The following is a 57,671-nucleotide window of genomic DNA, read 5'->3' on the forward strand; positions in this document are numbered from 1 at the left end:
GACATAAATGAGCTGGTCGGCAAAGGCCTGGCCAGAGTTGAGGAATAAACGCGATGCGCTGATCGGCTTTGTCGGTTGGCGCTCACGCCTGATTTAAGCGGATAAGATAAAATGGATATCGTTGGCGGACAAAACTTACGTCAGATGTGGGACGACCTGGCCGAGGTGTACGGAGATAAAACGGCGCTTATTTTCGAATCCTGTGAAGGAAACGTTCGACAGTTTAGCTATGCCTCACTTAATGAAGAGATTAATCGCACGGCAAATCTTTTTCATTCATTGGGCATACGCAAAGGCGATAAGGTTGCATTGCATCTGGATAACTGCCCGGAATTCATTTTTTGCTGGTTTGGGCTGGCAAAAATTGGCGCCGTGATGGTACCGATTAACGCCCGCTTGCTGGGGGAAGAAAGCGCCTGGATCCTGCAAAACAGTCAGGTCAGCTTGTTGGTCACCAGCGCCCAGTTTTATCCTATGTACCGCCAGATAAAACAGGAAAATACCACACCGCTTAATCACATCTGTCTGATTGGCGAGCAGCTTCCAACTGAAGACGGCGTAAGCCACTTTACCCAACTGCAAGCGCGCCAGTCGGCCACGCAATGCTATACGCCAGCGTTATCCACTGACGACACGGCGGAAATTCTGTTTACCTCAGGCACCACCTCGCGTCCTAAAGGGGTGGTGATTACCCACTATAACCTGCGTTTTGCCGGCTACTACTCCTCCTGGCAAATCGCCCTGCGCGATGACGACGTATACCTGACGGTAATGCCCGCCTTCCACATTGACTGCCAGTGTACGGCAGCCATGGCAGCTTTTTCCGCAGGCAGTACCTTTGTGCTGATAGAAAAGTACAGCGCCCGGGCCTTCTGGGATCAGGTACGCAAATATCAGGCGACGGTGACCGAATGCATTCCGATGATGATCCGCACGCTAATGGTGCAGCCCGCAAGCCCGACGGACAAACAGCACAATCTGCGCGAAGTGATGTTCTATCTCAATTTGTCGGTGCAGGAAAAAGACGATTTTATCGCACGTTTTGGCGTCAGGCTTTTGACCTCCTACGGCATGACGGAAACCATTGTCGGTATTATTGGCGACCGCCCAGGTGACAAGCGTCGTTGGCCATCCATTGGCCGCGTGGGCTTTAGTTATGAAGCCGAAATCCGTGACGATCATAATCAGGCGTTACCTGCCGGAGAGCTTGGCGAAATCTGCATTAAGGGCATACCGGGTAAAACGATATTTAAAGAGTACTACGCACAGCCGCAGGCCACAGCCAGAGCGCTGGAGTCAGACGGCTGGCTGCATACCGGTGATTCCGGTTACCAGGACGAAGAAGGCTTTTTCTATTTCGTCGACCGCCGCTGCAACATGATTAAACGCGGTGGGGAAAATGTTTCCTGCGTCGAACTGGAAAATATTATCTCTGCTCACCCTAAAATTCAGGACATTGTCATTGTCGGTATTAAAGACGCTATCCGCGATGAAGCGATTAAAGCATTCATCGTCCTGAATGAAGGTGAAACATTAAGCGAAACGGAGTTTTTCAGTTTCTGCGAATGCAATATGGCGAAATTTAAGGTTCCCTCTTTTATGGAGATAAGAGCCGACCTGCCGCGTAATTGTTCAGGAAAAATAATCAAAAAAAATCTGAAATAAACCCACTTGCAGGAATTTCTCCTGCCGGTAAACCTATTTTTTGGAGATGAACTATGAGTGAATCATTACATCTGACCCGCAACGGCCCGATTCTGGAAATTACATTAGATCGCCCAAAAGCGAATGCCATTGACGCCAAAACCAGTTTTGCCATGGGCGAGGCTTTTCTTAATTTCCGTGACGATCCGGAATTGCGCGTAGCGATCATCACCGGCGGCGGTGAGAAATTCTTTTCCGCAGGCTGGGACTTAAAAGCGGCGGCTGAAGGTGAAGCGCCAGATGCTGACTTTGGTCCAGGCGGTTTTGCCGGTTTAACGGAAATCTTCGACCTGGACAAACCAGTCATTGCAGCGGTAAACGGATATGCTTTCGGCGGAGGATTCGAGCTGGCGCTCGCGGCAGACTTTATCGTCTGCGCGGAAAACGCCAGCTTTGCGTTACCGGAAGCGAAACTCGGTATCGTGCCAGACAGCGGCGGTGTACTGCGCCTGCCCAAGCTGTTGCCGCCTGCTATCGTCAACGAAATGGTGATGACCGGCAGACGGATGAGCGCCGAAGAAGCACTGCGCTGGGGGATTGTGAACCGCGTCGTCAGCCAGTCTGAACTGATGGACAGCGCTCGCGAACTGGCGCAGCAGTTGGTGAATAGCGCCCCGCTGGCTATCGCTGCGCTGAAAGAGATTTACCGTGCAACCAGCGAAATGCCGGTAGAAGAAGGTTACCGTTTCATCCGTAGCGGTGCGCTGAAACATTACCCGGCAGTGCTGCACTCGGAAGATGCGCTTGAAGGACCGCAGGCGTTTGCCGAAAAACGCGATCCGGTGTGGAAAGGACGCTGATATCTCATGAGCTATTACGCCTTTGAAGGCCTGATTCCGGTAGTGCATCCAGAGGCGTATGTCCATCCCAGCGCCGTGTTGATCGGCGATGTGATCGTGGGGGCTGGCGTCTACGTCGGCCCACTCGCCTCACTGCGCGGCGACTATGGTCGCCTGATCCTTGAAGCTGGCTCAAACCTTCAGGATGGCTGCATCATGCATGGTTACTGCGACACCGATACCATCGTGCATGAAAATGGGCACATTGGACACGGCGCGATCCTGCACGGTTGCGTGGTTGGCAGGGATGCGCTGGTCGGCATGAACAGCGTCATTATGGACGGCGCGTTCATTGGCGAAGAGAGCATTGTCGCCGCCATGAGCTTTGTTAAAGCCGGGTTTACCGGTGAGGCAAGGCAACTTCTGGTCGGTTCACCTGCTCGCGTACTACGCGAAGTCACAGACCAGGAGCTGCACTGGAAGCGGTTGAATACCAAAGAGTATCAGGATCTTGCGGTCCGCTGTCGGGCAGGGTTACGCGAAACGCAGCCATTAACACAGGTTGATGAAAACCGCCCGCGCCTGAAAGGCACGACAGAGGTAAAACCGAAGTCAGCATCGTAAATTCATGCCGGATGGCGCTTACCCACTCTACAAAGTGTCTTGTTGTAGCCTGGAGCCATCCGACAAATCAGGCACTATCGACGCATACTTTTTGACAGCATCATCTGCCATTTCTGCTCACGGTTAAGCTCTGTTGGGGGAACAGCTGACAGACGTGGCGTTTTCGCCACACTCAATTTTTTTTCCTGCATACCGTGGTTCAATCGGCGATAAAGCTGAGGATCAATACTCACAACTTTCACCAGACGCTGGCACTGACATCCGCGACCCGCAAGTTGATTGGGGATCATCTTAACTTCACAAACTATTTCGCTCACTTCCGAAAGAATATAAGAGAGCGTATTGATCGCTTTGCAATGTTCAATATCGAACTGACGGGAAATCTCTTTTGCCGTCACCCAACGATCTTCTGCCATGATCCAATCAGAAATTAACAAATAAAGCGGTCTTTCAACATATTCTTCACACATAAGCACACCATTTCACAAATTAAAAATCTGGCTACGGCTTGTCAGGAATTAATAAAAACAAAGCCATATTAAAATTGTGTATATAGGGGATAGTATGCGACTTAAATATTGATTAGTGTGAGCAATATCGCGCTTATTACATTGAAAATGTGTTTATAGAACCCTATTTCCACCAAGAATGACCTGATTGAATAAAAAAACGGTTTCTTTACAGAAACCGTTTCGAATTATATTGAAAGTCCGGTTAACGCAAGAATTACCGGACCTTCTGTTTATTACTTTTTGATCTGCGCGTGCATTTCCTGTACGGAGATCACTTTCTCAGTGGCATCCGCATTCAGCGCCATCGCCGTGGCGAAACCGCCGTTCAGCGTGGTGTCGTAATGCACTTTATACTGCAGCGCACTGCGGCGAATCAGCTTGGAGTCTTCAATCGCCTGACGACCTTCGGTGGTGTTGATGATGTAGGTATACTCGCCATTCTTGATACGGTCCTGAATGTGCGGACGACCTTCATGCACTTTGTTCACCAGACGTGGGTTGATGCCCGCTTCGCCCAGCACAATCGCCGTACCGTGCGTCGCATCCAGCTCGAAACCAAACTTCAGCAATTTCGCCGCCAGGTCAACCACGCGCTCTTTATCGCCTTCACGAACGGAGAGCAGCGCGCGGCCCTGTTTCTTCATGGTAGAGCTGCTACCCAATTGCGCCTTAGCGAACGCTTCCGCGAAGGTGCGACCCACGCCCATTACTTCCCCGGTAGAGCGCATTTCTGGCCCTAACAGCGGGTCAACGCCCGGGAATTTGTTGAACGGTAGCACCACTTCTTTGACCGAGTAGTACGGCGGGATAACCTCTTTAGTCACGCCCTGCTGTGTCAGCGTTTGTCCTGCCATCACGCGCGCCGCCACTTTTGCCAGCGGTACACCGGTGGCTTTAGAAACGAACGGTACGGTACGAGCCGCACGTGGGTTGACTTCAATCAGGTAAACTTCGTTGTTCTTCACCGCAAACTGCACGTTCATCAGACCGCGCACCTGCAGTTCGAAGGCCAGTTTCTGCACCTGCTGGCGCATCACATCCTGAATTTCCTGGCTCAGCGTGTAGGCTGGCAGGGAACATGCTGAGTCACCGGAGTGCACGCCAGCTTGTTCGATGTGCTCCATGATGCCGCCAATCAGCACCATTTCGCCGTCGCAGATAGCATCAACGTCGACTTCAATCGCGTCGTCTAAGAAGCGGTCCAACAACACGGGGGCGTCGTTAGAGACGCTGACCGCAGTCTGGAAGTAGCGACGCAGGTCGGCTTCGTCGTAGACGATTTCCATCGCGCGGCCACCGAGAACGTAAGACGGTCGCACCACCAGCGGGTAGCCAATCTCTTTTGCCTTCTCAACAGCCATTTCAATGGCGGTGACAGTGGCGTTAGCCGGTTGTTTCAGCTTCAGACGATCAACCGCCTGCTGGAAACGTTCGCGGTCTTCGGCGCGGTCAATCGCGTCCGGGCTGGTGCCGATAACCGGTACACCAGCGGCTTCCAGCGCACGCGCCAGCTTCAGCGGGGTCTGCCCGCCGTACTGGACGATAACGCCTTTCGGCTTCTCGATGCGCACGATTTCCAGCACATCTTCGAACGTTACCGGTTCGAAGTACAGACGGTCTGAGGTGTCGTAGTCGGTAGAAACCGTTTCCGGGTTACAGTTGACCATGATGGTCTCGTAACCGTCTTCACGCAGTGCCAGAGAAGCGTGTACGCAGCAGTAGTCAAACTCGATGCCCTGACCGATACGGTTCGGACCACCGCCCAGCACCATAATTTTGTCACGATCCTGCGTCGGGTTCGCTTCACACTCTTCTTCATACGTGGAGTACATGTAGGCGGTGTCGGTGGAGAATTCCGCGGCGCAGGTATCCACACGCTTGTAAACCGGGTGCAGCTTATACTGTTCGCGCAGTTTACGGATTTCCGCTTCACGCACGCCCGCCAGCTTCGCCAGACGCGCATCGGCAAAGCCTTTACGCTTAAGCAGGCGCAGGAAGTCAGCGTCGAGTCCGGTAATACCGACTTCGGTCACTTTCTCTTCCAGGCGCACCAGCTCTTCTATCTGCACCAGGAACCAGCGGTCGATATTGGTCAGGTTGAACACGCCGTCAACAGACAGACCGGCGCGGAAAGCATCGGCGATGTACCAGATACGCTCGGCGCCCGCATCCTTCAGCTCACGGCGAATTTTGGTCAGTGCTTCCGGGTCATCAAGGCTCACTTTCGGGTCAAAACCGGTCGCGCCCACTTCCAGACCGCGCAGCGCTTTCTGCAGGGATTCCTGCTGCGTGCGGCCAATCGCCATTACTTCGCCGACCGATTTCATCTGCGTGGTCAGACGGTCGTTAGCACCGGCAAATTTTTCGAAGTTAAAGCGAGGGATTTTGGTCACAACGTAGTCGATAGACGGTTCGAACGATGCCGGGGTGCGTCCACCGGTGATGTCGTTCATCAGCTCATCGAGGGTGTAACCGACCGCCAGTTTCGCCGCCACTTTGGCAATCGGGAAACCGGTCGCTTTCGAGGCCAACGCTGAAGAGCGGGACACGCGCGGGTTCATCTCGATAACAATCAGACGACCGTTTTTCGGGTTCACCGCAAACTGCACGTTAGAACCGCCAGTCTCTACGCCGATTTCACGCAGTACCGCCATCGAGGCGTTACGCATGATTTGATATTCTTTGTCAGTCAGCGTCTGGGCTGGTGCCACGGTGATGGAGTCACCGGTATGAATGCCCATGGCGTCAAAGTTTTCGATCGAGCAGACGATGATGCAGTTGTCGTTTTTATCACGCACCACTTCCATCTCGTACTCTTTCCAGCCAATCAGCGACTCATCAATCAACAGCTCTTTGGTTGGGGAAAGATCCAGACCGCGTTCGCAAATTTCTTCGAACTCTTCACGGTTATAAGCGATCCCACCGCCAGTGCCGCCCATGGTGAAGCTAGGTCGGATGATGCACGGGAAACCCACGTCAGCGGCAACTGCCAGCGCTTCTTCCATGGTATGGGCGATGCCAGATCGCGCGGTGTCGAGGCCAATTTTCTTCATCGCGATATCAAAGCGACGACGGTCTTCTGCTTTATCAATCGCATCAGCCGTGGCACCAATCATGGTCACGCCGAACTCGGCCAGTACGCCCTGACGCTCCAGTTCCAGCGCGCAGTTCAACGCAGTCTGGCCCCCCATGGTCGGCAGTACCGCATCCGGACGCTCTTTCTCAATGATTTTGCGTACCACTTCCCAGTGAATCGGCTCGATGTAGGTGGCATCGGCCATTTCAGGGTCGGTCATGATGGTCGCCGGGTTGGAGTTGACCAGAATAACGCGGTAACCCTCTTCACGCAGGGCTTTACATGCCTGTGCGCCGGAATAGTCAAACTCACACGCCTGGCCGATAACAATCGGACCCGCGCCCAGAATCAGGATACTTTTTATGTCTGTACGTTTTGGCATGGCTCTTTTAACTCCTGATTATTTCGCGGACTGACGGTATTGCTCAATAAGCTCGATAAAGTGGTCGAACAGCGGCGCTGCATCGTGCGGACCCGGACTCGCTTCAGGGTGGCCCTGGAAGCTGAACGCCGGTTTATCGGTACGATGAATCCCTTGCAGGGTGCCGTCGAACAGTGACTTGTGGGTCACGCGCAGGTTGGCAGGCATGGAGGCTTCATCGACCGCAAAACCATGGTTCTGCGCGGTGATCATCACTGTGTTGTTATCAATATCTTTTACCGGATGGTTACCGCCGTGGTGGCCGAACTTCATCTTGATGGTCTTCGCACCGCTCGCCAGCGCCAGTAGCTGATGGCCGAGGCAGATACCAAATACCGGGATATCGGTTTCGAGGAATTTTTGAATCGCGGCAATCGCATAATCACACGGTGCCGGGTCGCCTGGACCGTTGGACAGGAAGATCCCGTCCGGATTCAGCTTCAGCACGTCTTCTGCGGAGGTCTTCGCAGGCACAACCGTCAGGCGGCAGCCGCGATCCACCAGCATACGCAGAATGTTGCGTTTCGCACCAAAATCGTAGGCCACGACGTGGAACGACAGCTCTTCTTCGGACTTCGCTTCCGGCAGTTCCCCTGCCAGCGTCCAGCTCCCCTGCGTCCAGTTATACGGTTCTGTCGTGGTAACTTCTTTTGCCAGATCCATGCCGTTCAGGCCCGGGAAGGCTTTCGCTTTTTCCAGCGCCAGCGCCGCATCCAGGCTATCGCCTGCGACGATGCAGCCGTTTTGAGCGCCCTTCTCACGCAGCAGACGGGTCAGCTTACGGGTATCAATATCGGCAATCGCCACAATGTTATGGCGCTTCAGGTAAGCAGAGAGGTCTTCGGTATTGCGGTAGTTGCTGGCAATCAGTGGCAGGTCACGGATGACCAAGCCTTGCGCATGTACCTGGGAGGATTCTGCATCGGCTTCATTGGTGCCGACATTGCCGATATGAGGATAAGTAAGAGTGACGATTTGGCGGGAATAGGAAGGATCAGTGAGGATTTCTTGATAACCGGTCATTGAAGTATTGAAAACGACTTCCCCAACCGCCGAACCTGTTGCCCCAATGGCCCGACCGTGAAACTGGGTTCCGTCTTCCAGAACCAATAGCGCTGACTTAATCAAAACACCCTCCAGAGAATATTCACTCACTTTATTTGCATATTAATTCATTAACACGTCATGAATCAATGCAAATTTGCTTACCTATGGATTTCTGGCAAACGGCGGCATTCTAGAGACAGCCCGGATAAAAGTCTACCCAAAAGGGCAATTTTTATTATTATTTTACGCCACTGAGGTTAATCATGCGATTTAACAGGCAAAAAGATCAGCTAAGTAAAGGTAGAAAACGCTTGCGGAACGCAAACAGTGTTAAAAAGAGAACGACCCTGAGAAAAAGTGGACCATTTGGTCAAAATTCACATTAAAGCAACAAAAAACACCAACAAAACATTGTAAAACATGAAACTAAGTAGAAAATAACATCTGAACAATAAAAATAAAAGGGCAATAAAATATTGCCCCATGTAATCAACTAATTACGATTACCATAACCACATCACGAAGGGTAATTAAATCTTATAAATTGCGTAAATCAAGCACATCACGCATATCAAAAAGACCATTTGATTTAGATTTTAACCAAAGAGCCGATCTCACCGCACCGTTAGCAAACGTCATACGGCTGGAGGCTTTGTGCGTAATCTCAATACGTTCGCCAATATCAGCGAACATCGCGGTATGTTCCCCGACGATGTCACCTGCTCGCACCGTGGCAAAGCCGATCGTGCCAGGTACGCGCTCACCGGTATAGCCCTCACGTGAGTAGACGGCACAGTCCTTCAAATCTTTATCCAGTGCCCCGGCAATCGCCTCCCCCATCGCTAACGCGGTGCCTGACGGCGCATCCACTTTATGACGGTGATGGGCTTCGATAATTTCGATATCGGTATAATCCCCCATCACTTTCGCCGCTTTTTCCAGTAGTTTCAGCATGACGTTAACACCCACGCTAAAGTTAGCGGCGAAAACGATGCCAATCTCCTGCGCGGCATCGCGAATAGCCTGTTTGCCCGCCTCATCAAAACCTGTAGTGCCAATGACCATCCCTTTGCCATGCTGACGGCAAAACGCAAGATGTGTCAGCGTGCCTTCCGGACGGGTAAAATCGATGAAAATATCAAAATCATCTTTAATCGCCTCAAGGCTGCTTTGCACGGTAACGCCCGTCTTCCCGGCTCCCGCTAACTCCCCCGCATCGCTGCCCAGCAGCGAAGACCCTTCGCGCTCCAGCGCTGCACCGAGCTGTACGCCATCCATGCCGAGGGTGGCCTGAATCAACTGACGCCCCATGCGTCCTCCGGCTCCCGCGATGGCAACGCGGATTTGTGCATATTGCATAGCTATTCTCTTTTGTTAATTTTACGTAAATCGTTTTCAGAGTAACCAGCGTATCGCTGCGCCGCCAGCCGAAAACGTCGATAATTAGAATTTAATGATAAACAGGGAGAGATATCAGTAAAAGACATGACACTACGGAATAAGCAGCATCATATCGTTATATCGTGCAGACATCAGGGTGCCAGCGACATCACGTGAGCAACCCACTGTTGAAAACCTTCTACATTCAGCCCCAGCGCCACCTGTGCATTTGCCGGTTGACCAAGTCGACCTTCAATATCCACCACCGTCGTACCCGACGTATATTCCCCCTGCGTTTCTACTGCCACAAAGCACGGCTTCATTGTGAACAGATCCGGGCGGACCAACCAGGCAATGGCGCAGAGATCGTGCATGCGCAATCCCGTATTCATACTACCGCTACGATAATGGCTAAACAGCGCGTGCAGCATTTTTCCCGTCTGATTAAGTTGTGACAATGTCGCCAGATACTCCGGCGCGAGCATCGCCTGGTTAGTGACATCCAGGCCACACATCACAATCTCCAGCCCGCTCTGGAAGACTTTCGCAGCAGCCTCAGGGTCGATTGCAATGTTAAATTCCGCGTTTGGCGTAAAGTTACCACGCCCGGCAGAGCCACCCATCATCACCAGGCGGCGAATATTGAATACGCATTCAGGATAATGGATCAGCAGCAACGCAATATTCGTCAAGGGGCCAATCGCCACCAGCGTAACAGGCTGCGGGGCGTGCATCAGCACGTCGCGAATAGCCTGGAAGGCGGGTTTTGCCATCGGTTGGCGATCGTGTTCGACAAAATCATATCCTGCCATGCCGGACTCACCGTGCACAGAAGCCGCATCGCGCAGCGGTCGCACCAGCGGCATGGATGCCCCCTGCGCCAGCGGAATATCCGCATTCCAGAAATGCAGCAACTGCAACGCATTGCGGGTGGTTTTTTCCACCGAAACATTGCCCGCTACTGTGGTCATCAGTTGCAGATCCAGCTCAGGGGCAAACAGCGCAGCGGCAATGGCGGCGGCATCATCAATGCCAGGATCGGTATCAAGAATGATCGGTAAGCGCATGGTTTCTCCAAAAAAAATGCCAGACGTTAGGTCTGGCATCTTCTCATAATAGGTAAGTGAAAGTTTTACTCTACTTCACGAACATCCACACGCAGCTCTTTAGGCACTTCGAAAACAATGTTCTCTTCGCGTCCTTCCAGTGGAACAGGTTCTCCACCACCAAACTCCTGCAGACGAGTAATCACGTTCTGCACCAGAATATCCGGAGCAGAAGCGCCAGCGGTCACGCCGACACATGCCGCGTCTTTCACCCACAACTCCTGGATATCAGTGGCATCGTCGATCAGGTATGCTGCCTTGCCCATACGCTGAGCCAGCTCGGCCAGACGGTTGGAGTTAGAGGAGTTTTTCGAACCGACCACCAGAACCACATCAGCTTGTTCCGCCAGCGCACGGACAGCTTCCTGACGGTTAGTGGTGGCATAGCAGATATCGTCTTTGCGTGGCCCGACAATTTTCGGGAAACGGTTACGCAGTGCGTCAATTACGTCAGAGGTGTCGTCCACGGAGAGCGTGGTCTGCGTCATAAACGACAGCTTCGCTTCGTTTTTAACGTCCAGCGTCCGCACATCATCCGGTGATTCAACCAGGTACATGCCCCCTTGCGGGTTGCTGTACTGGCCCATCGTGCCTTCAACTTCCGGGTGTCCGGCGTGACCAATCAGAATCGACTCTTCTCCACGACGGCTGGCGCGGGCGACTTCCATATGTACTTTGGTCACCAGCGGGCAGGTTGCATCAAAGACCGTGAGATCTCGGCCTTTGGCTTCGTTACGCACAGCCTGAGACACACCGTGGGCAGAGAAGATCAGGATCGCACCGTCCGGCACTTCACTGATTTGCTCGATAAAAATCGCCCCGCGCTCGCGCAGGCTATCCACCACATAGCGGTTATGCACCACCTCATGGCGGACATAAATCGGCGCGCCGTAAATAGCCAGCGCGTTTTCCACAATGCTGATAGCGCGGTCTACGCCGGCGCAAAAACCGCGCGGGTTGGCCAACAGGATCTGCATTTTACGCCTCCAGTGCCGGTTCGACTTCCAGCACTTCAATATCAAAATGAACGGTATGCCCGGCCAGCGGATGGTTGAAGTCAACCGTGATCGAGTCACCGTTGATTTCGCGGATCACGCCTGGCATCTCACTGCCGTCCATTGCGGTAAAGAGCATGATTGCGCCAATTTCTGGCTCACCCGCGTCCATAAACTCCCGACGCGAGAAATACTGAATGAGATCCGGGCTTGATACGCCAAAAGCAGCGTCCGGCTCCAGAGCAAAAGTGGTTTTATCGCCCTCCTTTAACCCCAGCAAATGTTGCTCCAGTCCTTCAGACAGAGAACCGTCGCCCAGGCGAAACAGCGCAGGCTTGCCGTTATTGCGGGTTGACTCTGCGGTGGAGCCATCGTCGAGCTTTAAAGTGAAGTGCACCAGCACCGCACTGTTACTCTGTACTGATTTAGACATGCAGATTGCTCACATAGTGTGCCCGAAGGCGAAAAGGTCGATAAAACTGTAGGCCGGATAAGGTGTAAACACCCCATCCGGCATTTTTTATGCGGCTTTTTGCTCTTTCGACGGTAAGAAGCCTTCCAGCACGATCAACGCCGCACCGATACAGATCGCCGTATCGGCCAGGTTGAATGTCGCGAAATGCCAGTCACCGACGTAAAAGTCAATCATATCAACCACGAAGCCGTGCCACAGGCGGTCAAACAGGTTGCCCAATGCTCCGCCAATGATTAACGCATACGCGATGTTATTCAGCTTCTGCGTCGCCTTCGAGCGATACATCATCACCGCCAGAATGACGCAGATACCAATCGCGATACCAGCAAAGAACCATCGTTGCCAGCCACCGCTGTCAGCTAAGAAGCTAAACGCCGCGCCATAGTTACGCGCATAGTGCAGATTTAGCGACGGGAACAGCGACACCGTATCCCCCAGAGCAAAATTCTGGAGGATCAGGTACTTGCTGCCCAAATCGATAATCAGCACGACTACCACCAGCCACAGCCAGCGTAGTCCTGTTGAACAAAGAGGCTTACTCATCAGGCAAACTTACGTTGTTCGCCATCACCGGCGATGTTGCTGACACAGCGTCCACAGATTTCTGCGTGTTCCGCCACCTGGCCGACGTCGGTCGTGTAATGCCAGCAACGCGGGCATTTCTCGCCTTCGGCTTTGCTCAGGACGATTTTCAGCCCTTTGAGCAGTTCACTTTGCTGAGCATCAGCCGGTGCCGCGGCATAATCCGCAACCACTGCGCCAGAGGTCAGCAGGACAAAGCGCAATTCTTCGCCCAGTGCGGTCAGTTTGGCAGCCAGTTCAGGTTCAGCGTACAGGGTCACTGCCGCTTCCAGAGAACCGCCCACTTTCTTATCCGCACGCGCCTGCTCGATGACTTTGTTCACTTCGCCACGCACTTTCAGCAGCTCGTCCCAGAAGGCATCGTTCATCGCTTCGGTATCGGCCAGACCAAACAGACCCTGGTACCACTCACCGGTGAAGACATACTTCTCGCGATCGCCCGGCAGGTAACCCCAGATTTCATCTGCGGTGAAGGACATGATCGGCGCCATCCAACGCACCAGCGCTTCGGCGATATGGAACAGCGCAGTCTGGCAGCTACGACGCGCTACGCTATCCGCTTTCGCGGTGTACTGACGGTCTTTGATGATATCGAGGTAGAACGAACCCATTTCGACGGAGCAGAAGCGCATCAGGCGCTGTACGACTTCGTGGAAGTCATAGGCTTCGTATGCTTTGAGGATCTCTTCCTGCGCCGCTTGTGCACAGCCAACGGCCCAGCGATCCAAAACCACCATCTCTTCCGGTTTCACCATGTCTTTTACCGGATCAAACCCATTCAGGTTTGCCAGCAGGAAGCGCGCGGTGTTACGGATACGACGATAGCTGTCAGCAGCGCGTTTCAGGATTTCGTCAGAAACTGCCATTTCACCGGTGTAATCGGTAGAAGCGACCCACAGACGCAGAATATCCGCGCCCAGTTTGTTCATCACATCCTGTGGGCTAACGGTGTTACCGATGGACTTGGACATCTTGCGACCCTGACCATCGACGGTGAAGCCGTGGGTCAGTACCTGACGGTATGGCGCTTTGCCCTTCATCGCGGTGGAGATCATCAGAGATGACATGAACCAGCCACGGTGTTGGTCAGAACCTTCCAGATACATATCTGCGGCATGGCCCGAAAACTCAGGACGCACGTCGACGACGGATGAGTGGGTTGAACCGGAGTCGAACCACACGTCCAGCGTATCCGGTACTTTGACGTACTGGTCGGCTTCGTCGCCAAGGATATCTTTTGGATCGAGATCCCACCATGCCTGGATACCGTCAACTTCAACACGTTTAGCCACTTCTTCCATCAGTTCGATAGCGCGTGGATGTAGCTCTTCAGTGTCTTTGTGGACAAACAGAGACATCGGCACGCCCCACGTACGCTGACGGGAGATACACCAGTCAGGACGGTTGGCAACCATGGATTCAATACGCGCCTGACCCCAGTCCGGGATCCACTGCACGCCTTTGATCTCTTTCAGCGACTGCGCACGCAGGCCTTTCTGATCCATGCTGACAAACCACTGCGGGGTCGCACGGAAGATAATCGGCGACTTGTGACGCCAGCAGCACGGATAGCTGTGCTGCATCTTCTCAACGTGAAGCAGCGCACCTTTTTCGGTTAGCAACGCCACAACTACATCGTTAGCTTTGAAGACGTTAACGCCATCCAGCGTCGGATAAGTGCCCGGCAGATATGCACCGTCCGGCCCAACGGGGTTAGCGACTTCCAGACCGTATTTCTGACCAATCACATAGTCATCCGGACCATGGCCTGGCGCAGTATGTACCGCACCAGTACCCGCATCCAGCGTCACGTGATCGCCAAGGATCGCCGGAACATCGAAGCCCATAAACGGATGGGTAAAGCGCAGCAGCTCCAGCTCCGCACCTTTTACCGTGCCGAGGATGGTGTACTCCGCCGCACCAATACGCTGCATCACGCTTTCAACCAGATCTTTCGCCAGAATCAACGCCTGACCGTCAATCTGTACCAGCGCATAATCAAAATCAGGTGCCAGAGAGATAGCGCGGTTCGCCGGTAACGTCCACGGGGTGGTGGTCCAGATAACCAGAGAGATCGGGCCATTAACGTCAGAAACGCCAAATTTCGCTTTCACCGCATCCTGATCGGCGGCGTGGAACGCAACGTCGATGGACGGGGAGGTTTTGTCGTAATACTCAACTTCCGCTTCCGCCAGCGCGGAACGGCAGTCTACGCACCAGTGCACCGGCTTCGCGCCTTTATGCAGGTGGCCGTTGCCGATGATTTTACCCAGCGCACGGATGATGTTGGCTTCCGTTTTGAAGTCCATGGTCAGGTACGGCTTCTGCCAGTCACCCAGTACACCCAGACGGATAAAATCTTTACGCTGGCCGTCAACCTGCGTTGCGGCGTATTCACGGCACTTAGCGCGGAACTCAGCGGCGGTGAACTTCTCGCCCGGCTTACCGAACTCCTGCTCTACTTTCAATTCGATAGGCAGACCGTGGCAGTCCCAGCCCGGAACGTAAGGCGAGTCATAACCCGTGAGCCCTTTGGACTTCACGATAATATCTTTCAGAATCTTGTTAACTGAGTGACCAATATGAATGCTGCCATTCGCATAAGGAGGGCCATCATGCAGAATAAAGGTTTTTTTGCCTTTTTTAGCCGCACGAATGATGCCGTACAGGTCATCATCGGTCCAACGCGCCAGCATTCCCGGTTCACGCTTGGCGAGATCGCCGCGCATCGGGAACCCTGTTTCCGGCAAATTCAGGGTTGATTTATAGTCACTCATCAGATTCTCGGTTCCGTATTTAAAACTCGTATAGGCGTTAAGCCGGTTTTGATAGCCCAAAAAATTCGCGGGCAGTTAACTCATCACGCGCAATCTGCGCTTTTAGTTCATCCAGCGAGGCAAATCGCTGTTCGTTGCGTATTTTTTTACGCAGCACTACATCTATATGGCGACCGTAGAGGTCCATTACAACATCCAGGAGATGCACTTCTAACTGCTGGCGTACGCCTGCCACCGTTGGGCGGGTACCGATATTCGCGACCCCGGGTAAAGGGGTTTCGCCCAATCCCATCACCTCAACCGCGTACACCCCTTTGACCGGAGAAACCTGGCGACGAAGGGGGACATTTGCCGTCGGGAAACCGATGGTACGCCCTAGCTCGTCGCCGTGTACCACCCGTCCTGAAATGGTAAACGGATGTCCCAGTAAGCTTTCGGCCAGCAGCAGATTATCTTCGGCCAACGCCTGGCGCACGGCGGTACTGCTAATGCGCACACCACCTTCACAGAAGGTTTGAGTGCTGGTTATATCAAAGCCATACTCAGCGCCCGCTTCCTGTAATAACAAGAAATCGCCCGCGCGGCTAGCACCAAAGCGGAAATCATCACCCACGGCGAGAAATTGTACACCGAGGCGCTTCACCAGCAGGTCGCTGATAAAATTCTGTGCCGTTAATGCGGCAAAACGTCGATCAAAACGCACGCACAGTACGTAATCAACGCCGCACTCCGCCAGATAACGCAGCTTTTCCCGCAAGCGAGTCAGTCGCGCAGGAGACTTTTCAGTCGCAAACAGTTCCAGCGGCTGCGGCTCGAAAATCATCACCACTACCGGTAAATTTCGTTTGCGCCCTTCTTCCTGTAAGCCCTGCAGCAACGCACGATGACCACGATGTACGCCATCGAAATTACCAATAGTCAGCACACACCCATGCGGGGCCTGACTGAGATTATGTATGCCTCGTATCAGCTTCATGTCTGGCTCAAAACAGTGAAAATCGTGAAAGTATACCCTGTACCGCGGTCAAGGTTAACCGGCGATTGGTCCTGCGAAACAGAAAGAAGATTGTTTTCATTGTTATGAAACCAATTGATGCCCTTCACTGACCAGCCAATTCAACTTTTCTCGTGGAAAAGCTGTATTCACAACACGCAAGCTGGTAGAATCCTGCGCCATCACTACGCAACGAGTGCTGCAATTTAAACGGCGCTTATTTGCACAAATCCATTGACAAAAGAAGGCTAAAAGGGCATATTCCTCGGCCTTTGAATTGTCCATATAGAACACATTTGGGAGTTGGACCTTGGCTAATATCAAATCAGCTAAGAAGCGTGCCGTTCAGTCTGAAAAGGCCCGCAAGCACAACGCTAGCCGTCGCTCTATGATGCGTACTTTCATCAAGAAAGTATACGCAGCTATTGAAGCTGGCGACAAAGCTACTGCACTGAAAGCATTTAATGAAATGCAACCAATCGTGGATCGTCAGGCTGCTAAAGGTCTGATCCACAAAAACAAAGCTGCACGTCATAAAGCAAACCTGACTGCACAGATCAACAAACTGGCTTAATCGCCTGCTTGTTGTCGCTTTGTGAAAAAACCCGCGCAAGCGGGTTTTTTTATGTCTGCTTACTTATTCAACGGCGCAAACAATGCCGAGTAGTTAGCATTGCAAATACGCTGCACCGCCGGATGCTGAATCATCCTCTCTGCAAAAATGGCATGATACTCCTCCATCACATTCTCCACGCGTCCAATCTCAATGATTGAGTCATCAGCATAGAAATTGTTCGAATAGAGCGTAGGGGCAACGAAAATAGCATTGTGCGTGGCGCCGAAGGCTTTCATCAATGCGGCATCGTCAAACTCCCCGAGGATCTCAACGTTCAGTCCCTGCGAGTTAATCCAGTTCAGTAGCTTCCGTCCAAGCATTGAGCGACGCCCAGGTATCAGTAAACGGCGCTCCTCAAGACAGGCCGGGAACGGCTTCTCAGGCAGCGGATTTGTACACCAGAAGCTCACGCAACACTCGCCAATTTTCACCGAGAACAGCCCTTCCTGCTGCGTAGAGTCGATCGGGCAGTCGGATATAATCATATCAAGCTTGTGCTGGCTGAGCTGTTCCAGCAGCATCTCATGCGTTGATTCAAAGCAGCGCAGGTGAATTTGTTCATCTTTCACCACGGCAGCGTCGAGAACGCTGCTGACCAGCTGTTTAGACAACGCATCCGCCACGCCCACATCGAACAGCAAGTTAGACTCTTTTCGGTAGTTCACGATATCCAGCATTTCCTGGCTTAAGGTGAACATTTTATCCGCATAACGGAAAACTAATTCGCCTAACTCGCTGGGTTCCAGCCCTCGCCCCTTACGCTTAAACAACTTCCCCTGTAAGCGTTCCTCAAGCGCTTTGATCTGCCCGGTAATAGTTTGCGGCGTCAGATAAAGCGCTTCTGCGGCACCCACCACCGAACCTTCTTTATACACATGCCAGAAGTAATACAGGTGGTTGTAATTTATATGAGACATACTCTCTCCCTGAAAATTGTCACCAAAGGGTTACCTGCTCAGACTGACGTATTCAACCGGGTACGCAGCCAGCTATAACCGATAACCGCCGACAGCAGAGAACCAATCAGGATCCCCAGTTTTGCCCAGTTAATCAGCTCCGGATCAACGTTACCAAACGCCAGGCTGGCGATGAAAATCGACATTGTAAAACCAATACCGCACAGAATACCCACCGCCATGATTTGCTGGAAATTCGTGCCTTCAGGCAGCTGCGCCACCTTGAGACGTAATGCCAGCCAGCAGAACAGGCTGATCCCCAGCGGCTTACCGATAAGCAGGCCAGCAATAATCCCCAACGGCAGGATGGAGGTCAGCCCGTCCATCGTCACGCCCTGCAGTGGAACACCCGCATTAGCAAAAGCAAACAGCGGCAGGATCAGATAGGCCACCCACGGATGCAGGACATGCTCCAGACGTTTCGCCGGAGAACGGCCATGCTTTTCCTTCAGCGGGATGAAGAAACCGACAATTACACCCGCCAGCGTCGCATGCACGCCTGACTTCAACACTGCCGTCCACAACACGACACCAACCAGGATATAAATACCGGTACGTCTGACACCGCACAGATTCAACGCCGCCAGAATGAGAATAGCGAACGCGGCAACCCCTAACGAAAGCAGTGAAAGATCGCTGGTATAGAACAGTGCGATTATCACAATCGCGCCGAGATCGTCGATAATCGCCAGCGCCATCAGGAAGATTTTCAGTGCCAGCGGAACGCGACTGCCCAACAGTGCCAGTACGCCGAGCGCAAAAGCGATATCCGTTGCTGCCGGAATTGCCCATCCTTCACGGGTGATAGGGTCGGCATAGTTGAATGCCAGATACAACAACGCCGGGACAATCATGCCGCCAATCGCGGCGATAATCGGAAACGCAGCCTGTCGCAGACTGGCCAGCGATCCCTGCATCAGCTCGCGCTTCACTTCCAGACCAATCAGCAGGAAAAACACCGCCATTAAGGCGTCGTTGATCCACAACAACATATTTTTATTGATCTCAAGCGCGCCAACCCGCAGTTGAACCGGGGTCTCCAGAAAGTCGTGGTACCATCCACTGGTTACACCGATATTGGCCATCAACATTGCTACTGCCGCAGCGATGATCAAAATAATGCCGCCCGAGGCATCGCTACTAAAAAAACGATGTAGATGTTTCACTTTTATTCTCTCTATTGGGTGAATACTTCGTAATTACTATCTTACTCCGCATAACTCATCGTTAATATTAGATTATTCATGATGAATGAATCGGTTTTTCCGAGCTAAAAATCTCAACCGCAATCAAGATGATCTACCGGGGCTATTCTCGCCAGAGAGAATGATATCCTCCGCTGAGGTCTACAAAAATTCTTGGATCAGAGTATTCTCGTATTCATTGATATATTGGGATAATAATCAAAGAGCTAAGATGGACTCGACACCTCGCCCGCAAGAAATACTGAGAACCTGGCAACGTATTGAATTTTTTCAACCTTATACGCTTGAAAGAAAAGAAAAAAGCCTGCTTATTCCGCTAAAAAAACTCATTACATTAGGTGATGCTTCACTTCCATGGCATTCAGAGAAATTACGCCAGCAATATGACATCCCACCTAAGGCATCATTCATTGTTCACGTGGGGCTATTCGAGAAAAGCATCGTCAGCAGCCTCAGTCAGGAGATTCTTGGACCAAATGAGGATAATGACGAAGAATGCGAACAGCGCCTGAATCAGGAAGGGACAACCTGTTTTGCTAAGATGCAGTTGAACGGAGAAGGGGTACCCGCGAGAGATAAACTGTCGGTAAGTTCGCTACCCTGGGCGTTGGGCCACCTAAAAAAACGTCAATTCCACAAACTCGACTCATCAGTCTTCGCAGCCGATTGTATGCATCTTGCCGATACCTTTAATGATTTCTGCGTTACGTTAGAGCCCGTTAGGGAAAAAGGCCCCGGTGTATTGCGCGCGAACGATATTCTCACGCTGCTCGACACTCATTTATCATCTTGGGCGGACTTTACACCTGAATGGCAATATGCAGTACAAATTGACTGGTTTAATGGCAATAGCGAGAACCAGGACACGGAACAAGAAGAAGCTAGCGAAACGGAAGACCCCATAAGCGACAATGAAAAGGCATTAGTACTCCCCATCTTAAATAGCTTCTTTTTTGAGGATATTGAAGATGCAATGTCATCACTGACAGACAATCAATGTCGAACTCTCAATACTTACCTCACTCACAGCGTTCACAGAAACCCGGATTTATATTCTCAGGAAGGACTAACAGCTATTATCGATAAGCTGAATCCTACCAAAATGCCTCTGGGACGCTGGCCTTCAGAGCCAGAGCACGCGATGTCATTAATGCAGCAGTTTGCAATTAATACGGCAGTAGAAGAGCTTGCTGAAGGTGGATTGCTATCAGTAAATGGACCTCCGGGAACGGGGAAAACGACGTTGCTGCGCGATTTAGTTGCGCATAATGTCGTTGAACGAGCGAGAGTGCTTGCGGGTTTCAGCAACGTGGAAGATACGCTTACCCATGAAGGCTTTATCGTCCCGGAACTGACCGGTTTCGAAATGATTGTGGCCTCGTCCAATAATGCAGCCGTAGAAAATATCTCTAACGAATTACCGCAAAAGAAATCGCTGGCCGAAGAATTTCGTTCTCTTGACTATTTGTCGCCGACCGCAAATCAAGTTGCAGCAAAATCCCTGCCCAAATCTGCGCATAAAAGAGATAAAGACGGAAAAGGAACTGAGCGTAATTACCACCTCTTTCGTCCTCTTGAGACAGAAAAACAGTGTTGGGGATTAATTTCAGCAGCTCTTAGAAGAAAGGCAAATCGTACAAAATTCGCCCAAAGATTACTGTTTGATGAGCATTTTTTACGCGATACATCAGTCGAAATGTTCAGACCGGACAACGAAAACTTTCTCAGCCTTTGGCGCTGGAAGTCTTGCCACAATAAGCTCTCTTTCACCGCAGCAAAGCAGCATTTCATTCACTGCCTTAAAACAACAGAAGAACTACAAAAACAGTTAGCAGAATTTGCCGATCTGCTGGCAAAAAAAACCGACTATTCATCTGATGTTCTGTCTTCGGACATGGCAAAAGCAGCAGTGCTATGTGAAGAGCGGCTTAGCGCACTTAAGGAATTTGAAACTGGGCGGGACGTAATTGAAAAACAGGTTCAGCATGCCCGGCAACAGCAAAAAATAGAGGAAGCCAATGCTCCTGGCCTGCTGACTCGTTTGCTCAATCGTAAAAAGGTACAGACTTACCAGACGTCATTACGTAACACACAACAGCATCTTTTAACTCTTAGCGCATCATTGATACATCAAGCACAGCACGTTGCCGAACAGCGTAAACAACTGAATGAGGCAGACGCCCAAAAACGCCGCTTACAGCAAGAAATAGATAGGATTACCCTGCAGCGGGAGGAAATAGAACAAAAATTGCGGATCCTGAAGGATAAGTTTTCAGGAATAGCTCTACCTGATAGCCATAAATCCATCGATAATGCAGGCTTACAGCGCACCGCATTCTGGCAAAATACCCAGATCAACCGCCAACGCTCGCTGTTATTTATGGCTGCGATGGATCTTCATCAAGCCTGGCTTTACGAGGCAATGGGGGGCATTGATCGCTTTAGAGAAATGTTCCTACTCCGCCTGAGGAACTTTTTAAATTCCCCTCATCTTGAGTCTACGCCACTACCTTGGTGGCAAACGCTATGCATGTTTGTCCCGGTACTCTCAACAACCTTTGCCTCAGTGGGACGTATGCTGCATGGAGTGAAAGGTGGCGAGCTTGGCTGGGTAATGATCGATGAAGCTGGCCAGGCATCACCTCAACAGGCCGTCGGTGCTATCTGGCGCGCCAGACGCGTACTCGTCGTGGGCGATCCGTTACAGATTGAGCCCGTATTCACCACCTCTCCATCACTGGTTAGACACCTTTGTCAGGACCTCTTACACGAACATGCTGAAAAGTGGAATCCAGAAAAGCTCTCAGTCCAACAGGTTGCCGATCGCGTCAATCATTGGGGCTGCAAATTAGAGATGATGAACAATAACATCTGGATTGGGATACCTTTATGGGTACATCGCCGTTGTATCGAACCCATGTTCAGTATTGCTAATAAACTGGCATACAATAACCGGATGATTCACGGGCTTGATACAGACAAAATCTGCAGTCGTCTCGTCAATGGCGAACTTGAAAACCACTGGTTGGTTTCAAGGGGTGGCTTGGGTGACAAGCAGTATCGAGATAGTCACGGTCAAAGCCTGATTACCCTGCTGGACCGTCTACTCGCGGAAAACATAGAGTTGGGGTCTATTTACGTTATTACACCATTCAAGGCTGTTAAGTATGCGTTGTTGGAACTGATTGAACAAAGAGAGCTAGCAAGCTGGCAACAATACTCACCGCGACTAAAACATAAAGAAATTAAAGAGTGGCAAAAAAGCTGTGTTGGTACGGTCCATACATTTCAGGGGAAAGAAAACGACATCGTTATTTTTGTTCTCGGATGTGATGTGCACAATCGCGGCGGTGCAGAATGGGCTTCGAGCAAACCTAATCTTCTGAACGTTGCCCTTACCCGAGCAAAAAACACATATTTGTTATTGGCGATCCCTTGGTATGGCAGACATTACCCGGATTTGAAAGTGTCGCACATGCCTTACCGGAAAAAATAGAGACCAACATCATTGTTGAACAGGTAAGCCTGGAGTGGCAGTGAGAGCCAAACCAAAAATAAAAGCCTGGGATCTTTCAATCCCAGGCTTTTATCAAATATACGCCAGTAAATTAGCGCGTCAGGTCGTCAAAGAATTTCTTCACGCCGTCGAAGAAGCTTTTGGAACGCGGGCTGTTTTGTTCACCCGTCGGGCCACCAAAACTGTCTTGCAGATCTTTAAGCAACTGTTTCTGCTTGTCGTTCAAACCCACCGGGGTTTCAACCACAACGCGGCACAGCAGATCGCCCTGAGCACCACCACGCACCGACTTAACGCCCTTACCGCGCATACGGAATAGTTTACCGGTTTGCGTTTCGCCAGGGACTTTTAACTTCACGCGACCATCCAGCGTCGGGACTTCAATCTCGCCACCCAGCGCAGCCATCGCAAAGTTGATCGGCACTTCACAGTACAGGTTATTGCCTTCACGCTCGAAAATCGGGTGCTGTTTCACCTGCACCTGAACGTACAAATCACCTGCCGGTGCGCCATGCTCGCCCGCTTCGCCTTCACCAGACAAGCGGATACGGTCGCCGGTATCAACCCCAGCCGGAATTTTAACGGACAGCGTTTTGCTCTTCTCAACGCGGCCATGCCCATGGCATTTGTTGCACGGATCTTTGATCAGCGTACCCCGGCCCTGACAGTGTGGACAGGTCTGCTGTACAGCAAAGAAGCCCTGACGCATCTGCACCTGGCCGGAACCGTGACAGGTCGGACAGGTCTGAGGCTGAGTCCCTGATTTCGCGCCGCTGCCGTGGCAAACGTCACACTCTTCCAGCGTAGGAATACGGATCTCTTTGGTGACGCCACGCACAGCTTCTTCCAGGGAGAGATCCATGTTGTAACGTAAATCCGCACCACGTGAGGCGCGCTGACGGCCACGACCACCGCCAAAGATATCGCCAAACACGTCACCAAAGATATCGCTGAAGTCAGCACCGCCGCCGAAACCGCCGCCGCCACCCATACCGCCTTGCTCAAACGCAGCATGGCCGTACTGATCGTAAGCAGCGCGTTTTTGCGCGTCGGTCAGGATCTCGTAGGCTTCTTTGATCTCTTTGAATTTGGCTTCGGCCTCTTTATCACCCTGGTTACGGTCTGGGTGAAATTTCATGGCCAGGCGCTTATAGGCCTTTTTGATTTCACGCTCTTCCGCTGTTTTGGAAACGCCTAAAATCTCGTAATAGTCTTGCTTAGCCATCTCTTTTTGTCTGCCCCTAACATGCGTGCACGGGCGGAGAGGAAACCTCTTCGCCCGTGCCAGTAATTACCCGTTCAAAGGGCGATTATTTTTTGTCTTTCACTTCTTCAAACTCAGCGTCGACAACGTCGTCATCTTTCGCGTTGTTTGCAGAAGCATCAGCTGAACCCGCCTGCTGCTGTGCATGCTGCTGCTGCGCGATTTCCATCAGTTTCTGGGAAACCTGCGCCAGAGCCTGCATTTTCGCTTCGATATCTGCTTTGTCTTCGCCTTTCAAAGACGTTTCCAGTGCAGTCAGAGCGGACTCGATAGCAGTTTTGTCGTCAGCCGGCAGTTTATCGCCTGCTTCTTCAACCTGCTTGCGAGTGCTATGCAGCAGATGGTCACCCTGGTTACGGGTCTGAACCAGCTCTTCAAACTTACGGTCAGATTCTGCGTTCGCTTCTGCTTCGCGAACCATTTTCTGAATTTCTTCTTCGTTCAGACCAGAAGAAGCCTTGATGGTGATCTTCTGCTCTTTACCGCTGTTTTTATCTTTCGCAGAAACGTGCAGGATACCGTCGGCATCGATATCGAAGGTTACTTCGATCTGCGGCATACCGCGCGGCGCCGGGCTAATACCATCCAGGTTAAACTGACCCAGATCTTTGTTATCAGCAGCACGTTTACGTTCACCCTGCAGCACATGGATGGTTACCGCAGACTGGTTGTCTTCAGCGGTAGAGAACACCTGGCTGTGCTTAGTCGGGATGGTGGTGTTTTTCGCGATCAGCGGAGTCATCACGCCGCCCATGGTTTCGATACCCAGAGACAGCGGGGTAACGTCCAGCAGCAGCACGTCTTTAACATCACCGGTCAATACACCACCCTGAACAGCAGCACCGATTGCTACGGCTTCGTCCGGGTTAACATCTTTACGTGGTTCTTTACCGAAGAACTCAGCAACTTTCTTCTGCACCATCGGCATACGTGTCTGACCACCGACCAGGATAACGTCCTGAACGTCGGAAACAGACAGGCCAGCATCCTGCAGAGCAACTTTCAGCGGCTCGATAGAACGGTTAACCAGGTCTTCTACCAGGCTCTCCAGTTTTGCACGAGTCACTTTGATGTTCATGTGTTTCGGGCCAGACGCATCTGCAGTGATGTACGGCAGGTTAACGTCGGTCTGCTGCGCAGAAGACAGCTCAATTTTCGCTTTCTCTGCGGCTTCTTTCAGGCGCTGCATTGCCAGCGGGTCGTTACGCAGGTCAATGCCCTGATCTTTCTTAAATTCGTCAACGAGGTAGTTGATCATACGGCTATCGAAGTCTTCACCACCGAGGTGGGTATCACCGTTGGTTGCCAGAACTTCGAAGGTTTTTTCACCGTCAACTTCGTCGATTTCGATAATAGAGATATCGAAAGTACCACCACCGAGGTCGTAGACCGCGATAGTACGGTTGCCGACTTCTTTATCCAGACCGTAAGCCAACGCTGCTGCGGTCGGTTCGTTGATGATACGTTTGACTTCCAGACCTGCGATACGACCGGCGTCTTTGGTCGCCTGACGCTGAGCATCGTTGAAGTAAGCAGGTACGGTGATAACCGCTTCAGTTACCGGTTCACCCAGGTAATCTTCAGCCGTTTTCTTCATTTTTTTCAGCACTTCAGCAGAAATCTGCGGCGGTGCCAGTTTCTGACCTTTTACGTCAATCCATGCATCACCGTTGTCAGCACCGATGATTTTGTACGGCATGATAGCTTCATCACGCTGCACTTCTTCGTCCTGGAAGCGGCGGCCAATCAGGCGTTTAATCGCAAACAGGGTGTTTTGCGGGTTTGTCACTGCCTGACGTTTAGCCGGCTGACCAACCAGAGTTTCACCATCCTGGGTATAAGCAATGATAGAAGGCGTGGTGCGATCGCCCTCGGCGTTCTCCAGCACACGTGCAGTAGTGCCATCCATAATCGCTACACAAGAGTTGGTAGTACCCAGGTCGATACCAATAATTTTACCCATCTAAACGTCTCCACTAAAAATTCTGTCATCAGGTGGTTGTGAATCTGTAATAAGGGCGAAACGTGCGTTTTCAACTACCCTGAATCGTTTTTTTTCAGACTCACCACTGCGGTTGTCTACAAGATGGGGTCGTAACCCACGTCATCAAGGGGGGCATGCAAATTTTTTTTAGTCCGATCGTAATAAAATGAGAGAAAGCGGGCAGAAAAGCAGGAAAACCAATAGTCACCGCCCCAAAATAATTCATAAAACCAATATTATAAATATCAGTCATTCACCTTGAAATTGTAATAAAAAGAAAAGATTACAAACATGAACTGTTTTTCCAACGGCAGTATTATGGTGACTGGCAATCTACTTTTGAACCCGTCAAAGAGAAATCTCATGAAATCCATGTTAACCCTTCCCGCCAGCCTGCTGATGGGTCTGCTACTGAGCAGCGCTGCACATGCTAACGATCATAAAGTCCTGGGAATGATTGCCATGCCCAGAAATGCAACCAACGATCTCACGCTAAGAATCCCCGTTTGCCGCGTGGTGAAGCGTATTCAGTTGGTGGCAGACCGTGGCGATATCAAACTAAATGGAGCTTCCGTTTATTTTAAAGCCGCACGCATGTCCAGCCAGAGCCTGAGTGTCCCTTCTTCTATCAAAGAGGGGCAGACGACCAGTTGGATCAACATTAATAACGACAACGACAACAAACGATGCGTGTCCAAAATCACCTTCTCTGGCCAGTCAGTCAATTCCTCCGACATGGCGACATTAAAAGTCATTGGTGATGACTAATCTCTACCCCACCTTTCAGCCATGATGTTTATCACTGGGGAAAAAAATTCATTTTCCCCTCATCAGATCATAGACAGCCCCCTCTCCCCTGATTATCATGCCGCGCCCCGAAGACAGTGATCGTTATTCGGGGAAACTATTTCACCATTCAATCAATGATGATTTTGAGGAATTATGGGCAACACTAAGTTGGCTAATCCGGCACCGCTGGGCCTGATGGGCTTCGGCATGACCACCATTCTGCTTAACCTGCATAACGCGGGTTTCTTCGCCCTTGACGGTATTATTTTGGCGATGGGATTGTTCTACGGCGGCATCGCGCAAATTTTTGCTGGTCTGCTGGAATATAAAAAGGGCAATACCTTCGGCTTAACCGCCTTTACCTCTTACGGCTCTTTCTGGCTGACGCTGGTCGCGATCCTGTTAATGCCGAAAATGGGTCTGACGGAAGCACCGAACGTGCAGTTCCTGGGCGTATACCTGGGTCTGTGGGGCGTGTTCACACTGTTCATGTTCTTCGGCACGCTGAAAGCTAACCGCGCGTTGCAGTTTGTCTTCCTGAGCCTGACCGTATTGTTCGCCCTGCTGGCTGTGGGCAATATTGCGGGTAACGAAGCGATTATCCACGTTGCTGGCTGGGTTGGCTTAGTGTGTGGCGCAAGCGCCATTTACCTGGCGATGGGTGAAGTGCTGAACGAACAGTTTGGCCGCACCATCCTGCCGATTGGTGAAGCGCACTAATCTGCCTTTATCCCCCCGCAAGGGGGGATAATCCTTACAGACGCTGTAATTCTCCGTCAACGTCTGTATCACGATGATAAATATCCTGTCGCAGCCAAATCCCCAGTCCTAACCCCACCAGCGAAAGCGCCAGTACGTACCAGGCAGGAGCCATCGGTGACACACTCATCAACATCGTTACTGCGATCGGCGTCAAACCACCGAAAATGGCATATGAGACGTTATAGGAAAAGGAAATGCCGGTAAAACGGACTTCCGCCGGAAACGCCCGCACCATCACGTAAGGCACTGCGCCGACCACGCCAACGCACAACCCAACCAGACCGTACAACCAAAACAGGTATTCGGGATGACTGCTGGTCAGGTGATAGAAAAACCAGCTAGAACAAGCCAGCAGCAAGCTACCGACAATAAAGGTTTTACTGGCACCCACTCTGTCGACCACAAATCCAGCCAGCAGGCACCCGATGCACAGCATAATAGTGGCAACGCTGTTGGCCTGTAAGGTCAGCGCAGGGGCAAAACCATACTGTTTTTGCAGCCAGACGGGGGACATCAGGATCACCACCACAATCCCCGCCGAGAGCAGCCAGGTCAGCAGCATTGATACCACCACCGCTTTTTTATGCTTGCTCACCACCGACTTTACCGGTAGCTCTTGCGCCAACGCTTTGCGCTGCTGCATCTCGAGGAAGATGGGCGTCTCCTGCAGCCAGCGGCGCAGATACATTGCCACCAGCCCAAACGCGCCCCCCAGCAGGAAAGGAATACGCCAGCCGTACTCATGCACTGCCTGCTGCGTCAGGCTGGTATTCACCAACGTGGCCACTACCGAGCCAAGAAGAATACCCACCGTTAACCCGGCTGTCAGCGTTCCGCAGGCAATGCCAATGCGGTGCTCCGGAACGTGTTCGGCAACAAACACCCACGCTCCCGGCACTTCTCCCCCAATGGCAGCGCCCTGCAAGATACGCATCAGTAGCAGCAACAGCGGGGCCAAGATCCCCATCGAGGCATAAGTCGGTAGCAGACCTATCGCCAGCGTTGGGATCGCCATCAGCAAAATGCTCAGAGTGAACATTTTCTTGCGCCCAACTAGATCGCCAAAATGCGCCATGATGATGCCGCCCAGCGGGCGCGCCAGATAGCCTGCGGCAAAAATACCGAAGGTTTGCACCTGACGTAGCCATTCGGGGATGTCTGCGGGGAAGAATAGCTCACCCACAACAGCGGCAAAGAAGACGAAGATAATGAAATCATAAAACTCAAGCGCCCCGCCGAGGGCAGCGAGCGAAAGGGTTTTATAATCCTGGCGGTTCAGCGGTCGAGAATGTTGTGACATAGCAAACCATGCGTCAGTGGAGTGATTGAACGTGCTTATCGATACATGTAAAACAAACATTACTATATCGTAAACAATTCAATACTCCACCGGCAATATTCTTTATGTCACGAAAAGGCTACTTTCAGGTATTTGTATCGCGTATAGCGCTTTTAGGCCGAAAAGATGCTACTACTGCTGGGGTGGTTTCCACATACGGCCCATCCAGCAACTGTATACAATACGGTACACTTGCAAAAATACCCGCCACGATAACCTTACCGTCGGCGTCTTTCACACCTTCCAGCGTTTCTTTGATCGATTTCGGCTGGCCTGGCAAATTCAGGATCAGCGCCTGCTTACGAATCACCCCAACCTGACGGGAGAGGATCGCCGTTGGCACAAAGTGCAGGCTTATCTGGCGCATTTGCTCACCAAAGCCAGGCATCTGCCTGTCGGCAACCGCCAGCGTAGCATCAGGGGTGACGTCGCGACGAGCTGGGCCGGTGCCGCCGGTGGTCAACACCAGGTGGCAGCTCATTTCATCAACCAGTTCGCACAATGTTTGTTCGATGATGGCCTGCTCGTCCGGTATCAACCGGGTTTGCAGTTCAAAAGGAGTTATCAGGGCAGACGCCAGCCACTCTTCGAGAGCAGGGATACCTTTATCCTGATAAACGCCGCTAGAGGCACGGTCAGAAATAGAAACTAAGCCAATGCGTAAAGTATTCATGATTATTCCGTTTAAACAGTCTCGTTAAACAGAATGATACACTGCGAAGGGAAGGACAGACAGGTTTCAGAAGAGGTAGCGTGACCCCTGTCAGGGCCACGCTCTAATGATTACAGCAGATCGCCGATCATTTTTTCCAGTTTGCCCTGGTCTACAGCAAACTTACGGATACCGTCCGCCAGTTTGTCTACAGCCATCGGATCCTGGTTGTGCTGCCACAGGAACTCAGCTTCGGTGATACGCGCAGGACGCGCTTTCACTTCGCCAGAGAAGGACAGTTTACGCTCGAGAGCGCCTTCGCTTTCCGCCAGCTCTTTCAGCAGCGCCGGGGCAATCGTCAGACGATCACAACCCGCCAGCTCAATGATTTCACCGATGTTACGGAAGCTTGCGCCCATCACCACGGTTTCATAACCGTGCTGTTTGTAGTACTCATATATTTCGGTAACGGAAACCACTCCCGGATCTTCTGCCGGTGCGTACTCTTTCTTGTCGGTATTGGCTTTGTACCAGTCCAGAATACGGCCAACGAACGGAGAAATCAGGTACACGCCTGCTTCTGCACAGGCACGCGCCTGCGCAAAGGAGAACAGCAGAGTCAGGTTACAGTTGATGCCTTCTTTTTCCAGTTGCTCTGCAGCACGGATACCCTGCCAGGTAGAAGCCAGTTTGATAAGAATGCGATCGTTGCTGATGCCAGCATCGTTGTACAGTTTGATCAAGCGTTTCGCTTTCGCGATAGACGCGTCGGTGTCGTAGGACAGGCGAGCGTCAACTTCAGTGGAGATGCGACCCGGGACCAGTTTCAGGATCTCCAGACCGATGTTTACCGCCAGTTTGTCGGTCGCGTCGACAACCTGCTGCGCGCGATCGTTGCTCTGCTGCTTAGCCCAGGCCACAGCGTCATCAATCAGCTTGCGGTATTCCGGGATCTGCGCTGCGTTAAGAATGAGAGAAGGGTTAGTTGTGGCATCCTGAGGCTGATACAGCTTCATTGCCGCGATATCTCCGGTGTCGGCCACTACAGTGGTGAACTGACGAAGGGAGGTCAATTTGTCCGTCATGATAGCGATTCTCTTTAAACAGCTTGTTAGGGGGATGTAACCGATCTTTCCTGATGATAGCACGACGCACTCTCAGCGCAACCGCCGGGAGTGCCTCACCTGCCGTTCAGCCCTGATTACGCATCTCAGGGCCCGTAGTGCGCAATTAAGGAGTCAGCCAGATGTTATGGTAAACTCCCGCTATCAATCTCATTACAAGGTTTATACTGTCCGATAATTGGTAGCGCTTACACGGGGATATTAGCGCGTACCGGCATCAACAAGAGGGATGTTAATGCCTGATTTTTTCGCATTTATTAATGAAGTACTCTGGGGTTCGGTGATGATCTACCTCCTGCTTGGTGCAGGATGCTGGTTCACCTGGCGTACGGGGTTCATTCAGTTTCGCTATATTCGCCAGTTCGGTAAAAGCCTTAAAAATAGCCTCAACCCGCAGCCGGGCGGCTTAACCTCATTTCAAGCCCTATGTACCAGTCTCGGCGCACGTATTGGTAGCGGAAACCTGGCAGGCGTTGCCCTGGCCATTGCCGCAGGTGGCGCTGGGGCTGTCTTCTGGATGTGGGTCTCCGCAGTCATTGGTATGGCAACCTCGTTTGCCGAGTGTTCACTTGCCCAACTGTATAAAGAACGCGACAGTAAAGGTCAGTTTCGCGGCGGGCCTGCGTGGTATATGGCTCGCGGGCTGGGCATGCGCTGGATGGGCGTTCTGTTCGCTGTCTTTTTACTCATTGCCTATGGTTTTATTTTTAATAGCGTCCAGGCGAACTCGGTCTCGCGTGCGCTGGAGTTTGCTTTTGACATCCCGCCGCTTGCGTCCGGTGTCTCACTGGCGTTGCTATCCTTGCTGGTTATCGTCGGTGGCATTAAAGGCGTTGCCCGTCTGATGCAATGGTTCGTTCCATTAATGGCCTTACTGTGGGTAAGCAGCAGCATCATTATTTGCCTGTGGCATATTGGGCAACTGCCCGAGATTATCGTCACTATTATAAAAAACGCCTTTGGCTGGCAGGAAGCCGCCGCTGGCGCTGCCGGGTATACGTTAAGCCAGGCCATTGCCAGCGGCTTTCAACGCGGCATGTTCTCTAATGAGGCCGGAATGGGATCTACCCCAAATGCAGCCGCTGCCGCGGCCTCATGGCCTCCACATCCCGTCGCCCAGGGCATTGTGCAAATGATTGGTGTATTAGTCGATACGTTGATTATCTGTACGGCCAGCGCAATGATTATTCTGCTGGCGGGTAATGGAACCACCTACATGCCGATGGAAGGTATCCAGTTGGTTCAGAAAGCAATGGTAACGCTCACGGGTGAATGGGGAGCAGGATTTGTCGCCCTGATTGTTATCATGTTCGCTTTCAGTTCTATCGTCGCCAACTATATCTATGCTGAAAACAACCTGGTCTTCCTGCATCTGGACAATATCCGGGTTATCTGGCTTTTGCGCATTGCTACTGTCGGTACCGTCATCGCTGGCACCTTAGTCAGCTTCCCGCTGGTGTGGCAGCTTGCAGACATTATTATGGCCTGCATGGCCATCACTAACCTGACGGCGATTCTGCTGCTCTCGCCGGTTGTCCATACCCTCGCCAGCGATTATCTGCGCCAACGAAAACTTGGCGTGCGGCCAGAATTTGATCTACGCCGTTATCCCGATATCAGACAACAGCTTGCGCCCGATGCCTGGGATAAAACGCCGCGCGAGTAGCGCGGCAATCGCAACCATCGATCAATTCTGTCGTTTTTTTTGCTACAGTCGCAGTAAATCTCCCGCAAGGACTGGATATGCTGATTCTGATTTCACCCGCAAAAACACTCGACTACCAAAGTCCACTGGCAACCGCGCGTCATACGTTGCCCGAGTTGCTGGATCATTCCCAGCAGCTTATCCACGAAGCGCGTCAGCTTTCTGCACCGCAGATTGGCAAGCTGATGGGGATTAGCGACAAGCTGGCGGACCTGAACGCCACCCGCTTCCATGACTGGCAGCCTGACTTCACGCCTGACAATGCGCGCCAGGCCATTCTGGCGTTTAAGGGCGATGTATATACCGGATTACAGGCAGAAACCTTCAGCGAGGCGGATTTCGACTTTGCCCAGCAGCATTTACGCATGCTGTCCGGACTGTACGGCGTGCTGCGCCCACTGGATCTGATGCAGCCTTACCGCCTCGAGATGGGCATTCGCCTTGCCAATGCCAAAGGGAAAGATCTCTACCAGTTCTGGGGTGATATCATCACTGATAAACTGAACGAAGCGCTGGAAGCGCAAGGCGACAGCGTGGTCATCAACCTCGCCTCGGATGAGTATTTTAAATCCGTGAAACCGAAAAAACTGAACGCGGAGCTGATCAAACCGGTTTTCCTTGACGAGAAAAACGGCAAGTTCAAAGTGATCAGTTTCTATGCCAAAAAAGCGCGTGGCCTGATGAGCCGCTACATCATCGAAAACCGCTTAACCAGACCGGAACAGCTGACCGCATTTAACAGCGAAGGCTATTTCTTTGATGAAGAAGCATCAGGTAAAGGCGAGTTGGTATTTAAACGTCACGAACAGTAATGGAAGAATGCCGGATGGCGGCGAGCGTCGCCATCCGGTACAGCAGTTAACCCCGGGTCATCATCAGCTGACGCAGCGCAGCAAAATCAGCGGGCAGATGATGAGACAACAGCGGCAAGTTAGCGCGTTCCGCCAGTTCTTTTGGCAGAGCCAACGTAAGATCAAGAATCTCTTCAACGCTTTCTTTAAACTTCGCCGGATGTGCAGTGCCGAGGAACAGACCATACTCGCCTGGGTTCAACTGGTCACGCAGCGCACGGTAAGCCACCGCCGCGTGGGGTTCAGAGGTGTAACCCATCTCATGCAGCTCACGCATTGTGTCCTGAGTGGTCGCGTCATCAATGGCCGCGTAGCCCAGTTCATTCAAACGCCAGATTTTACGGCGGAATAGTTCTTCCACACGCGGCCAGTTGTTCGGCTGGCTGACGTCCATGGCATTCGATAAGGTCGCCTGGGTGGCTTTCGGCGCCCACTCACCTTCTTTAAGGAAACGCGGAACCGTATCGTTGACGTTGGTTGCGGCGATAAAACGCTTCACCGGCAGACCGAGTGATTTCGCCAGCAGCCCGGCCGTCAGATCGCCAAAGTTGCCGCTGGGAACGGAGACAACCAGCTGATTTCGCGCCTCCTGCGGCAGTTGAGCCACAGCCTCGAAGTAGTAGCAGATTTGCGCCAGCAAACGGCTGATGTTGATCGAGTTGGCCGAGTTTAATCCCAGCGCCACCTTCAGTTCTTCATCATCAAACGCCTTTTTCACCAGCGCCTGACAGGCATCAAAATCACCGTCAATGGCGACAGTTTCAATATTTCCGCCCAGCGTACAGAACAGTTTTTCCTGTAACGGGCTGATCTTACCGTTCGGATAGAGGATAACCACACGCACATTCTTCAGGCCATAAAAGGCATGCGCGACCGCTGCTCCGGTATCTCCAGAAGTGGCCGTCAGAATAGTCACCGGCTTGTCGCCGCTGATGTGCGTCAGCATCTGCGCCATAAAGCGCCCACCAAAATCTTTAAAAGCCAGCGTCGGGCCGTGGAACAGTTCCAGACAACCGACATCCCCCGCCACCTGAGCGACCGGCGCCGGAAACGCAAACGCCGCACGCACGCGCTCCGCGAGGACGTCGTGTGCAATTTCATCACCAATAAATGCGGACAGGATCTTTGCGCTACGGCTGACAAAATCCAGTTTCAGCATCTCATCAATTTCGGTCAGGCTAAATTCCGGCAGATCGTGCGGGAAAAAGAGTCCCTGTTTTCTCCCCAGCCCTTGCGTGACGGCCTGCGCGAAACTGACCTGCTCGTTATGATCTTTAAGATTGTAGAGTTTCATTTATTATCCCAGTACCCGTGCGCCCGCCGTGTCCAGCCGGCAAATATGAACAAAGCCTTCCTGATTTTGCAGGTAATTTTTACCCAGCCAGTCTGCGACACGCTGTGCCGTATCCGGTTTATCACATAACGCAAACAGCGTCGGCCCTGACCCGGAGATGCCGCTGGCCAGCGCACCTATTTCCGCCACCGCCTGACGCGCCTGGCTAAAACCGGGCAGCAAGCGGGTGCGATATGGCTCGGCAATCACATCTTTCATCAGCTTCGCGGCAAGCCCTGGCTGACGGGAATAGCAGGCATGAATAAAGCCCGCCAGATGCCGCCCGTGTGCGATACAGTCCTGGCGGCGGTATTGCGCCGGTAAAATCGCCCGCGCTTCAGCCGTGGAGACCTTAATTCCCGGATAGGCCAGTACCCACAGCCACTCATCAAAGCCTGGCACCTGTTGGCTAATAATGCCGTTTTCTTCAATCATCAATTGCATACCGCCCAAAAAGCACGGCGCAACGTTATCGTAGTGGATACTGCCGGAGATGCGCCCTTCCAGCTCGCCCATTATCGCCAGCAGCCGCATGTCGTTGAGCGGTTTACCGCAGTACTCATTCATTGCTACCAACGCGGCAACAACAGAACAGGCGCTGGAACCTAACCCCGAGCCAATCGGCATATTTTTTTCCAGCGTCATCGTCACCGGAATCTCTTTCCCCAGTTCCTGGCAGAATCGCTCCCAGCACTGGTAGACAATATTTTCTCGCGGCTCAGGCGGCAGCTTGTTAGCAAAGCGCCCAAGGTTGTTGAGGCTAAAGCTGTCGGCTGCTTCAACAGAGACAACATCGCCTAATAAAGAACCATCAACGGGCGTGACCGCTGCCCCGAGCACATCAAACCCGACGCTCATATTGGCACTGGAAGCCGGGGCGTAAACTCTCACCATGTTAAACTCCTAACTTCCATGAAAGGGTGCGTAGCAGGTCAGCAAAGACGCCCGCCGCCGTGACATCGTTACCCGCACCATACCCACGCAACACCAGCGGTAATGGCTGATAGTAATGACTGTAGAATGCCAGCGCGTTTTCGCCGTTTTTCACTTTAAACAGCGGATCGTTGCCATCCACTTCGGCGATTTTCACCCGACACACACCGTCTTCTTCGATATTGCCAACATAACGCATTACTTTCCCCTCATCACGAGCTTTCGCCACGCGAGCGGCAAACGCGTCGTCGAGTTGAGGCAGTTTCGCCATAAACGCAGAAACGTCGCCAGAATCATCAAAGTCTTGCGGTAGCACCGGTTCAATAACGATATCAGCAAGCTCCAGTTCGCGGCCGGTTTCGCGGGCAAGGATTAGCAGCTTACGCGCCACATCCGTCCCGGAAAGATCGTCGCGCGGGTCAGGTTCGGTATAACCCATTTCGCGTGCCAGAGTGGTGGCTTGCGAGAAGCTCATCCCTTCATCCAGTTTGCCAAAAATAAACGACAGCGAACCGGACAGAATACCGGAGAAGCGTTGCAGTTCATCACCTGCGCTGAGCAGGTTCTGCAGGTTTTCGATAACCGGTAAGCCCGCGCCCACGTTAGTGTCGTAAAGGAATTTACGTCGGGACTTCGCGGCGGCAAAACGCAGCTGATGGTAGTAATCCATCGACGAGGTGTTGGCCTTTTTGTTCGGCGTTACCACGTGGAAGCCTTCGCGCAGGAAGTCGGCATACTGATCCGCCACGGCCTGGCTTGACGTACAGTCGACAATCACTGGATTGAGCAGATGGTATTCTTTCACCAGGCGAATTAAGCGACCAAGGTTGAAAGGCTCTTTGGCTTCCGCCAGTTCCGCCTGCCAGTTTTCCAGGTTTAGGCCGTGGACATGAGTCAGCAATGCCTTCGAATTTGCTACCCCGCAAACGCGTAAATCAATATGCTTGCTCTTCAGCCAGCTTTGCTGGCGTTTTAACTGCTCAAGTAGAGCAGAACCTACGCCACCAACGCCTATCACAAAGACTTCGATCACCTGATCGGTATTGAACAGCATCTGATGCGTCACGCGCACACCGGTGGTGGCATCATCATTGTTCACCACCACCGAAATAGAGCGCTCAGACGAGCCCTGGGCGATAGCCACGATATTGATATTGGCCCGCGCCAGTGCCGCAAAGAATTTCGCCGAGATACCGCGCAGCGTACGCATACCGTCGCCAACCACCGAGATAATCGCCAGGCGCTCAGTCACCGCCAGCGGTTCCAGTAAGCCTTCTTTTAGCTCGAGGTAAAATTCATCCTGCATCGCGCGCTGCGCACGCGCACAGTCGCCCTGAGGGACGCAGAAACTGATGCTGTATTCAGAAGAAGACTGGGTGATCAGCACCACCGAGATCCCTGCGCGAGACATCGCGGCGAACACGCGTGCCGCCATGCCCACCATCCCTTTCATCCCAGGGCCCGAAACACTGAACATCGCCATATTGTTGAGATTCGAAATGCCTTTCACCGGTAAATCATCTTCATCGCGGCTGGCGCCAATCAGCGTACCCGGTGCTTGCGGGTTACCGGTATTTTTAATCAGGCAAGGGATTTGGAACTGGGCAATTGGGGTAATGGTGCGCGGGTGAAGCACTTTAGCGCCAAAATAAGACAGCTCCATCGCTTCCTGGTAAGACATTGACTTCAGCAGTCTGGCATCGGGTACCTGACGCGGGTCGCAGGTATACACGCCGTCAACATCCGTCCAGATCTCACAACAGTCGGCACGCAGGCAGGCGGCCAGTACGGCAGCGGAGTAATCAGAGCCGTTACGTCCCAGCACGACCAGCTCACCTTTTTCATTCCCGGCGGTAAAGCCCGCCATCAACACCATATGGTCTGCAGGAATACGGCTGGCGGCAATACGACGCGTAGACTCGGTAATATCAACGGTTGATTCGAGATAATGACCTACCGCTAACAGTTTCTCGACAGGATCGATGACCGTCACCTTGTGGCCACGTGCTTCCAGCAGTCCGGCCATAATAGCGATCGACATTTTTTCACCACGGCAGATAAGCGCGGCGTTAATGCTGTCCGGACATTGTCCCAGCAGGCTAATACCGTGCAGGACATGCTTAATTTGGGCAAATTCTTGTTCAACAAAGGCTTTGAGCTGTGCCAGCGGGAAACCAGGCTGTACCGCGGCAAGACCGATCAAAAGCTCAGAGAAAATGCGTTCGGCGTCACTGATATTGGCTAAAGCATCCTGACCACCGATGGTCTTTTCAATCATCGCCACCAGATGGTTAGTAATTTTTGCCGGGGCAGAGAGGACGGTCGCAACCTGCCCCTGCCTGGCATTGCTTTCCAGAATATCGGCAACCCGCAGAAAGCGCTCTGCATTTGCCACTGATGTACCGCCAAACTTCAACACTCGCATGGTTTACCTCGTTGCCTCTGGTCGAAAAAAAAGCCCGCACTGGTTAGGTGCGGGCTTTTTTCTGTGTTTCCTGTACGCGTCAGCCCGCACCTTTACCTGTGGTAATGGTGATGGTTGTTGTAATGGTGGTACCGACGCGTTTCATGATGTTGTGTGCTCTGTAATTATTATCTGTCCTGTATCCTTTTAGGGTTAAAGTATCTCGTGACCTAAGTCAATAAATTTTTAAATTGGTCACATTCCGAAACTTGTTCACGAGTCACTGCTTGCCGTTTTACTTTCAACTAATACAGCGCGTAACACCCTCTTGAAATCAGAATAAAAAACCACTTATAGCGAAAGTGGCAATTCTTTATTTTGTGATGTTTTTTTCAATATCATGTAAAAAACGGTGCAACATTGCCGTGTCTCGCTGTCCTAACAGGCCCATTCGTTGCTGCAGCCAGTCCGTGAGTTTGATATCGTCAGAAACGTTCAGTGTGGCTAATAGACGCAAAACGCGCGCGCGCAAAGCCTGTAGCTGAAGCTCATCCGTCACCTCAATGTTTTTGGCCGGTTGTTGTATTAAACCTGCTAATTGATAGCAATACACCATCACCGCCTGCCCCAAATTGAGTGAAGGATAGTCAGCCACCATCGGCACACCGGTCAGCACATCCGCCAGTGCTAATTCTTCATTCGTCAGACCCGAATCCTCTCGGCCAAAGACCAGCGCAGCGTGATCCATCCATGCGGATTTTTCCTCCAGCAGGGGAACCAATTCGACCGGGGTGGCGTAATAATGAAACTTAGCCCGACTGCGTGCGGTGGTGGCAACCGTAAAATCCACGTCGTGCAGCGCCTCGGCTAACGTTGAAAAAACGTTAATATTATCAATAATGTCACCCGACCCGTGGGCAACCCAGCGCGTGGCAGGTTCCATGTGCACCTGGCTGTCAACGATCCGCAACTCGGTGAATCCCATGGTTTTCATCGCACGGGCAGCCGCACCAATATTTTCCGCTCTGGCAGGGGCCACCAGAATAATTGTTAAACGCATTTTCCTACTCTTTTTGTCAGTTTGCCGAGAGTTAATGTGATGCACATCAACATATTACGCAGCGCAAATTTACATATTTTTAACAGAGATCACTGAAAAAGCATTTTACATTAAGTAAAAAATGCTAAACTGTTTCGTACCTGTACTATTGATTTTTATGTTAACAGAAGTTGTATATCCCGCTGTTTATCCATGATAATTTAATTTAGAATGGATCTCATTGATTGGATTCATTACATTTATTAATTAGCGCGTGCAACTAGTTGTAATATTGCAATTTTGTGATGAACGCTAACATTTGGATACGTTGATTTCATCAAACTGTTAACGTGCTACAATTGAACTTGATATATGTCAACGAAGCGTAGTTTTATTGGGTGTCCGGTACGTCTTAGCCTGTTATGTTGCTGTTAAAATGGTTAGGATGACAGCCGTTTTTGACACTGTCGGGTCCAGAGGGAAAGTGCCCACGACCAAGCTAATGATGTTGTTGACGTTGATGGAAAGTGCATCAAGAACGCAATTACGTACTTTAGTCACGTTGCGCCGGTCATGTTAATTTACGACATGCATCAGGCAGGTCAGGGACTTTTGTACTTCCTGTTTCGATTTAGTTGGCAATTTAGGTAGCAAACATGCAGACCCCGCACATTCTTATCGTTGAAGACGAGTTAGTAACACGCAACACGTTGAAGAGCATTTTCGAAGCGGAAGGCTATGATGTATTCGAGGCGACAGATGGCGCGGAAATGCATCAGATCCTCTCTGAATATGACATCAACCTTGTGATTATGGATATCAATCTGCCAGGTAAAAACGGTCTTCTGTTAGCGCGTGAACTTCGCGAACAAGCTAACGTTGCGCTGATGTTCCTGACGGGCCGCGATAACGAGGTTGATAAAATCCTCGGCCTCGAAATCGGCGCTGACGATTACATCACCAAGCCGTTTAACCCGCGTGAACTGACTATCCGTGCTCGTAACCTGCTGTCCCGTACCATGAACCTGGGCACAGTCAGCGAAGAACGCCGTAGCGTCGAAAGCTACAAGTTCAATGGTTGGGAACTGGATATCAACAGCCGTTCTCTGATCGGTCCTGACGGTGAGCAGTATAAACTGCCACGCAGCGAATTCCGTGCCATGCTTCACTTCTGTGAGAATCCGGGCAAGATCCAGTCTCGCGCAGAACTGCTGAAAAAAATGACCGGTCGCGAACTGAAACCGCATGATCGTACCGTTGACGTAACTATCCGCCGCATTCGTAAACATTTCGAATCAACACCGGATACACCAGAAATCATCGCCACCATTCACGGTGAAGGCTACCGTTTCTGCGGCGACCTGCAGGATTAATTTCATCCTTACTGGTACAAAAACGGCGCTTTACGCGCCGTTTTTCATTTCTTCATCACCCTATTTCCACAAGCGAAATTCGTCGTTCTCTGCGACTTGAACCTCTTTGGGCTTCGTCTGAGCAAGCGAGTGCCAGTCAAGATGGCGCGTCAGGAACATAATCCCGCACAGTGCCAATAGCAGCACACCGGTTCCCAGCAACAAAGAACTGTCCTGCGAACGCAGTAATACCCACATCACCCCATCCAGTGTCAGCAGTGCCACGGTGAACAAAATACTGTTACGCCATCCTTGTAATACTGCCTGTAAATAAACGCCGTTCATCAGCGCACCAACCAGACTGGCTATAATCCACGCGGCGGTAAAACCGACATGCTCTGACAACGCCAGCAGCAACAAGTAAAACATCACTAGCGATAAGCCCACCAGCAGGTACTGCATCGGGTGCAGACGCAGGCTGGTCATGCTTTCAAGCACGAAGAAAGACATAAAGGTCAGCACAATCAGCAGAATGGCATATTTTGTTGCCCTGTCCGTTAACTGATACTGATCGGCCGGTGTTGCTACTGCCACGCTAAATGCAGGCATGCCCTGCCAGCCAATCTTTTCCCCGTCAAAACGCTCACCGAGGTTATTGGCGAACCAGCTGCTTTGCCATTGTGCAGTAAAACCTGACGCGCTAATTTCGCGCTTAACCGGCAGAAAATCCCCCAAAAAGTTAGGATGTGGCCAATTGCTGGTTAAGGTCATTTCGCTGTTGCGCCCCACCGGAACGACGGAGAAATCGCCAGTACCACTCAAATTCAGTGACAACGCCAGACTGAGGTTGTGCTCCGCCCATCCCGCGTCCGGTAGCGGAATGTGGATCCCCTGAGCACGCCCATCCAACCCTGTTCCAGGCTCAACGGCCAGTGACGTCCCATTGATCTGCGGCACTTTCACCACACCAATTCCGCGCGCATCACCTACGCCAACCACAATAAACGGTTTCCCCAACGTTACATTGGGATGATTCAATTCACTCAGCCGTTCAGCATTAAATTCTGCTTTAAGGGACACATCGTTGTGCCAAACCTGACCCTCGTAAATACCGACTTTACGTCCTTCAACATTTTGATTGCCCTCAACCATCAGCAATTCCGGCAGCCAGAAATGGATATAACTGCGCTTACGCAGGACCTCTTTATCATCCTCCAGCGCGGTATAAAGTTCGGTTACGGGGATAGCAATCAGCGGCCCGACTAATTTCTGCGGCCCGCTGGTACTCTGCCGGATGGCATCGTCTACCTCATGACGATAATCCGATCGCTCAACAATTATCTGCCTGACCATCGTCAGCGGAATTAACAGCAGCAGCATTGCGCCACTTAAGGTGACAATTTTCCAAAACAGGGGGGATTTCAACATAGCGTTCTCCTTTGCAATGACGGCAAGGTAGAACAGTTATGTGCGCAGAAATTGAAGCTATGTGAAGTGACGGTGAAGTGTGAACGACGCCTGCGCTCCGCCTTCGGGCCGGTTAGATAATGTCACCGTACCTTCATGCAGTCGCACAACTTCGCTGACAAACGCCAGCCCCAAACCACTGCTCTTGTGCCCATTCTCGCGTGGAAGCGAATAAAAGCGCTCAAATATGCGTGGCAACGCAAAGTCAGGGATGCCGCTACCGCTGTCCGTAACCTGCAACGTGACCTTATCTCCTTGCTGTTGCGCGCTCAGGACAATGGTTCCCTGCTCAGGCGTGAAGTCGATGGCGTTATCCAGCAGGTTACCTACAGCCTGTTCCAGCAGAGCGGGTTCAGCGGCGACAACCAAAGACGAGGGCACAATGTTCAACGTGATATGCTTAGCGGCCAGTTGGACGCTACGCGCTTCACGCAACTGGGCAAACAGCCCATCTACCGAAACGGGCGTAAACGTAATATCCTGCCGGTTCTCCAGTCGCGCCTGGCGCAGCAGGGTTTCAACCAGCGCCTGCATACGTGCATTTTGAGTCAGAATATTGTCGGTGAAACGCGCCACCACGTCAGGCGGCGGTCCTTCACGCAAAATTTCTGCCGCGCCGCGAATAGCCGCCAGCGGACTTTTGAGCTCATGCGTTAAGGCATACACATATTGCTCGATGTAATTTTTGCCCTCCAGCTTCAGACGCATACTTTCCAGCGCCTGCGCCAGTTTACGTAATTCACTGCTGCCTAAATCCGGTAACGCGACGGGTCGATTCTCCGTCACAGAGTCGGCATAGCGCGCCAGCCGGGCAATAGACCGGTTAATCCACCATACCATCCCAACGCCAATCACTAATGCAATGCCCAGCAACACGGCACTCGCCCACAGCATCCGCCGCTCGCTACGTTTAATGACCGGGGCCATCGCCGCATTCGGTTTACCAACGCTAAGCACCCCAATAATACGCTCGCCGTCGATAATCGGTGCGGCAACGTACATCACCGAACTTTCCGGGTCAGCCGGGTTTTGCGGCGTACTGCGCGCGCCATACTGACCGCGCAGCGTTAACCACACATCGTTCCAGCGGGAATAATCTTCCCCTACCGCTTTGTTGGCAGAATCAAACAGCACCTTGCCCTGGGCGTCCGTCATGTAGACGTGATATTCATTACGCACTTTGTTAATACCGCTGATATTGGCGCGAAAGGGGCGATTGTGCAGTTGCGAGAACGCCTGTGCCAGCTTGCCGTTGGCGGGAGAACCGGAGAGAACATCGTCACGCGCCAGCGCCGCTAACAACGTGGCGGTGTCAATCAAGGTGCCTTCGGTGGCACGGCGTACACCAGGCTTAATCTCCTGCACAAAAATAGACAGAACAAACCAAGCGGCAACGGCGACAATCAGAAAGTAGCCCAGCAGCAACCGCATGCCAATGCGCATCAGGCGTTCCTCAGGCTATATCCCATGCCACGATGAGTGTTAATCGGTGAGAGTTCGGGATTAATAGCCCGCAGTTTGGCACGCAGCGTTTTGATGTGTGTGTCCACCGTTCTGTCATAGGTATCCTGCGCATCGGCCCAGACTAAATCCATCAACTGCTGGCGAGAGTAGATGCGACCTGGCGACATCAGCAAGGTTTTTAGCAACAGGAATTCATAGCGCGTCAGGTTTAACGGACTGCCAAACCATGCGATCTGTGCGGCGGGTTCATTGAGTTCAAAATCACCAAAGCGCGTTGCCGATGACGGCGCAGCGAATTTCCTCACCCGCCGGAGTAACGTGCGCACCCTGGCACACACCTCACGCGGTGAGAAAGGTTTGGCGACATAATCATCCGCGCCAATCTCCAGCCCCAGCAGACGATCCACTTCATCGCTGCGGGCGGTCAGAAAGAGAACGGGCAGCGCCGGATGGCGCTCCAGCAGACGTCGACAGAGCTCAAAACCGCTGATATCGGGTAATCCGACATCGAGGATTATCGCATCCGGGCATCGCTGCCGCGCATTTTCCAGCACGGGCAACCCACGCTCAAACGCTTCCACGCTAAAACCTTCCTGTTGCAGCATGTAGATAAGCGTATCCGCGATCCCCTGCTCATCCTCAACCAACCAGATCAACGCCTGTTGCATTCTGCTTCCTTGTTACTGCCGCCACGGCATAATAGGCACCGCACTAATGGCATTTTTAGGCGAACCGTCGACAACCTTGTCGGAATAGGCCAGATACGCCAGCGTGTTGCGTTTTTCATCATAAAAGCGCACGACCTGTAATGATTTAAACACCAGCGACGTACGTTTCTTGAAGACGACTTCTCCCTGAGCTTTACCGTTCTTAATTCTGTCACTCAACTCAACCGGACCCACCTGCTGACAGGAAATGGCGGCATCGGAAGTGTCTTCCGCCAGCCCCAGCCCCCCCTTGATGCCGCCGGTCTTCGCGCGACTGACGTAGCAGGTCACATTAGTGACATCCGGATCGTCAAACGCTTCGACAACGATTTTATGATCTGGCCCAAACATTTTGAACACCGTATCGACAGAACCAATCTGTTCCGCGTGAGCCACCTGTGCCAGCATCAGCAAAATTGACGAAATGACTAAGCTCTTATATTTCATATTGTTACCATTCTTTAAAGTTACTCTGTGTAATTATTCGACATTCTAAGATAAAACGTATACAGATCACAGGATTACAATAATCACGCTTTCGTATGTCCAAAAACAGCATTTATGCGCAAAAAAAACACTGAATGCTAAAACAGCAAAAAATGCTATTATCCTCATTACCTGACGTCAGGTACTCGCTGTTGAAAGGATGAGGATATTTTATGGATCAGGCTGGCATTATTCGCGACCTATTAATCTGGCTGGAAGGTCATCTGGATCAACCTCTGTCGCTTGACAATGTGGCGGCAAAGGCAGGCTATTCCAAGTGGCATCTGCAGAGAATGTTTAAGGACGTGACGGGCCACGCTATTGGCGCCTATATCCGCGCCCGTCGTTTATCAAAATCCGCTGTGGCGCTACGCCTGACTGCGCGTCCGATTCTGGATATTGCCCTGCAATACCGTTTTGACTCTCAACAGACGTTTACCCGTGCGTTCAAAAAGCAATTTTCCCAGACACCTGCGCTGTACCGCCGTTCGCCGGAATGGAGCGCTTTTGGTATTCGCCCACCGATGCGACTCGGGGAATTCGCCATGCCGGCGCACCAGTTTGTGACGCTGGAAGATACGCACCTGCTCGGCACCACGCAAAGCTACTCCTGCTCGCTGGAACAGATTTCCGATTTCCGTCATGAAATGCGTATTCAGTTCTGGCGCGACTTCCTCAGTCAGGCCCCTGCGATCCCGCCGGTGCTGTATGGTCTGAACGAAACACGCCCTAGCTTTGAGAAAGATGACGAGCAGGAAGTATTCTATACCACAGCACTCACGCCAGAACAGGCCAGTGGCTATGTCCAGTCGGCGCAGCCAATCCTGTTGCAGGGCGGCGAATATGTGATGTTTACGTATGAAGGTCTGGGAACAGGTGTACAGGAATTTATTCTGACGGTGTACGGCACCTGTATGCCAATGCTGAACCTGACGCGTCGTAAAGGTCAGGATATAGAGCGATACTACCCGGCAGAAGATGCCAAAGCAGGCGATCGCCCTATTAATCTACGCTGCGAATTCCTGATTCCTATCCGCCGTTAACGCTGTAGCTCATCCAACGCAGGGGCGTCCAGATGCGAGATGTCCCCTGCCGTTTCAACAACCCAACCCGGTGCCAGCCATAGACTTTCCTGATAATCGACGCGGGAAATCGAGCAGTTGCGCAGACGCAAGCGACGCTCAGCCCAGGCGGGCAATCCCAGAATCGTACTCACCAGACAGCCCAGCGCAATACCGTGGCTCACTAGCAGTGGACGACTCCCCGGCGGAAGCTCCAGACAGGATGCCAACGCAGCGTTAACACGATCTGCCAGCTCCTGCATTGACTCACCTTCCGGAATGCGTCCATCTACCGTGCCATTCACCAACTGGCGGCGCCAGCCTTCTTCCTCTGGTGTCAGAGAGTCGATGTGGCGTTTTTCCAGCACCCCCATATTCAGCTCGCGCAGGCGGGAGTCATAGGTGATATCACAGCCACAAGCCTGGGCGATGATTTCTGCGGTGCGTCGTGTACGACCTAAATCGCTACTGATGACGTGCGTGATGCCAAGCGAGCGGGCGCGTTCGCCAACCTGCATAGCTTGCTGCTCACCTTTAGCGGTCAGCGGGCTGTCTGACTGGCCTTGAATACGTCGCTCGGCGTTCCACTGCGTTTCACCGTGGCGAACAAGGTATACCTGTAACATGCGTTTTTTCCGTTATATACTCGTCATACTTTGAGTAGACTCTGCGATGAATTTTCAAACTGAGCTTAATTATGCACAAGGTTATCTCTGCGACCACCAATCCTGCCAAAATTCAGGCAATTCTTCGGGCATTTGAAGAGATTTTCGGTGAAGGATCCTGCCATATTGAACCCATCGCCGTCGAGAGCGGTGTGCCGGAACAACCTTTTGGAAGTCAGGAAACGCGCACTGGCGCACGAAATCGCGTGGATAACGCACGCTGCCTGCATCCACAGGCCGATTTCTGGGTGGCCATTGAGGCGGGAATTGACGATGACGCCACCTTCAGTTGGGTGGTGATTGATAATGGCGCCCAGCGCGGTGAAGCGCGTTCTGCCACGCTGCCGCTACCGGCGGTTATTCTCGACAGAGTCCGTCAGGGAGAAGCGCTCGGTCCGGTGATGTCGCAGTACACGGGCATTGACGAGATTGGCCGTAAAGAAGGGGCGATTGGCGTGTTTACCGCCGGGAAGTTAACCCGCACCAGCGTCTATCACCAGGCGGTGATCCTGGCGCTCAGCCCGTTTCATAACGAGGTGTATCAGTAAGTTGTAGGTCAGACATTTTTCAGCAGTACCTGCTCCAGCCACTGACGCAGCTCGACCGGTGCGGATTTGAGGCTGTTCGAACCCCGCGTAATAGTGGCGATACCCGCCCCAAGCTCATTTTTCAGCTCGCGCTGGCTCATCTCGCCACGCAGCAGCTCCTCAACAATGCGCACCCGAGTTCCCAATGCTTCGCGCTCGTCCGGTGTTAACATCAAATTGAGCAGCGGCAGGTGCAAATCTTGCTCGTAGGCGTGTTTAAGCAGATCGACAAAACGTAACCACTCCTGGTGACGTTGTTCTGCCATCTCTGCTGAATAGGGTGATTGCTGTGTCATAAGATATCGCCATCGTTGTGGGGGAAGCGCGATGCCTCCCCCCTTTTGTACTCTTTAACGAGTACGATAGCATAACACACTCAGTGTGATCAGTAACGGCGTTGCCATTCTGCGTCGCTCATCAACTCAGGCTTATCGCCGAGGAAGTAGCGATAGTAGGCATCGTAAGCCAGCACGTTTTTCACGTACCCACGGGTCTCAGAGAACGGGATACTTTCCACAAACGCCACGGCATCAATGCGTCCCGCGCTATTGCCAAGCCAGGTGCGAACACGACCCGGTCCGGCGTTATAGGCCGCTGAAGCAAAGATGCGGTTATTGCCAAACTGTTGATACACATACTGCAAATAGCTGGTACCGATATTGATGTTGGTATCAGGATCCAGTAGCTGGCTTGGGCTGCTGTAACCCGGAATCGAGAACATTTTCACCGTATGCGTCGCCGTGCCCGGCATTATCTGCATCAACCCGCTGGCGCCTACCGGTGATTTCACCTTCGGGTTCCAGGCGCTTTCCTGACGTGCGATCGCCATCGCATAACTCTGCGGAATATCCTTGTCGCTGGTGTAGCGGGTAAACAGATCTTTGTAGGCCAGCGGGAAACGTTCTTCCAGATGATCCCAGAGTTTACCCGCGATCGTTGCCTGCACGCTCAGATCCCACCAGTGGTTATTAAACGCATAACGCGCCAGTTGTGCCTGCTCAGACTTGGTGCGACTGGTGACCAGGTTCGCCCATTCGCTGCGTGCAGTATTGTCCAGGTTCCAGTACATCAGCTCACGCACGCGCGCCATTTCCGGTCCCTGAGTCAGCGCAGAGTCAACGTTCGCTGGCGCTTTATCCACTTTCAACACGTACTCTTCACCGAGGCGTTGCGCCGCCACCATCGGATAGAAACCACGTTGCTGCATTAACTGGTGTAGGATCTCTTTTGCTTCAGCGTCACGCCCGCGCTCCAGCAGCAGATCCGCCTGCCAGTAGCGCCATTCGTCTTTTTCTTTTGCTTCCATCGGCAGACGCGCCAGCCAGGTATTCAGTCCGCGACGATCGCCGGTTCCCAGCGCCATGCGCACACGGCGTTCCACAAGCGTAGTGGAATTTGAGCGCATAATCGCATCATCGCGCCATTTGGCCTGCTCGTCAGTGACGTCGTTGCCCATCAGACGCCAGGCGACAATATCGCGCAACTCCTGGGTTTGGTCGTCATTAAGCTGCTGCGCCTGTGCTAATGACGGGATCATCAAGCGTGCATTTTCCGCATCCTGACGCGCCACACTGGCAAATGCCACAGCCGCCATCTGACGGGTAAAATCCGTGGCGCCGGTGGTACGTGCAAAAGTCATCACCGAATTAGGGTTGTTTGCTAATGCGATAATCGCTGAAGCAATGGTCTGATACTCCGCCGGCATTTGTCCGGCCAGCGCGGTAACCAGCCCCGTATTACCCGCCTTCATCGCCAGGCGAATACGTTCGAGATAAGCCAGTGGATCCTGAGTACCTGATGCCCGCCATACGCCGAATAATTTGTCACAGGCATTAGGCTGACTCTTCCCGGTTAGCCAAAGATCTTTTGCGCCCTGCCAGGCTTCTTCAGCCTGGCCGGTACTCCATTTCGCATAGTAGTAATTACATTGCGCTTCGGTGGTACCGGGTTTATCCGGGCTGAATGCTAGCAGCCCACGCCAGTCTTCCCGACGCGCCAGTTCGTTCACGAAGCGCGATTGCAGCGTGCGCGCGGGCGGCAGCGTTGGGTTAGCGCGCACAAAATTGGTTACAGTAACGGTGGGCTGATTCATCAGATCGTCAGTAATTTGGCGATATTCAAGGTAGGGATACAGAGGATAGTTCTTCAGGCCCGGCATCATTTGCTCTACGACATCCATCTGCCGGTTATCCCAGGCCTGTTTAATTTGCGCATAGCGATTGCGCTGGTCATCCAGAGAATCAGCTCGCGCCATTTGACTGACCGTCAGCAGACATACGCTGGCCGCCAGCAGGCGCCAGGTTACGTGTTTGGCTTTGTCCACAAGCTCTTCCTCTTATCGTGTTACGTCTGTACAGCATCATGCCGCTTAATAGATTCATGCTAACCAGACATTGCAAAATGTGCCACGTTACGGACACTTTTTTACTTTTGTTGCGAGTGAGATCTGCTGGCTGGGATTGGGCAATGAAAAAGGCTACACTTCGCCTTTGATAACTATTCATCATTAATTAGATGAGAGGCGAGTCCAACGTGGCCCAATTCGTTTATACCATGCATCGTGTCGGCAAAGTCGTTCCGCCGAAACGTCATATTCTTAAAAACATCTCTCTGAGCTTCTTCCCGGGTGCCAAAATCGGTGTACTCGGTCTGAACGGCGCGGGTAAATCTACCCTGCTGCGCATCATGGCCGGCATTGATACCGACATCGAGGGCGAAGCACGTCCGCAACCGGGTATCAAGATCGGTTACCTGCCGCAGGAACCGAAACTGAACCCAGAGCATACCGTTCGTGAATCCGTTGAAGAAGCGGTCGCTGAAGTGGTTAACGCCCTGAAAGGCCTGGATGAAGTGTACGCGAAGTACGCCGAGCCGGATGCCGACTTCGATAAGCTTGCCGCGCAGCAAGGTAAGTTCGAAGAAATTATTCAGGCACACGACGGCCACAACCTGAACGTTCAGTTGGAGCGTGCCGCTGATGCCCTGCGCCTGCCGGACTGGGATGCCAAAATTGAGAAACTGTCCGGTGGTGAACGCCGCCGCGTCGCGCTGTGCCGCCTGCTGCTGGAAAAACCAGACATGCTGCTGCTCGACGAACCGACCAACCACCTGGATGCAGAATCCGTGGCATGGCTAGAACGCTTCCTGCACGACTTTGAAGGGACCGTAGTGGCTATTACCCACGACCGTTACTTCCTCGATAACGTTGCCGGATGGATTCTGGAACTTGACCGCGGTGAAGGTATTCCGTGGGAAGGTAACTACTCTTCCTGGCTGGAGCAGAAAGATCAGCGTCTGGCGCAGGAAGCCTCTCAGGAAGCGGCTCGCCGTAAATCCATTGAGAAAGAGCTGGAGTGGGTACGTCAGGGTGCGAAAGGCCGTCAGTCGAAGGGCAAAGCCCGTCTGGCACGCTTTGAAGAACTCAACAGCACCGAATACCAGAAACGTAACGAAACCAACGAACTGTTTATTCCACCTGGACCACGTCTGGGCGATAAAGTCGTTGAGGTCAGCAACCTGCGTAAATCCTACGGCGATCGCCTGTTAATTGACGATCTGAGCTTCTCAGTACCGAAAGGCGCAATTGTCGGTATCATCGGTCCGAACGGCGCGGGTAAATCAACCCTGTTCCGTATGCTCTCTGGTGAAGAACAGCCAGACAGCGGCACCATCGAACTGGGTGAAACCGTGAAACTGGCCTCCGTTGACCAGTTCCGTGACGCTATGGATAACAGCAAAACCGTGTGGGAAGAAGTGTCCGGCGGGCTGGATATCATGAAGATCGGCAACACCGAAATGCCAAGCCGCGCTTACGTAGGCCGCTTCAACTTCAAAGGTGTTGATCAAGGTAAACGCGTCGGCGAACTGTCCGGTGGTGAGCGTGGCCGTCTGCACCTGGCGAAACTGCTGCAGGTTGGCGGCAACATGCTGCTGCTCGATGAACCGACAAACGACCTGGATATCGAAACCCTGCGCGCGCTGGAAAACGCCCTGCTGGAGTTCCCAGGCTGCGCGATGGTTATCTCGCACGACCGTTGGTTCCTCGACCGTATCGCCACCCACATTCTGGATTACCAGGATGAAGGGAAAGTCGAATTCTTCGAAGGTAACTTTACCGAATACGAAGAGTACAAGAAACGCACGCTGGGTGCAGATGCGCTGGAGCCGAAGCGTATCAAATACAAGCGTATTGCGAAGTAACTGCCGTTAAATGTCAGTTGGCGGTGTAACGCCGCCAGCTGGCATTTCAGTCTTATCCCTGCTCGCCCATTAATTCTTTCACCAACTCCACACAACGCAGGAATCGACCGTCATAGTCAGGCTCCTCCACGTGCACAAATTCAATATTGTTTTCCTGCAACATCTCCACCAACAGCGTCTGAAACGCCTTCCGGTCAACCGAACTTCCCAGACTGCGTAATCCATCCGCAACCCACGGCGTATTGTTTTCCAGCAGGATCACCAGATCGAAGCGATATTCGTCGATCAGCGCCTGCACAAACGGGTGCTCACGGCCTTCGTACTTTTTACAGAACGCCTGAGTGGTGACAAAGTCAGTATCGATAAACGCCACTTTATTGGCGTATTTAACTGCAAAATCAATGTACTGAGCTTGACCGAGCGCGATTTTATCGTAATCGGAATACTGTAACGCCATCTCATCGCCGCCCAAATGGGAGAAGACATAATCACGGCCATATTCCCACGCACTGGTGGTATTGAAGATATTGGCGAGCTTATTCACCAACGTCGATTTGCCGCTCGACTCGCCGCCGAGGATCGCCACGGTACGCACGAAAAACGGCTTAACCTCAGTGGGGATATATTCCCAGTAGCGAAACGGGTTTTCACGGATTTGTCCACCACTGATGCTCATAAACGTCCGTTTGGGATCGACCAGTACCGTTTCTATTCCCAGATGCTCAAGATACTGTGGCGCATCGGCTTCTTCAGAGGTGTAGATCCAGTTTGGCTGGATCCCCTTCTCCTGCATAAACGTTTTGATGCCATTACCCCATACATCCCAGCCGTGCGGATAAGGCTCCATGCCTTCTTCGTTGAAGGCATGAATACGGATATTTTTCTGATACTTGAACGTTTGGAGCAGCCAGCGAAGACGGTCGGAAACCGTGGGCTGTTGTGACATGGCGCTGTCTTCAAACAGGCTGCGGTCGCGCGTATCGTCATAGCCCATGATGATATGCAGCTCATCAACCTGGCTACAGGCACGCTGGATCAGATAGATATGGCCGGTATGCAGCGGATAGAACTTACCGAATACCACACCGATATTTTTCTGCTGCCGAGGAAACTCAAGTCCGAGAAAACGGTGCAGCGCCTCCAGCTTTTGCGCGCTGGGGCTTTTGATTTTGGCATTCAGGAGTTGGCTTAAATATCCCTTGGTCATGCCGCTGGCATCCGCCACCTGTTGCAGGGTACAGCCCTTTTGCTTAATGGCGGTTTTCAGATAATTAAATGACACAAGAGCCTCCTGCTTTACTAAAAAAAACGTAATACCCTAGAACGAATATTAAATTATAAGTCGTCAAACACGTTTAACGCATCCGCAAGCTTTTTAACGCCAAAAACCTGCATCCCTTCCGGTACTTTCTTCGGTACGTTGGCAGCAGGGACAATTGCCCGACGAAAACCGTGCTTCGCCGCTTCCGAAATACGTTCCTGACCGCTGGGAACCGGGCGAATCTCACCCGCCAGCCCCACTTCGCCAAAGACCACTAAATCGTGCGGCAACGGCCTGTCGCGCAGGCTGGACACCATCGCCAGCAGTAACGCGAGATCCGCACTGGTTTCGGTGACTTTTACGCCACCAACCACGTTGACGAACACGTCCTGGTCAGACATTTGCAGACCACCGTGGCGGTGCAGCACCGCCAGCAGAATCGCCAGACGGTTTTGTTCCAACCCTACCGCCACGCGGCGCGGGTTCGCCATCATCGAGTGATCGACCAGCGCCTGAATCTCTACCAGCAGTGGACGCGTCCCTTCCCAGACCACCATCACCGAACTGCCGGAGGTAACTTCATCACCACGGCTTAAGAAGATGGCGGAAGGGTTGCTGACTTCGCGCAGACCCTGTTCGGTCATGGCGAAAACGCCAAGTTCATTCACCGCGCCAAAACGGTTTTTATGGCTACGCAGGGTTCGGAAACGAGAATCCGCGTCGCCGTCGAGCAGTACCGAGCAGTCAATGCAGTGCTCCAGTACTTTTGGCCCGGCCAGCGAGCCATCTTTAGTAACGTGACCAACCATGACAATCGCCACGCCGCGCGTTTTGGCAAAGCGCGTCAGGTACGCTGCGGTTTCACGTACCTGCGCCACGCTGCCCGGCGAAGACTGAATATCCGCCATGTGCATCACCTGAATGGAGTCGATAACCATCAGCTTTGGCTGTTCTTCTTCGGCAATCAGGCAAATCTGCTCGATGCTGGTTTCCGACAGCATATTGAGATTCGCCGTCGGCAGGCCGAGTCGATGGGCGCGCATTGCCACTTGTTGCAGGGATTCTTCCCCCGTGACGTACAGGGTTTTCATCTGCTCAGCAAGCTTGCACAGCGTTTGCAGCAGTAGGGTGGATTTCCCCGCCCCTGGATTACCACCTATCAGAATGGCGCTGCCGGGTACCACACCGCCGCCCAGCACGCGGTCGAACTCTTTAAAACCGGTAGAAAAACGCGGCAGCTCTTCAAGACTGATATCCGCCAGCTTTTGCACCTTCGCGACGCCTGCGTTACCGGCATAACCGCTCAGACGCTCATTACGCGCCACCGTCGGCGATGCGGCAAGGCGCACCTCGGTAATCGTGTTCCAGGCCTGACAAGCGCTACATTGTCCCTGCCAGCGCGGATAATCGGCCCCGCATTCATTACATACAAAGGCGCGTTTAGGAGCTTTTGCCACGGTTTACCTCGTTATTTCTGATTCATGCTGCCAGAGAGAATGCAGAACACGCCCATCAGGTCAGCGTGACGGATAGTGATCTCCGTCTTTTCATTCACTTTTGGCTTAGCATGGTAGGCGATCCCCAGCCCTGCCGTTTTGATCATCGGCAGATCGTTTGCCCCATCGCCGATCGCCACCGTTTGTATCATCGGGATTTCGTACTCCTGCGCCAGACGGGTCAGGGTATTGGCTTTATACTGGGCATCAACGATATCGCCAATCACATTGCCGGTAAATTTCCCGTCCATGATCTCCAGTTCATTGGCCACAGCTGCCGTCAGACGCAGCTTGTCACGCAGATAGTCGGCAAAAAAAGTAAATCCACCTGAGGCGATAGCCACTTTCCAGCCCAGCGTTTCCAGCTTCAGCACCAGCTGCGTCAGGCCGGGCATCAGCGGTAAACTCTCACGTACCTGTTGCAGAATATTGGCATCAGCGCCCTTCAGCGTGGCGACACGGCTGCGCAGGCTGGCGGTAAAATCCAGCTCGCCACGCATCGCGCGTTCAGTGACTTCTGCGACCATCTCGCCGGTTCCGGCCAGCTTGGCGATTTCATCAATACACTCGATCTGGATCGCCGTCGAATCCATGTCCATCACCAACAGGCCAGGCGTGCGCAAATGCGGGATTTTGCCCAGCGGGGCGACATCCAGCCTGGCATCATGCGCCAGTTTTGTCGCACGCGGCGTTAACGACCCCGCCAGGCGAATCACCTGATAATCCTCGACGCACCAGGCCGCCACGATCACCATCGCCGCACCCAGTTTGCTCTGGTATTGCGTTAAGCGTTGTTTATCCAGCCCACGACCATACAGCAGCCAGCCACTGCGGCCCGCGTGGTAATCCAGTGGCATCACTTCATCACCACTTAAAGAGAGGGGCAGACCTGGCCACAGAGAGACATCTTCAGGTAGATCGCACCAGGTAATGTTAGGCATTAAAGCTCCTGTAAAATCGTTCGGGTCGGAATCATCCAGGGGAAAATAACGCATGAGGCTACCCTGTAACCAGCGCTTCTGGCAACATTAAGCCTCAAATTTTCAGCAGGTGGAATATGGCTCGCGCAAAACTGAAATTCCGACTTCATCGTGCAGTGATTGTATTGTCCTGCCTCGCGCTACTCGTCGCACTGATGCAGGGCGCGTCGTGGTTTAGTCAAAACCATCAGCAGCAGCGCAATCCGCAGCTGGAAGAGCTGGCCCGTACGCTGGCCCGCCAGGTTGCGTTAAATGTCGCACCGCTGATGCGCACCGAAACGCCGGATGAAAAACACATTGCCGCCGTGCTACGCCAACTCACCGACGAGAGCCGTATTCTGGATGCGGGTGTCTACGATGAACAGGGCGATCTCATTACGCATGCTGGCGAGAGCGTGAATGTCCGCGACCGCCTGGCGCTGGATGGTAAAAAAGCCGGGGGCTATTTTAATCAGCAGATTGTTGAACCTATTCAGGGAAAAAATGGTCCGCTGGGCTATCTGCGCCTGACGCTGGATACACACACGCTTGCCACCGAGGCCAAACAGGTGGATAACACCACCAACATTCTACGCCTGATGCTGCTTCTGTCACTGGCTATTGGCGTGGTGCTGACCCGTACATTACTGCAAGGCAAGCGCACCCGCTGGCAACAATCACCATTCCTGCTTACCGCGAACAAACCGGTGCAGGAAGAAGACGCCGAGAAAAAAGAGTAAAAATAGGAAGGAAATCAACCATGACAACACTACGCCTGCTTATCTCCGACTCTTACGATCCGTGGTTTAATCTGGCAGTTGAAGAGTGCATTTTTCGTCAAATGCCCGCTACACAGCGTGTTCTGTTTTTATGGCGCAACGCCGATACGGTGGTGATTGGCCGAGCGCAAAACCCGTGGAAAGAGTGCAATACCCGACGCATGGAAGAGGATAACGTCCGGCTGGCACGTCGCAGCAGCGGCGGCGGTGCGGTGTTTCACGATCTCGGCAATACCTGCTTTACCTTTATGGCAGGCAAGCCGGAATACGACAAAACGATTTCCACTGGCATCGTTCTCAATGCGTTGAATTCTCTGGGCGTAGACGCCGACGCCTCCGGGCGTAACGATCTGCTGGTCAAAACGGCCGAGGGCGATCGCAAGGTTTCAGGCTCGGCGTATCGCGAAACCAAAGACCGTGGCTTCCACCACGGCACACTGCTGTTAAATGCCGATCTCAGCCGTTTGGCTAACTATCTAAATCCGGATAAAAAGAAACTCGCCGCCAAAGGGATTACCTCCGTACGCTCACGCGTTGCGAATCTTACTGAATTGCTGCCGGGCGTCACCCATGAACAGGTGTGCAAAGCAGTAACCGATGCCTTTTTTGCCCACTACGGTGAACGTGTAGAAGCTGAGATTATCTCTCCCGACAAAACACCGGATCTGCCGAATTTTGCCGAAACTTTCGCTCGCCAGAGCAGTTGGGAGTGGAATTTTGGCCAGGCTCCTGCTTTTTCGCATCTGCTGGATGAGCGCTTCACCTGGGGCGGCGTAGAACTGCATTTCGACGTTGAAAAAGGGCATATTACCCGCACGCAGGTCTTCACTGACAGCCTCAACCCCGTCCCGTTAGAAGCGTTGGCGAATCGTCTGCAAGGATGTCTGTACCGCGCTGATATGTTGCAGCATGAGTGCGAGGCATTGTTGGTTGACTTCCCGGACCAGAAAGAAGAACTCCGGGAGCTTTCGGCATGGATTGCCAGAGCAGTGCGTTAAGCAATTGAGATAACTGCCGGATGGAGGCTACGCCTTATCCGGCAGTATTATAGACCCGGTAAGCAAAGCGTCACCGGGCACAAACCGAACTTATTCTTTATCGCCCAGCAGAACAGATTCCAGCGCGATTTTGATCATGTCGTTGAAGGTCGTCTGACGCTCAGCAGCAGTAGTCTGCTCATGAGTACGGATATGGTCGGACACGGTGCAGATGGTCAACGCTTTCGCACCAAACTCAGCCGCAACGCCGTAGATACCGGCAGCTTCCATTTCCACGCCCAGCACGCCGTATTTTTCCATCACGTCGAACATTTCGCCGTCCGGAGAGTAGAACAGGTCAGCGGAGAATAGGTTACCCACGCGCGCATCTACGCCCAGCGCTTTTGCTGCATCAACAGCGTTACGCACCATGTCGAAGTCAGCAATGGCAGCAAAATCATGATCTTTAAAGCGGATACGGTTAACTTTGGAATCGGTGCATGCACCCATACCGATGACCACGTCACGCAGTTTGACGTCCATACGCACAGCGCCGCAGGAGCCTACACGAATGATTTTCTTCACACCGAAATCAGTGATCAGCTCTTTGGTGTAGATGGAGCAAGATGGGATACCCATGCCGTGACCCATCACGGAGATCTTACGGCCTTTGTAGGTACCGGTGAAACCTAACATGCCGCGAACGTTGTTCACTTCACGGACATCTTCGAGGAAAGTTTCAGCAATGTGCTTTGCACGCAGCGGGTCGCCCGGCATCAATACGACGTCAGCGAAATCACCCATTTCTGCGTTAATATGTGGAGTTGCCATAAATTATCCTTAATTAAAATTGAGAAGAATACCCTAAAGATTTCGCGCTGTAGGAAGACAACGAATTCGTGAATTCCCGGGAGCATAGATTAACTATGTGACCGGGGTGAGCGAATGAAGTCAACGCATCTACAGCGCGAAAGACAACGGGTATCACAGCATATTTTTACCATAGTCCATCGGGGACGTACCGAAGTAGCTCGCCAGCGTCTGACCGATATCCGCGAAGGTTTCACGGTGACCTAACGAGCCTGGTTTCACTTTCGGGCCGTAAACCAGTACCGGAATGTGTTCACGAGTGTGGTCAGTGCCGGTCCAGCTCGGGTCGCAGCCGTGGTCAGCGGTCAGGATCAGAATGTCATCTTCTCCCACCAGCTCCATCAGTTCAGGCAGACGGCGATCGAACAGTTCCAGACCAGCGGCATAACCGGCGA

51 protein-coding genes, 1 pseudogene and 1 other annotated feature (2 of these 53 only partly in view) are annotated in these 57,671 nt (G+C 52.4%); of the genes and pseudogenes, 16 read left to right on the plus strand and 36 right to left on the minus strand.

From position 1 onward, the window contains the following. From caiB to caiE, 4 genes are all read left to right on the plus strand, one after another. Positions 1-48: the 3' end of an L-carnitine CoA-transferase gene (gene caiB / locus E4Z61_RS13390; RefSeq protein WP_135323202.1), read on the plus strand. Its footprint begins 1,170 nt before the window's first position; only the last 48 of its 1,218 coding nucleotides appear in the window; its start codon lies off the left edge, out of view; the stop codon is at positions 46-48. 63 nt (positions 49-111) lie between these two features. After that, positions 112-1,665 (plus strand): crotonobetaine/carnitine-CoA ligase, encoded by a 1,554-nt coding sequence (caiC, locus tag E4Z61_RS13395; protein ID WP_135323203.1) that lies wholly within the window; start codon positions 112-114, stop codon positions 1,663-1,665. Between the two features lie 53 nt (positions 1,666-1,718). Next, the gene (gene caiD / locus E4Z61_RS13400; protein ID WP_135323204.1) at positions 1,719-2,504 is read left to right on the plus strand and encodes a crotonobetainyl-CoA hydratase; all 786 of its coding nucleotides are present in this window, start codon (positions 1,719-1,721) and stop codon (positions 2,502-2,504) included. Between the two features lie 6 nt (positions 2,505-2,510). Beyond that, positions 2,511-3,107 carry a carnitine operon protein CaiE gene (gene caiE, locus E4Z61_RS13405; RefSeq protein ID WP_135323205.1) on the plus strand — a complete coding sequence of 199 codons (597 nt, stop codon included), beginning with the start codon at positions 2,511-2,513 and terminating at the stop codon, positions 3,105-3,107. A gap of 74 nt (positions 3,108-3,181) precedes the next feature. Here the strand turns inward: caiE and caiF are convergent, their stop codons facing one another. The 11 genes and pseudogenes from caiF to E4Z61_RS24145 form a co-directional block, all read right to left on the minus strand. Beyond that, positions 3,182-3,577: a carnitine metabolism transcriptional regulator CaiF gene (caiF, locus tag E4Z61_RS13410; RefSeq protein ID WP_135323206.1), complete on the minus strand. Its 396-nt coding sequence runs from the start codon at positions 3,575-3,577 to the stop codon at positions 3,182-3,184. 275 nt (positions 3,578-3,852) lie between these two features. Further along, positions 3,853-7,077 (minus strand): carbamoyl-phosphate synthase large subunit, encoded by a 3,225-nt coding sequence (gene carB / locus E4Z61_RS13415; RefSeq protein ID WP_135323207.1) that lies wholly within the window; start codon positions 7,075-7,077, stop codon positions 3,853-3,855. Between the two features lie 18 nt (positions 7,078-7,095). After that, positions 7,096-8,244: a glutamine-hydrolyzing carbamoyl-phosphate synthase small subunit gene (gene carA, locus E4Z61_RS13420; RefSeq protein ID WP_135323208.1), complete on the minus strand. Its 1,149-nt coding sequence runs from the start codon at positions 8,242-8,244 to the stop codon at positions 7,096-7,098. A gap of 456 nt (positions 8,245-8,700) precedes the next feature. Beyond that, complete coding sequence (gene dapB, locus E4Z61_RS13425) at positions 8,701-9,522, minus strand: 4-hydroxy-tetrahydrodipicolinate reductase (protein ID WP_135323209.1); 822 nt, start codon at positions 9,520-9,522, stop codon at positions 8,701-8,703. Between the two features lie 173 nt (positions 9,523-9,695). Beyond that, positions 9,696-10,610, minus strand: coding sequence for a ribonucleoside hydrolase RihC (rihC, locus tag E4Z61_RS13430; RefSeq protein ID WP_135323210.1), 915 nt, complete (start codon positions 10,608-10,610; stop codon positions 9,696-9,698). 65 nt (positions 10,611-10,675) lie between these two features. Continuing rightward, a complete protein-coding gene (ispH, locus tag E4Z61_RS13435; protein WP_135323211.1) occupies positions 10,676-11,626 on the minus strand; it encodes a 4-hydroxy-3-methylbut-2-enyl diphosphate reductase in 951 nt (316 codons plus the stop codon). Position 11,627: 1 nt separating this feature from the next. After that, positions 11,628-12,077 carry an FKBP-type peptidyl-prolyl cis-trans isomerase gene (fkpB, locus tag E4Z61_RS13440; RefSeq protein ID WP_003018929.1) on the minus strand — a complete coding sequence of 150 codons (450 nt, stop codon included), beginning with the start codon at positions 12,075-12,077 and terminating at the stop codon, positions 11,628-11,630. Positions 12,078-12,164: 87 nt separating this feature from the next. Then, entirely contained in the window at positions 12,165-12,662 is a 498-nt protein-coding gene (gene lspA / locus E4Z61_RS13445) for a signal peptidase II (protein ID WP_135323212.1), read from the minus strand. Further along, complete coding sequence (gene ileS / locus E4Z61_RS13450) at positions 12,662-15,478, minus strand: isoleucine--tRNA ligase (protein ID WP_135323213.1); 2,817 nt, start codon at positions 15,476-15,478, stop codon at positions 12,662-12,664. The genes lspA and ileS overlap by 1 nt, the downstream gene beginning before the upstream one ends. Before the next feature lie 37 nt (positions 15,479-15,515). Further along, positions 15,516-16,454, minus strand: coding sequence for a bifunctional riboflavin kinase/FAD synthetase (ribF, locus tag E4Z61_RS13455; RefSeq protein ID WP_135323214.1), 939 nt, complete (start codon positions 16,452-16,454; stop codon positions 15,516-15,518). A 7-nt stretch (positions 16,455-16,461) separates the two neighbouring features. After that, positions 16,462-16,677, minus strand: a pseudogene (locus tag E4Z61_RS24145) (DUF2575 domain-containing protein). A gap of 105 nt (positions 16,678-16,782) precedes the next feature. Between E4Z61_RS24145 and rpsT the strand changes: the two are divergent. Then, positions 16,783-17,046, plus strand: coding sequence for a 30S ribosomal protein S20 (rpsT, locus tag E4Z61_RS13465; protein WP_003018940.1), 264 nt, complete (start codon positions 16,783-16,785; stop codon positions 17,044-17,046). A 59-nt stretch (positions 17,047-17,105) separates the two neighbouring features. Here the strand turns inward: rpsT and nhaR are convergent, their stop codons facing one another. Together nhaR and nhaA are read right to left on the minus strand one after the other, a co-directional pair. Continuing rightward, complete coding sequence (gene nhaR, locus E4Z61_RS13470; RefSeq protein WP_135323215.1) at positions 17,106-18,005, minus strand: transcriptional activator NhaR; 900 nt, start codon at positions 18,003-18,005, stop codon at positions 17,106-17,108. Between the two features lie 38 nt (positions 18,006-18,043). Next, on the minus strand, positions 18,044-19,210 hold the full coding sequence (gene nhaA, locus E4Z61_RS13475; RefSeq protein WP_135323216.1) for a Na+/H+ antiporter NhaA: 1,167 nt from the start codon (positions 19,208-19,210) through the stop codon (positions 18,044-18,046). Positions 19,211-19,460: 250 nt separating this feature from the next. Between nhaA and E4Z61_RS23960 the strand changes: the two genes are divergently transcribed. After that, positions 19,461-22,745, plus strand: coding sequence for a DEAD/DEAH box helicase (locus E4Z61_RS23960; protein ID WP_240703824.1), 3,285 nt, complete (start codon positions 19,461-19,463; stop codon positions 22,743-22,745). Between the two features lie 112 nt (positions 22,746-22,857). On the opposite strand, the gene dnaJ is transcribed toward E4Z61_RS23960, so the two are convergent. Together dnaJ and dnaK are read right to left on the minus strand one after the other, a co-directional pair. Continuing rightward, entirely contained in the window at positions 22,858-23,991 is a 1,134-nt protein-coding gene (gene dnaJ, locus E4Z61_RS13485; RefSeq protein WP_135323217.1) for a molecular chaperone DnaJ, read from the minus strand. A gap of 85 nt (positions 23,992-24,076) precedes the next feature. Continuing rightward, positions 24,077-25,993 (minus strand): molecular chaperone DnaK, encoded by a 1,917-nt coding sequence (gene dnaK / locus E4Z61_RS13490; protein WP_096758373.1) that lies wholly within the window; start codon positions 25,991-25,993, stop codon positions 24,077-24,079. Between the two features lie 384 nt (positions 25,994-26,377). Between dnaK and E4Z61_RS13495 the strand changes: the two genes are divergently transcribed. Further along, entirely contained in the window at positions 26,378-26,782 is a 405-nt protein-coding gene (locus tag E4Z61_RS13495; RefSeq protein WP_135323218.1) for a DUF2541 family protein, read from the plus strand. Between the two features lie 174 nt (positions 26,783-26,956). Then, on the plus strand, positions 26,957-27,523 hold the full coding sequence (gene satP, locus E4Z61_RS13500; protein ID WP_135323219.1) for an acetate uptake transporter: 567 nt from the start codon (positions 26,957-26,959) through the stop codon (positions 27,521-27,523). Between the two features lie 34 nt (positions 27,524-27,557). On the opposite strand, the gene E4Z61_RS13505 is transcribed toward satP, so the two are convergent. The 3 genes from E4Z61_RS13505 to tal all read right to left on the minus strand — a co-directional run bounded on the left by E4Z61_RS13505 (position 27,558) and on the right by tal (position 30,641). After that, entirely contained in the window at positions 27,558-28,865 is a 1,308-nt protein-coding gene (locus tag E4Z61_RS13505; protein WP_135323220.1) for an MFS transporter, read from the minus strand. Positions 28,866-28,989: 124 nt separating this feature from the next. Next, entirely contained in the window at positions 28,990-29,577 is a 588-nt protein-coding gene (mog, locus tag E4Z61_RS13510; RefSeq protein WP_135323221.1) for a molybdopterin adenylyltransferase, read from the minus strand. A 110-nt stretch (positions 29,578-29,687) separates the two neighbouring features. After that, entirely contained in the window at positions 29,688-30,641 is a 954-nt protein-coding gene (gene tal, locus E4Z61_RS13515; RefSeq protein WP_135323222.1) for a transaldolase, read from the minus strand. A gap of 274 nt (positions 30,642-30,915) precedes the next feature. Between tal and E4Z61_RS13520 the strand changes: the two genes are divergently transcribed. Both E4Z61_RS13520 and yaaA read left to right on the plus strand, forming a co-directional pair. Then, on the plus strand, positions 30,916-32,346 hold the full coding sequence (locus tag E4Z61_RS13520; RefSeq protein WP_135323223.1) for an alanine/glycine:cation symporter family protein: 1,431 nt from the start codon (positions 30,916-30,918) through the stop codon (positions 32,344-32,346). A gap of 77 nt (positions 32,347-32,423) precedes the next feature. Further along, complete coding sequence (yaaA, locus tag E4Z61_RS13525; RefSeq protein WP_135323224.1) at positions 32,424-33,197, plus strand: peroxide stress protein YaaA; 774 nt, start codon at positions 32,424-32,426, stop codon at positions 33,195-33,197. Positions 33,198-33,243: 46 nt separating this feature from the next. Here the strand turns inward: yaaA and thrC are convergent, their stop codons facing one another. The 6 genes from thrC to yjjY all read right to left on the minus strand — a co-directional run bounded on the left by thrC (position 33,244) and on the right by yjjY (position 39,506). Beyond that, complete coding sequence (thrC, locus tag E4Z61_RS13530) at positions 33,244-34,530, minus strand: threonine synthase (protein WP_135323225.1); 1,287 nt, start codon at positions 34,528-34,530, stop codon at positions 33,244-33,246. Positions 34,531-34,533: 3 nt separating this feature from the next. Beyond that, entirely contained in the window at positions 34,534-35,463 is a 930-nt protein-coding gene (thrB, locus tag E4Z61_RS13535; protein WP_135323226.1) for a homoserine kinase, read from the minus strand. A gap of 1 nt (position 35,464) precedes the next feature. Beyond that, positions 35,465-37,927: a bifunctional aspartate kinase/homoserine dehydrogenase I gene (gene thrA, locus E4Z61_RS13540; protein ID WP_135323227.1), complete on the minus strand. Its 2,463-nt coding sequence runs from the start codon at positions 37,925-37,927 to the stop codon at positions 35,465-35,467. Positions 37,928-37,950: 23 nt separating this feature from the next. Then, positions 37,951-38,077 (minus strand) — a sequence feature (Thr leader region). Next, complete coding sequence (gene thrL / locus E4Z61_RS13545) at positions 38,007-38,072, minus strand: thr operon leader peptide (RefSeq protein WP_135324940.1); 66 nt, start codon at positions 38,070-38,072, stop codon at positions 38,007-38,009. (Overlaps the previous feature by 66 nt.) Positions 38,078-38,279: 202 nt before the next feature. Then, positions 38,280-38,966 carry a tRNA/rRNA methyltransferase gene (locus tag E4Z61_RS13550; protein WP_135323228.1) on the minus strand — a complete coding sequence of 229 codons (687 nt, stop codon included), beginning with the start codon at positions 38,964-38,966 and terminating at the stop codon, positions 38,280-38,282. A gap of 399 nt (positions 38,967-39,365) precedes the next feature. After that, positions 39,366-39,506: a YjjY family protein gene (yjjY, locus tag E4Z61_RS13555; RefSeq protein ID WP_001541509.1), complete on the minus strand. Its 141-nt coding sequence runs from the start codon at positions 39,504-39,506 to the stop codon at positions 39,366-39,368. A gap of 95 nt (positions 39,507-39,601) precedes the next feature. Between yjjY and arcA the strand changes: the two genes are divergently transcribed. Next, positions 39,602-40,318 (plus strand): two-component system response regulator ArcA, encoded by a 717-nt coding sequence (gene arcA / locus E4Z61_RS13560; RefSeq protein ID WP_001194359.1) that lies wholly within the window; start codon positions 39,602-39,604, stop codon positions 40,316-40,318. Between the two features lie 60 nt (positions 40,319-40,378). Here the strand turns inward: arcA and creD are convergent, their stop codons facing one another. Genes creD through creA form a run of 4 tightly spaced genes read right to left on the minus strand, consistent with a single transcriptional unit; the run spans position 40,379 to position 44,382 of the window. Then, positions 40,379-41,725, minus strand: coding sequence for a cell envelope integrity protein CreD (gene creD / locus E4Z61_RS13565; RefSeq protein WP_135323229.1), 1,347 nt, complete (start codon positions 41,723-41,725; stop codon positions 40,379-40,381). A 57-nt stretch (positions 41,726-41,782) separates the two neighbouring features. Further along, the gene (gene creC / locus E4Z61_RS13570) at positions 41,783-43,207 is read right to left on the minus strand and encodes a two-component system sensor histidine kinase CreC (protein ID WP_135323230.1); all 1,425 of its coding nucleotides are present in this window, start codon (positions 43,205-43,207) and stop codon (positions 41,783-41,785) included. Beyond that, positions 43,207-43,896, minus strand: a complete 690-nt coding sequence (gene creB, locus E4Z61_RS13575; protein ID WP_135323231.1) for a two-component system response regulator CreB — start codon at positions 43,894-43,896, stop codon at positions 43,207-43,209. The genes creC and creB overlap by 1 nt, the downstream gene beginning before the upstream one ends. A 12-nt stretch (positions 43,897-43,908) precedes the next feature. Beyond that, entirely contained in the window at positions 43,909-44,382 is a 474-nt protein-coding gene (creA, locus tag E4Z61_RS13580; protein WP_135323232.1) for a protein CreA, read from the minus strand. Positions 44,383-44,594: 212 nt separating this feature from the next. On the opposite strand from creA, the gene robA reads away from it, so the two are divergent. Further along, entirely contained in the window at positions 44,595-45,464 is an 870-nt protein-coding gene (gene robA / locus E4Z61_RS13585) for an MDR efflux pump AcrAB transcriptional activator RobA (protein ID WP_135323233.1), read from the plus strand. On the opposite strand, the gene gpmB is transcribed toward robA, so the two are convergent. Further along, positions 45,461-46,108, minus strand: coding sequence for a 2,3-diphosphoglycerate-dependent phosphoglycerate mutase GpmB (gpmB, locus tag E4Z61_RS13590; protein WP_135323234.1), 648 nt, complete (start codon positions 46,106-46,108; stop codon positions 45,461-45,463). The genes robA and gpmB overlap by 4 nt on opposite strands. 71 nt (positions 46,109-46,179) lie before the next feature. On the opposite strand from gpmB, the gene yjjX reads away from it, so the two are divergent. Beyond that, on the plus strand, positions 46,180-46,695 hold the full coding sequence (gene yjjX / locus E4Z61_RS13595) for an inosine/xanthosine triphosphatase (RefSeq protein WP_135323235.1): 516 nt from the start codon (positions 46,180-46,182) through the stop codon (positions 46,693-46,695). Between the two features lie 8 nt (positions 46,696-46,703). Here yjjX and trpR read toward each other — a convergent pair whose 3' ends face one another. Beyond that, a complete protein-coding gene (trpR, locus tag E4Z61_RS13600; RefSeq protein WP_135323236.1) occupies positions 46,704-47,030 on the minus strand; it encodes a trp operon repressor in 327 nt (108 codons plus the stop codon). An 89-nt stretch (positions 47,031-47,119) separates the two neighbouring features. After that, complete coding sequence (gene sltY / locus E4Z61_RS13605) at positions 47,120-49,057, minus strand: murein transglycosylase (RefSeq protein ID WP_135323237.1); 1,938 nt, start codon at positions 49,055-49,057, stop codon at positions 47,120-47,122. Positions 49,058-49,266: 209 nt separating this feature from the next. On the opposite strand from sltY, the gene ettA reads away from it, so the two are divergent. Further along, positions 49,267-50,934, plus strand: a complete 1,668-nt coding sequence (ettA, locus tag E4Z61_RS13610) for an energy-dependent translational throttle protein EttA (protein WP_135323238.1) — start codon at positions 49,267-49,269, stop codon at positions 50,932-50,934. A 52-nt stretch (positions 50,935-50,986) separates the two neighbouring features. Here the strand turns inward: ettA and nadR are convergent, their stop codons facing one another. Genes nadR through serB form a run of 3 tightly spaced genes read right to left on the minus strand, consistent with a single transcriptional unit; the run spans position 50,987 to position 54,632 of the window. Further along, on the minus strand, positions 50,987-52,216 hold the full coding sequence (nadR, locus tag E4Z61_RS13615) for a multifunctional transcriptional regulator/nicotinamide-nucleotide adenylyltransferase/ribosylnicotinamide kinase NadR (protein ID WP_135323239.1): 1,230 nt from the start codon (positions 52,214-52,216) through the stop codon (positions 50,987-50,989). Positions 52,217-52,269: 53 nt separating this feature from the next. Continuing rightward, on the minus strand, positions 52,270-53,652 hold the full coding sequence (gene radA, locus E4Z61_RS13620) for a DNA repair protein RadA (RefSeq protein WP_135323240.1): 1,383 nt from the start codon (positions 53,650-53,652) through the stop codon (positions 52,270-52,272). A gap of 11 nt (positions 53,653-53,663) precedes the next feature. Next, complete coding sequence (gene serB / locus E4Z61_RS13625; protein WP_135323241.1) at positions 53,664-54,632, minus strand: phosphoserine phosphatase; 969 nt, start codon at positions 54,630-54,632, stop codon at positions 53,664-53,666. Positions 54,633-54,748: 116 nt separating this feature from the next. Between serB and E4Z61_RS13635 the strand changes: the two genes are divergently transcribed. Both E4Z61_RS13635 and lplA read left to right on the plus strand, forming a co-directional pair. Next, positions 54,749-55,390, plus strand: a complete 642-nt coding sequence (locus tag E4Z61_RS13635) for a YtjB family periplasmic protein (protein ID WP_135323243.1) — start codon at positions 54,749-54,751, stop codon at positions 55,388-55,390. Positions 55,391-55,410: 20 nt separating this feature from the next. Beyond that, positions 55,411-56,427, plus strand: coding sequence for a lipoate--protein ligase (gene lplA / locus E4Z61_RS13640; protein ID WP_135323244.1), 1,017 nt, complete (start codon positions 55,411-55,413; stop codon positions 56,425-56,427). 90 nt (positions 56,428-56,517) lie between these two features. Here lplA and deoD read toward each other — a convergent pair whose 3' ends face one another. Beyond that, positions 56,518-57,237 (minus strand): purine-nucleoside phosphorylase, encoded by a 720-nt coding sequence (deoD, locus tag E4Z61_RS13645; protein WP_000224864.1) that lies wholly within the window; start codon positions 57,235-57,237, stop codon positions 56,518-56,520. Between the two features lie 153 nt (positions 57,238-57,390). Beyond that, on the minus strand, positions 57,391-57,671 hold the 3' portion of the coding sequence (gene deoB, locus E4Z61_RS13650; protein WP_135323245.1) for a phosphopentomutase. The gene runs 943 nt beyond the window's last position; only the last 281 of its 1,224 coding nucleotides appear in the window; its start codon lies off the right edge, out of view — the gene reads right to left on this strand; its stop codon occupies positions 57,391-57,393.

Source organism: Citrobacter tructae, from assembly GCF_004684345.1.
Taxonomy (GTDB): Bacteria; Pseudomonadota; Gammaproteobacteria; order Enterobacterales; family Enterobacteriaceae; genus Citrobacter; species Citrobacter tructae.

Bases quoted from the DNA above. Each gene is read 5' to 3' on its own strand.
- caiC (WP_135323203.1), top strand. From the start codon at position 112: ATGGATATCGTTGGCGGACAAAACTTACGTCAGATGTGGGACGACCTG.
- caiD (WP_135323204.1), top strand. From the start codon at position 1,719: ATGAGTGAATCATTACATCTGACCCGCAACGGCCCGATTCTGGAAATT.
- caiE (WP_135323205.1), top strand. From the start codon at position 2,511: ATGAGCTATTACGCCTTTGAAGGCCTGATTCCGGTAGTGCATCCAGAG.
- caiF (WP_135323206.1), bottom strand. From the start codon at position 3,577: ATGTGTGAAGAATATGTTGAAAGACCGCTTTATTTGTTAATTTCTGAT.
- carB (WP_135323207.1), bottom strand. From the start codon at position 7,077: ATGCCAAAACGTACAGACATAAAAAGTATCCTGATTCTGGGCGCGGGT.
- dapB (WP_135323209.1), bottom strand. From the start codon at position 9,522: ATGCAATATGCACAAATCCGCGTTGCCATCGCGGGAGCCGGAGGACGC.
- rihC (WP_135323210.1), bottom strand. From the start codon at position 10,610: ATGCGCTTACCGATCATTCTTGATACCGATCCTGGCATTGATGATGCC.
- ispH (WP_135323211.1), bottom strand. From the start codon at position 11,626: ATGCAGATCCTGTTGGCCAACCCGCGCGGTTTTTGCGCCGGCGTAGAC.
- fkpB (WP_003018929.1), bottom strand. From the start codon at position 12,077: ATGTCTAAATCAGTACAGAGTAACAGTGCGGTGCTGGTGCACTTCACT.
- lspA (WP_135323212.1), bottom strand. From the start codon at position 12,662: ATGAGTAAGCCTCTTTGTTCAACAGGACTACGCTGGCTGTGGCTGGTG.
- ileS (WP_135323213.1), bottom strand. From the start codon at position 15,478: ATGAGTGACTATAAATCAACCCTGAATTTGCCGGAAACAGGGTTCCCG.
- ribF (WP_135323214.1), bottom strand. From the start codon at position 16,454: ATGAAGCTGATACGAGGCATACATAATCTCAGTCAGGCCCCGCATGGG.
- nhaR (WP_135323215.1), bottom strand. From the start codon at position 18,005: ATGTCTCATATAAATTACAACCACCTGTATTACTTCTGGCATGTGTAT.
- E4Z61_RS23960 (WP_240703824.1), top strand. From the start codon at position 19,461: ATGGACTCGACACCTCGCCCGCAAGAAATACTGAGAACCTGGCAACGT.
- dnaJ (WP_135323217.1), bottom strand. From the start codon at position 23,991: ATGGCTAAGCAAGACTATTACGAGATTTTAGGCGTTTCCAAAACAGCG.
- dnaK (WP_096758373.1), bottom strand. From the start codon at position 25,993: ATGGGTAAAATTATTGGTATCGACCTGGGTACTACCAACTCTTGTGTA.
- E4Z61_RS13495 (WP_135323218.1), top strand. From the start codon at position 26,378: ATGAAATCCATGTTAACCCTTCCCGCCAGCCTGCTGATGGGTCTGCTA.
- satP (WP_135323219.1), top strand. From the start codon at position 26,957: ATGGGCAACACTAAGTTGGCTAATCCGGCACCGCTGGGCCTGATGGGC.
- E4Z61_RS13505 (WP_135323220.1), bottom strand. From the start codon at position 28,865: ATGTCACAACATTCTCGACCGCTGAACCGCCAGGATTATAAAACCCTT.
- mog (WP_135323221.1), bottom strand. From the start codon at position 29,577: ATGAATACTTTACGCATTGGCTTAGTTTCTATTTCTGACCGTGCCTCT.
- tal (WP_135323222.1), bottom strand. From the start codon at position 30,641: ATGACGGACAAATTGACCTCCCTTCGTCAGTTCACCACTGTAGTGGCC.
- E4Z61_RS13520 (WP_135323223.1), top strand. From the start codon at position 30,916: ATGCCTGATTTTTTCGCATTTATTAATGAAGTACTCTGGGGTTCGGTG.
- yaaA (WP_135323224.1), top strand. From the start codon at position 32,424: ATGCTGATTCTGATTTCACCCGCAAAAACACTCGACTACCAAAGTCCA.
- thrC (WP_135323225.1), bottom strand. From the start codon at position 34,530: ATGAAACTCTACAATCTTAAAGATCATAACGAGCAGGTCAGTTTCGCG.
- thrB (WP_135323226.1), bottom strand. From the start codon at position 35,463: ATGGTGAGAGTTTACGCCCCGGCTTCCAGTGCCAATATGAGCGTCGGG.
- thrA (WP_135323227.1), bottom strand. From the start codon at position 37,927: ATGCGAGTGTTGAAGTTTGGCGGTACATCAGTGGCAAATGCAGAGCGC.
- E4Z61_RS13550 (WP_135323228.1), bottom strand. From the start codon at position 38,966: ATGCGTTTAACAATTATTCTGGTGGCCCCTGCCAGAGCGGAAAATATT.
- arcA (WP_001194359.1), top strand. From the start codon at position 39,602: ATGCAGACCCCGCACATTCTTATCGTTGAAGACGAGTTAGTAACACGC.
- creD (WP_135323229.1), bottom strand. From the start codon at position 41,725: ATGTTGAAATCCCCCCTGTTTTGGAAAATTGTCACCTTAAGTGGCGCA.
- creC (WP_135323230.1), bottom strand. From the start codon at position 43,207: ATGCGCATTGGCATGCGGTTGCTGCTGGGCTACTTTCTGATTGTCGCC.
- creB (WP_135323231.1), bottom strand. From the start codon at position 43,896: ATGCAACAGGCGTTGATCTGGTTGGTTGAGGATGAGCAGGGGATCGCG.
- creA (WP_135323232.1), bottom strand. From the start codon at position 44,382: ATGAAATATAAGAGCTTAGTCATTTCGTCAATTTTGCTGATGCTGGCA.
- robA (WP_135323233.1), top strand. From the start codon at position 44,595: ATGGATCAGGCTGGCATTATTCGCGACCTATTAATCTGGCTGGAAGGT.
- gpmB (WP_135323234.1), bottom strand. From the start codon at position 46,108: ATGTTACAGGTATACCTTGTTCGCCACGGTGAAACGCAGTGGAACGCC.
- yjjX (WP_135323235.1), top strand. From the start codon at position 46,180: ATGCACAAGGTTATCTCTGCGACCACCAATCCTGCCAAAATTCAGGCA.
- trpR (WP_135323236.1), bottom strand. From the start codon at position 47,030: ATGACACAGCAATCACCCTATTCAGCAGAGATGGCAGAACAACGTCAC.
- serB (WP_135323241.1), bottom strand. From the start codon at position 54,632: ATGCCTAACATTACCTGGTGCGATCTACCTGAAGATGTCTCTCTGTGG.
- E4Z61_RS13635 (WP_135323243.1), top strand. From the start codon at position 54,749: ATGGCTCGCGCAAAACTGAAATTCCGACTTCATCGTGCAGTGATTGTA.
- lplA (WP_135323244.1), top strand. From the start codon at position 55,411: ATGACAACACTACGCCTGCTTATCTCCGACTCTTACGATCCGTGGTTT.
- deoD (WP_000224864.1), bottom strand. From the start codon at position 57,237: ATGGCAACTCCACATATTAACGCAGAAATGGGTGATTTCGCTGACGTC.